Annotated in this window: 47 protein-coding genes (2 of these 47 only partly in view); 20 read left to right on the top strand and 27 right to left on the bottom strand. The window is 53.0% G+C overall.

The features are described from left to right. The 4 genes from QEH53_RS06265 to QEH53_RS06280 all read left to right on the top strand — a co-directional run. Positions 1 to 760 carry the 3' portion of an alpha/beta hydrolase-fold protein gene (locus QEH53_RS06265; protein WP_309022293.1) on the top strand. The gene continues 440 nt to the left of window position 1, outside the view, so 760 of the gene's 1,200 nt are visible here — the last part of the coding sequence; its start codon lies beyond the left edge, outside the window; it ends in the stop codon at positions 758 to 760. 146 nt (positions 761 to 906) lie between these two features. Next, positions 907 to 2,925 carry an alpha-L-arabinofuranosidase C-terminal domain-containing protein gene (locus QEH53_RS06270; RefSeq protein ID WP_309022294.1) on the top strand — a complete coding sequence of 673 codons (2,019 nt, stop codon included), beginning with the start codon at positions 907 to 909 and terminating at the stop codon, positions 2,923 to 2,925. Between the two features lie 178 nt (positions 2,926 to 3,103). Beyond that, positions 3,104 to 4,252, top strand: coding sequence for an alpha/beta hydrolase-fold protein (locus tag QEH53_RS06275; protein WP_309022295.1), 1,149 nt, complete (start codon positions 3,104 to 3,106; stop codon positions 4,250 to 4,252). A gap of 263 nt (positions 4,253 to 4,515) precedes the next feature. Further along, the gene (locus tag QEH53_RS06280; protein WP_309022296.1) at positions 4,516 to 6,090 is read left to right on the top strand and encodes a methyl-accepting chemotaxis protein; all 1,575 of its coding nucleotides are present in this window, start codon (positions 4,516 to 4,518) and stop codon (positions 6,088 to 6,090) included. Positions 6,091 to 6,680: 590 nt separating this feature from the next. On the opposite strand, the gene QEH53_RS06285 is transcribed toward QEH53_RS06280, so the two are convergent. Then, the gene (locus QEH53_RS06285) at positions 6,681 to 7,022 is read right to left on the bottom strand and encodes a hypothetical protein (RefSeq protein WP_309022297.1); all 342 of its coding nucleotides are present in this window, start codon (positions 7,020 to 7,022) and stop codon (positions 6,681 to 6,683) included. A gap of 147 nt (positions 7,023 to 7,169) precedes the next feature. Beyond that, positions 7,170 to 7,601, bottom strand: coding sequence for a hypothetical protein (locus QEH53_RS06290; protein ID WP_309022298.1), 432 nt, complete (start codon positions 7,599 to 7,601; stop codon positions 7,170 to 7,172). A gap of 472 nt (positions 7,602 to 8,073) precedes the next feature. Here QEH53_RS06290 and thrS point away from each other — a divergent pair, with 472 nt between their 5' ends. Next, entirely contained in the window at positions 8,074 to 9,906 is a 1,833-nt protein-coding gene (thrS, locus tag QEH53_RS06295) for a threonine--tRNA ligase (RefSeq protein ID WP_309022299.1), read from the top strand. 88 nt (positions 9,907 to 9,994) lie between these two features. Here the strand turns inward: thrS and QEH53_RS06300 are convergent, their stop codons facing one another. Beyond that, positions 9,995 to 13,852, bottom strand: a complete 3,858-nt coding sequence (locus tag QEH53_RS06300; RefSeq protein ID WP_309022300.1) for a beta-propeller fold lactonase family protein — start codon at positions 13,850 to 13,852, stop codon at positions 9,995 to 9,997. A 192-nt stretch (positions 13,853 to 14,044) separates the two neighbouring features. On the opposite strand from QEH53_RS06300, the gene QEH53_RS06305 reads away from it, so the two are divergent. Beyond that, entirely contained in the window at positions 14,045 to 15,649 is a 1,605-nt protein-coding gene (locus QEH53_RS06305; protein WP_309022301.1) for an adenylosuccinate synthetase, read from the top strand. Positions 15,650 to 15,713: 64 nt separating this feature from the next. Here QEH53_RS06305 and QEH53_RS06310 read toward each other — a convergent pair whose 3' ends face one another. The 5 genes from QEH53_RS06310 to QEH53_RS06330 form a co-directional block, all read right to left on the bottom strand. Further along, positions 15,714 to 17,024, bottom strand: a complete 1,311-nt coding sequence (locus tag QEH53_RS06310; RefSeq protein ID WP_309022302.1) for an alginate lyase family protein — start codon at positions 17,022 to 17,024, stop codon at positions 15,714 to 15,716. 25 nt (positions 17,025 to 17,049) lie between these two features. After that, on the bottom strand, positions 17,050 to 17,955 hold the full coding sequence (locus QEH53_RS06315) for a 2-dehydropantoate 2-reductase (protein ID WP_309022303.1): 906 nt from the start codon (positions 17,953 to 17,955) through the stop codon (positions 17,050 to 17,052). Between the two features lie 661 nt (positions 17,956 to 18,616). Further along, positions 18,617 to 19,501: a YegS/Rv2252/BmrU family lipid kinase gene (locus tag QEH53_RS06320; RefSeq protein ID WP_309022304.1), complete on the bottom strand. Its 885-nt coding sequence runs from the start codon at positions 19,499 to 19,501 to the stop codon at positions 18,617 to 18,619. 43 nt (positions 19,502 to 19,544) lie between these two features. Continuing rightward, entirely contained in the window at positions 19,545 to 20,693 is a 1,149-nt protein-coding gene (locus QEH53_RS06325; protein WP_309022305.1) for a glycosyltransferase family 1 protein, read from the bottom strand. 43 nt (positions 20,694 to 20,736) lie between these two features. Beyond that, entirely contained in the window at positions 20,737 to 21,540 is an 804-nt protein-coding gene (locus QEH53_RS06330) for an FKBP-type peptidyl-prolyl cis-trans isomerase (RefSeq protein WP_309022306.1), read from the bottom strand. A gap of 129 nt (positions 21,541 to 21,669) precedes the next feature. Here QEH53_RS06330 and QEH53_RS06335 point away from each other — a divergent pair, with 129 nt between their 5' ends. After that, positions 21,670 to 23,580 (top strand): LOG family protein, encoded by a 1,911-nt coding sequence (locus tag QEH53_RS06335; protein WP_309022307.1) that lies wholly within the window; start codon positions 21,670 to 21,672, stop codon positions 23,578 to 23,580. Between the two features lie 77 nt (positions 23,581 to 23,657). Here QEH53_RS06335 and QEH53_RS06340 read toward each other — a convergent pair whose 3' ends face one another. Beyond that, positions 23,658 to 27,314: a bifunctional proline dehydrogenase/L-glutamate gamma-semialdehyde dehydrogenase gene (locus QEH53_RS06340; protein WP_309022308.1), complete on the bottom strand. Its 3,657-nt coding sequence runs from the start codon at positions 27,312 to 27,314 to the stop codon at positions 23,658 to 23,660. Between the two features lie 249 nt (positions 27,315 to 27,563). On the opposite strand from QEH53_RS06340, the gene purD reads away from it, so the two are divergent. The 3 genes from purD (at position 27,564) to QEH53_RS06355 (ending at position 30,391) form a co-directional block, all read left to right on the top strand. After that, positions 27,564 to 28,856, top strand: a complete 1,293-nt coding sequence (gene purD / locus QEH53_RS06345; RefSeq protein ID WP_309022309.1) for a phosphoribosylamine--glycine ligase — start codon at positions 27,564 to 27,566, stop codon at positions 28,854 to 28,856. Positions 28,857 to 29,001: 145 nt separating this feature from the next. After that, on the top strand, positions 29,002 to 29,220 hold the full coding sequence (locus QEH53_RS06350; protein WP_309022310.1) for a hypothetical protein: 219 nt from the start codon (positions 29,002 to 29,004) through the stop codon (positions 29,218 to 29,220). After that, positions 29,207 to 30,391, top strand: coding sequence for a hypothetical protein (locus tag QEH53_RS06355; protein ID WP_309022311.1), 1,185 nt, complete (start codon positions 29,207 to 29,209; stop codon positions 30,389 to 30,391). The genes QEH53_RS06350 and QEH53_RS06355 overlap by 14 nt, the downstream gene beginning before the upstream one ends. Before the next feature lie 24 nt (positions 30,392 to 30,415). Here the strand turns inward: QEH53_RS06355 and QEH53_RS06360 are convergent, their stop codons facing one another. The 6 genes from QEH53_RS06360 to QEH53_RS06385 form a co-directional block, all read right to left on the bottom strand. After that, on the bottom strand, positions 30,416 to 31,249 hold the full coding sequence (locus QEH53_RS06360) for an HAD-IIB family hydrolase (protein WP_309022312.1): 834 nt from the start codon (positions 31,247 to 31,249) through the stop codon (positions 30,416 to 30,418). A 41-nt stretch (positions 31,250 to 31,290) separates the two neighbouring features. Beyond that, positions 31,291 to 32,493: a mannosyl-3-phosphoglycerate synthase gene (mpgS, locus tag QEH53_RS06365; protein WP_309022313.1), complete on the bottom strand. Its 1,203-nt coding sequence runs from the start codon at positions 32,491 to 32,493 to the stop codon at positions 31,291 to 31,293. Positions 32,494 to 32,646: 153 nt separating this feature from the next. Further along, positions 32,647 to 33,072, bottom strand: a complete 426-nt coding sequence (locus QEH53_RS06370; protein ID WP_309022314.1) for a GNAT family N-acetyltransferase — start codon at positions 33,070 to 33,072, stop codon at positions 32,647 to 32,649. Positions 33,073 to 33,074: 2 nt separating this feature from the next. Continuing rightward, complete coding sequence (locus QEH53_RS06375) at positions 33,075 to 33,743, bottom strand: alpha/beta fold hydrolase (protein WP_345785702.1); 669 nt, start codon at positions 33,741 to 33,743, stop codon at positions 33,075 to 33,077. A 2-nt stretch (positions 33,744 to 33,745) separates the two neighbouring features. Next, complete coding sequence (locus tag QEH53_RS06380) at positions 33,746 to 34,948, bottom strand: hypothetical protein (protein ID WP_309022316.1); 1,203 nt, start codon at positions 34,946 to 34,948, stop codon at positions 33,746 to 33,748. Between the two features lie 11 nt (positions 34,949 to 34,959). Further along, on the bottom strand, positions 34,960 to 35,535 hold the full coding sequence (locus QEH53_RS06385) for a Maf family protein (protein ID WP_309022317.1): 576 nt from the start codon (positions 35,533 to 35,535) through the stop codon (positions 34,960 to 34,962). A 142-nt stretch (positions 35,536 to 35,677) separates the two neighbouring features. Here QEH53_RS06385 and coaD point away from each other — a divergent pair, with 142 nt between their 5' ends. From coaD to QEH53_RS06400, 3 genes are all read left to right on the top strand, one after another. Next, the gene (gene coaD / locus QEH53_RS06390; RefSeq protein ID WP_309022318.1) at positions 35,678 to 36,157 is read left to right on the top strand and encodes a pantetheine-phosphate adenylyltransferase; all 480 of its coding nucleotides are present in this window, start codon (positions 35,678 to 35,680) and stop codon (positions 36,155 to 36,157) included. 38 nt (positions 36,158 to 36,195) lie between these two features. Further along, positions 36,196 to 37,350, top strand: coding sequence for an iron-containing alcohol dehydrogenase (locus QEH53_RS06395; protein WP_309022319.1), 1,155 nt, complete (start codon positions 36,196 to 36,198; stop codon positions 37,348 to 37,350). 230 nt (positions 37,351 to 37,580) lie between these two features. After that, the gene (locus tag QEH53_RS06400; protein WP_309022320.1) at positions 37,581 to 38,087 is read left to right on the top strand and encodes a response regulator; all 507 of its coding nucleotides are present in this window, start codon (positions 37,581 to 37,583) and stop codon (positions 38,085 to 38,087) included. On the opposite strand, the gene QEH53_RS06405 is transcribed toward QEH53_RS06400, so the two are convergent. From QEH53_RS06405 to lysS, 10 genes are all read right to left on the bottom strand, one after another. Continuing rightward, positions 38,084 to 39,160 carry a DNA replication and repair protein RecF gene (locus QEH53_RS06405; RefSeq protein ID WP_309022321.1) on the bottom strand — a complete coding sequence of 359 codons (1,077 nt, stop codon included), beginning with the start codon at positions 39,158 to 39,160 and terminating at the stop codon, positions 38,084 to 38,086. The genes QEH53_RS06400 and QEH53_RS06405 overlap by 4 nt on opposite strands. A gap of 9 nt (positions 39,161 to 39,169) precedes the next feature. Beyond that, positions 39,170 to 39,865 carry a 7-carboxy-7-deazaguanine synthase QueE gene (locus QEH53_RS06410; protein WP_309022322.1) on the bottom strand — a complete coding sequence of 232 codons (696 nt, stop codon included), beginning with the start codon at positions 39,863 to 39,865 and terminating at the stop codon, positions 39,170 to 39,172. A 13-nt stretch (positions 39,866 to 39,878) separates the two neighbouring features. After that, positions 39,879 to 40,328, bottom strand: a complete 450-nt coding sequence (locus QEH53_RS06415; protein WP_309022323.1) for a 6-carboxytetrahydropterin synthase — start codon at positions 40,326 to 40,328, stop codon at positions 39,879 to 39,881. 50 nt (positions 40,329 to 40,378) lie between these two features. Then, on the bottom strand, positions 40,379 to 41,110 hold the full coding sequence (gene queC, locus QEH53_RS06420) for a 7-cyano-7-deazaguanine synthase QueC (protein ID WP_309022324.1): 732 nt from the start codon (positions 41,108 to 41,110) through the stop codon (positions 40,379 to 40,381). 62 nt (positions 41,111 to 41,172) lie between these two features. Then, positions 41,173 to 41,874, bottom strand: a complete 702-nt coding sequence (lepB, locus tag QEH53_RS06425) for a signal peptidase I (RefSeq protein WP_309022325.1) — start codon at positions 41,872 to 41,874, stop codon at positions 41,173 to 41,175. Positions 41,875 to 42,038: 164 nt separating this feature from the next. Beyond that, positions 42,039 to 43,211 carry a lipid-A-disaccharide synthase gene (lpxB, locus tag QEH53_RS06430; RefSeq protein WP_309022326.1) on the bottom strand — a complete coding sequence of 391 codons (1,173 nt, stop codon included), beginning with the start codon at positions 43,209 to 43,211 and terminating at the stop codon, positions 42,039 to 42,041. Between the two features lie 18 nt (positions 43,212 to 43,229). Then, a complete protein-coding gene (locus tag QEH53_RS06435) occupies positions 43,230 to 44,162 on the bottom strand; it encodes a Gfo/Idh/MocA family oxidoreductase (RefSeq protein WP_309022327.1) in 933 nt (310 codons plus the stop codon). A 26-nt stretch (positions 44,163 to 44,188) separates the two neighbouring features. Beyond that, positions 44,189 to 44,866 (bottom strand): ABC transporter ATP-binding protein, encoded by a 678-nt coding sequence (locus QEH53_RS06440; RefSeq protein WP_309022328.1) that lies wholly within the window; start codon positions 44,864 to 44,866, stop codon positions 44,189 to 44,191. Further along, positions 44,859 to 46,088, bottom strand: coding sequence for an ABC transporter permease (locus QEH53_RS06445; protein ID WP_309022329.1), 1,230 nt, complete (start codon positions 46,086 to 46,088; stop codon positions 44,859 to 44,861). The genes QEH53_RS06440 and QEH53_RS06445 overlap by 8 nt, the downstream gene beginning before the upstream one ends. A 119-nt stretch (positions 46,089 to 46,207) precedes the next feature. Further along, positions 46,208 to 47,674 (bottom strand): lysine--tRNA ligase, encoded by a 1,467-nt coding sequence (gene lysS, locus QEH53_RS06450; RefSeq protein ID WP_309022330.1) that lies wholly within the window; start codon positions 47,672 to 47,674, stop codon positions 46,208 to 46,210. A 141-nt stretch (positions 47,675 to 47,815) separates the two neighbouring features. On the opposite strand from lysS, the gene lipA reads away from it, so the two are divergent. From lipA to QEH53_RS06485, 7 genes are all read left to right on the top strand, one after another. Further along, positions 47,816 to 48,697: a lipoyl synthase gene (lipA, locus tag QEH53_RS06455; protein ID WP_309022331.1), complete on the top strand. Its 882-nt coding sequence runs from the start codon at positions 47,816 to 47,818 to the stop codon at positions 48,695 to 48,697. Between the two features lie 42 nt (positions 48,698 to 48,739). Next, on the top strand, positions 48,740 to 49,201 hold the full coding sequence (locus tag QEH53_RS06460) for a RidA family protein (protein ID WP_309022332.1): 462 nt from the start codon (positions 48,740 to 48,742) through the stop codon (positions 49,199 to 49,201). Between the two features lie 617 nt (positions 49,202 to 49,818). Further along, the gene (locus tag QEH53_RS06465) at positions 49,819 to 50,595 is read left to right on the top strand and encodes a DUF3450 family protein (protein ID WP_309022333.1); all 777 of its coding nucleotides are present in this window, start codon (positions 49,819 to 49,821) and stop codon (positions 50,593 to 50,595) included. A gap of 39 nt (positions 50,596 to 50,634) precedes the next feature. After that, on the top strand, positions 50,635 to 52,032 hold the full coding sequence (locus QEH53_RS06470) for a MotA/TolQ/ExbB proton channel family protein (protein WP_309022335.1): 1,398 nt from the start codon (positions 50,635 to 50,637) through the stop codon (positions 52,030 to 52,032). A gap of 92 nt (positions 52,033 to 52,124) precedes the next feature. Further along, positions 52,125 to 52,532: a biopolymer transporter ExbD gene (locus QEH53_RS06475; protein ID WP_309022336.1), complete on the top strand. Its 408-nt coding sequence runs from the start codon at positions 52,125 to 52,127 to the stop codon at positions 52,530 to 52,532. A 12-nt stretch (positions 52,533 to 52,544) separates the two neighbouring features. Beyond that, on the top strand, positions 52,545 to 52,955 hold the full coding sequence (locus QEH53_RS06480) for a biopolymer transporter ExbD (RefSeq protein ID WP_309022337.1): 411 nt from the start codon (positions 52,545 to 52,547) through the stop codon (positions 52,953 to 52,955). Positions 52,956 to 52,990: 35 nt separating this feature from the next. Beyond that, on the top strand, positions 52,991 to 54,388 hold the full coding sequence (locus QEH53_RS06485; protein WP_309022338.1) for a tetratricopeptide repeat protein: 1,398 nt from the start codon (positions 52,991 to 52,993) through the stop codon (positions 54,386 to 54,388). Positions 54,389 to 54,512: 124 nt separating this feature from the next. Here QEH53_RS06485 and uvrB read toward each other — a convergent pair whose 3' ends face one another. Both uvrB and QEH53_RS06495 read right to left on the bottom strand, forming a co-directional pair. Beyond that, positions 54,513 to 56,516 carry an excinuclease ABC subunit UvrB gene (uvrB, locus tag QEH53_RS06490; RefSeq protein ID WP_309022339.1) on the bottom strand — a complete coding sequence of 668 codons (2,004 nt, stop codon included), beginning with the start codon at positions 56,514 to 56,516 and terminating at the stop codon, positions 54,513 to 54,515. Positions 56,517 to 56,539: 23 nt separating this feature from the next. Further along, positions 56,540 to 57,671 carry the 3' portion of a dicarboxylate/amino acid:cation symporter gene (locus QEH53_RS06495; protein WP_309022340.1) on the bottom strand. It continues 140 nt past the right edge of the window, so the window shows 1,132 of its 1,272 coding nt (coding positions 141-1,272); the start codon falls outside the window, past its right edge; its stop codon occupies positions 56,540 to 56,542.

The following is a 57,671-nucleotide window of genomic DNA, read 5'->3' on the forward strand; positions in this document are numbered from 1 at the left end:
CCAGTCGTCAGTTACCCAGGGACCACGCCGCTTCTTTCTCTACACCCCACCCGGTTATGACCAGTCGCCCGACACCAGGTACCCCGTGCTCTATCTCCAGCACGGCGGTGGCGAGGACGAGCGAGCCTGGCCGATACAAGGTCGCGTCGCCCACATCATGGACAACCTCATCGCGTCCGGCGACGCAGAACCGATGCTCGTCGTCATGGAGCGTGGATACGCCTTGCGGCCCGAGGAAGAGCCAATTCCCTTCCGCATGGGACCCGATGTTTCCATGGACGAACTCAATCGCCAGATGCTAAAACGCTTCGCGTCCTTCGAAGCGGTTATCATCGAGGACGTGATTCCTTTCATCGATTCGCAGTACCGCACAATTCCAGATCGCCACCATCGCGCGATCGCTGGATTCTCAATGGGCGGCTTCCAAGCCTATATGATAGGGCTCCAAAACCTGGATACGTTTGCATCTATCGGAGGACTAAGCGGCACCGGCCACTTCGGCCCCGGAGACATCGATCCCGAAACCTACTACGGCGGAGCCTTAGCCGACACTGCATCCTTCAACGAAAGCATGGATCTCATGTTCTTCGGCCACGGCACCCAAGAGCCCGATCGTATGATGGCTGGCTTCAACGCCTTTCACGCTAACCTTAGTCGAATAGGCATAGACCACGTCTACTACCAGTCCGAGGGCACCGGCCACGTATGGCTTACCGAAAGGCGCAATCTTCGTGAACTCGCCAAACGTCTCTTCAAATAACTCTACAGAAAGAGCACTAAAAACTGAATACGGGAAAACTACCCTTCCCTCCACAAAGTCGGCCCGATCAAATTCAAACCCTACCAGTTTCGCCAGAGCCCAATCAAATTAATCGTAACCAAATAAACATCACAACCCTACAAAACTTGAAAAAGAGTATATTAATGCTAGGAGCCCTGCCGTTTGCCTTATCGGCGCAACCAACGATAGACGTCGATCTACGCATCGATGCAGATAAGCGCGCAGAAGCAATCAACCCCATGATCTACGGTCAATTCATTGAGCACATGGGCCGCTGCATCTACGGAGGCATCTGGGCAGAGATGCTTGAAGACCGGAAATTTTATCACTCGGTCACTGAGGACTACGATCCCTACGGTGATCAGACCCTTGCGGACCCGGACTTTCCCGGGATCATCGACACAACAGAGTTTCCTGTCGTTTCCTCATCGCCGTGGGAAATCGTCGGCGAGCCCTCGGGAGTGACTATGGTCACCGAGGATAGCTTCGTGGGTAAACACACCCCGCAAATCGCCACTGGCAGCGGCATTCGCCAAAACGATCTCGGCATCAAAGAAGGCCTCGCGTACCCGGGTTACCTCTGGGTCAAGCCAATCGGCGGCTCTGCCGAGGTCGAAGTCAGCCTCAACTGGGGCGATGGCGAGGATCAAAAGAGATCGCAGGTAATCAAGTTCTCAGGCAAAAAATACGCCAAAAAGGACTTCGCCTTCACCCCGGATGAAACCACCTCGCAGGGAGCCTCGCTCGCAGTGCGCGTGCTAAGCGGAACGATTCAGCTGGGCACCCTCTCCCTCATGCCAGGCGACAACATAAACGGTATGCGAAGCGACACCATCGAGCTCCTTAAGGAACTCGACTCCCCTATCTATCGCTGGCCGGGCGGCAACTTCGTCAGCGGGTACGACTGGCGAGACGGCATCGGCGACCGCGACCGTCGTCCCCCGCGCACCAATCCGGCCTGGACCGGCGTCGAGCACAATGACTTCGGCACCGATGAGTTCCTCGCTTTCTGCCGCTTGCTCGAAACCGAGCCTATGATCGCGGCTAACACCGGATTCGGTGACGCCTACTCCGCCAAACAATGGGTCGAGTACGCCAATGGCGACACCTCCACCATCGGTGGCAGCTGGAGAGCTGAAAACGGAAACAAAAAGCCTTACGACGTAGAGTACTGGTGCGTCGGAAACGAGATGTGGGGCAACTGGCAGCTGGGCCACATGCAGTTGCATCACTATACGCTTAAGCACAACCGAGTCGCCGAAGCCATGCTGGAAGCCGACTCCGACCTGATCCTGATCGCCTCGGGCGACTTGGAACGCGTGAACGAAACAGATCTGGTGCAAGTCCGTCGCGGCGTCACTTGGACCGAGGGCATGCTCAAGGACAGCCACGAATACATGGACTACATCTCCGAGCACTTCTACACTGGGCGCACCCCTTGGTCTGACACCGAGCGCGGTCCTATCGCCGAACACTTGGAAAGCATGCGCCAAAACATCCGCACCAAGGCAGAAGGCCACCGCGAGCTGCAGCCAAAACTCGAGGAACTGGACGGTAAGCAGATGCCCATCGCCATGACCGAGTGGAACTACTGGCACCGCAACTACAAGTACGGCGAGCTGGGCTGCGTCTATGACATAGCGGACGGACTGGGCATCGCCGCAGGCCTTCACGAGTACTTCCGTCACACCGACATTATTGATATGGCCCTGTACGCCCAGACGGTGAACGTGATTGGAGCGATCAAGACCACCCGCATCGCTGCGGAAATGGCTACCACAGGAATCGCTCTCACGATGTATCGCCGCCATTTCGGAACGCTTCCAGTGGAAGTGGAGTTCGAGCACGACGTATTGGATGTTTCCGCCGCCCTCACCGAAGACGGCAAGGCCCTGACCCTTTCCGTGATCAATCCCACCGAATCGGAAATCACCGTCGGCCTAGATCTAAGCGGATTCGCTTTGAGCGACGGCGGCACGCGGTGGCACTTTAGCGGTCCTGACGAGTTCGCACATAACACGCCCGGTAAGAAACGCGTGGTTGAGGTCGTCGAAACCGAGATCAGCCAGCCCGCCGAAGGGCTGAGCTCTCCCGCCCTGAGTGCATCGATCTTTGTCCTGCCTCTGAATAAAGCAGTGAAGTAGCGTATCGCGCACGCAGACAATCTTATCGCGGCTCTTTCCTTCTCGAAGGATTGAGCCGTTTTTTTTAAACCTGCAATCGCTCAGGCCTTGAGCTGACGTAAAGCGGCTAAAGTGCAGTCGGTTAAACGGCAAAAATACCGTTTCTAGAAGTTATTTCAATCAACCCATTCAGCCACCTATGAAAACACCCCTTGTAAGCTGTTTAACTATTTTAGTCTTCCTCTGTTCGATAGCGAAAGGCGTCCAAAGCGACTCAAACCCTGCCCCATCGAATGTCGCAGGATCACAATATCCAAGTCTGGATAGCGAGCGTCGTGGCACCTTTGAAATCAAGGCTCCAGAGGCTAGCAACGTCCAAGTCGACCTCCCTCAAGGCAACTATGACATGCAAAAAGGAGAAGAGGGTATTTGGAGAGTCACTACGCCGCCCATCGAGCCGGGGTTTCACTACTACTCCTTTCGTATCGACGGAGCACTGGTCTTCGACCCAGGGAGCCACGCCTTCTACGGAGCCAGTCGTCATGGCAGCGGTATCGAAATACCGGAACCGGGAGTGGACTTCTATGACGTAAAGGACGTGCCGCACGGTAGCCTGCGCTCCCAGCTTTACTTTTCTTCTGTAACCAATTCTTGGAGACACCTTTTCGTTTACACGCCACCGGGCTACGACCTAAACCTCGACCAACGTTATCCCGTGCTTTACCTACAACACGGCGGAGGCGAAGATGAGACCGGATGGGTAAACCAAGGCAAGACTGACCGCATCCTCGATAATCTCATCGCGGAGAAAAAGGCTGTACCGATGCTGGTCGTGATCGCAAATGGCAATCTCCCTCGCCCTGAAGGCATACCTTTCGGATATAGCCTAGAAGGTATGGTTCCGTTCTCCGAGGAACTGCTGGAAAATATAGTCCCTTTTATCGATGAAAACTTCCGCACCGAAGCCAAGGCCTCCCAGCGGGCGCTCGCCGGACTTTCCATGGGCGGCGGTCAGTCCTTCATCGTCGGACTTGCCAATACCGATACGTTCGGCTCGATAGGAGCATTCAGCACCGGACTCTTCGGAGGAATTCGCCGCAGCGGTCCTTTCGATGCAGAGGCCTTTGTACCGGGGTTTGTAACCCAAGCGGAAACCTTTAACGAGAAACTAGAAATCTTCTACCTCTCATGTGGCGAGCAGGACGAACGGATCGAATTCACCCAACAGGTCGTATCCGATTTTCGAGAACACGGACACGAGCTAGCATTCAACTCCTTTCCTGGCGGCCACGAGTGGCAAGTTTGGCGTAAATCTCTGCGTGACTTCGCGCAACGGATCTTTCGCTAAATTCGGAGAATTAATCTTGGCAACAAACCGCTAAACTCCAAGGGCAAAACAGCCCTCGATTGCGGTGCCTCAAATTGAACTACTTCATTTGGTAGGCGTATCCAAAAAGGTATTATTATTATTATATGCTGAACGATTACCTGAGGCATCCACCCCAACCGATAGTACGATAAATAAAATTAGGCAGAATTCTCCAGTAAACTTCGGTAAAATGTATTTCAGAACCTAAACTGCAGGTAGGTCATTACCGTTAACCGGAGCGAATGAATTCCTCAACACTTTCCTCCATGAGGTCGCAGACTATAGTCGCTGCCTCAATTGCGTTTCTAATCGTAGCGATTTGCGGCGTCGCGATATTCATAAATCTGAACAAGCTTCTCGAAAACCAGAAGTGGGTCGCTCACACGATGAATGTGACTTCAACGCTTCGCAATCTCGGACAATCGCTCGTCGATATGGAGACCGGACTTCGAGGCTACGCGGTTGGGGGTCAGGAAAATTTCCTTGAGCCTTACCATGCAGGAAAATCGAATTTCTCCGAGCAATTCGACAAAGTCTACACGCTCGTATCTGACAACCCAAAACAACTCATGCGCTTGGACGGACTTGAGCAAGCACACGAAGAGTGGTCCAAAAACCAGGCGGCCAGAACGATACTCGAGCGGAAGGCTCTCAACGCGGGGTCGTTGTCACACGAGGAATTTGAAGCAAAGTTTAACCAAGCCGAAGGCAAGGTCACAATGGACAAGATGAGGAGGCTTCTGAGCGAGGCGATCGAAGAGGAAAACGCTCTCATGAAGCCCAGACTCGCTTCCTATGAGCAAACGGTCTCCACCACAAAATTTTGGTCATCGTGGGGACTGCTGGCAGCCATTCTGGTTGGTGGAGGAACATTTGCATTCGTCACGCAACGTACCAGCAGAACCTTGAGTTCAATCGCTACTGCCATCGATTTAGGATCGAACCAGATTACCTCAGCAGCTCAACAAGTCGGCGAATCCAGCCAAGCTCTAGCCGAGGGATCCAGCGAGCAAGCGTCCTCTCTCGAGGAAACTAACGCCGCAATGTCCGAACTGGAGAGCAAAGCGAAGAAGAATTCTGAGCACACTAATACAGCTATCAAGCTATCAGCTGAGGCGAGAAAAAACACAGCGGAAGGCGAGAAGTCCGTACAGGTGATGGCGAATGCCATGACTGAGATTCACACCTCCGCTACGGAAGTCGCGCGTATCGTAAGCACCATCGAAGATATCGCCTTCCAAACAAATATTCTCGCTCTCAATGCCGCAGTCGAAGCAGCTCGAGCAGGTGAAGCTGGTTCAGGCTTCGCTGTAGTTGCAGATGAGGTACGCAATCTTGCTCAGCGCAGTGCAGAGGCCGCCAAACAAACCTCTCAGCAGATCGAAAATTCTATCGCTCGCACGGAACGCGGTGTTTCCATCTCCAAGGAACTAAGCGAAAACCTAAGCAGAACTCTGAGATCATTTTCTGATGTCGACGCCATTATCAACGAAATTGCTCGAGCAAGTGATGAACAAAAGGAAAACGTAACTCAGATAAACCAGAGTCTGGTGCAAATCGACGAAGTTTCCCAGCAAGCAGCTTCTCAATCTGAAGAAAACGCTAGCGCCGCAGAGGAGCTCACCGCCCAGTCTGGATCGCTCCAAGAACAAATTGCGTCGCTGATGCAACTCGCAGGGATGACAAGCGACGGAATGAAAAAGGGAGCTCGTTCGCAAACGACGCGCAGTCGTTCGAACGAATTCGAGATCAATCGCACCTCGCGAAAGCAGTCGAAAGAGTACGTTGGCTCAAGCGACACGGACTTCTTCAACTGATCGGAAAAGTCCGAATAACGTGACATTCCCAGATTTTTTTGGCAGTGCGATCTGTTGACTTCTGGAGATTTCGTTGCTGAAGAGCTCTGGCAAGTTGAGCGCGGGTACTATACGGCTCCGCTCAGCGATTCTCTTGATGGACTGCATTTCTTTGCTAAACTGCTTCTCTCTGCGTTAGCGCGTAGACCGCACCCGCGATTCTGGAGACACATCTAGGACGATAGGCCTAGGCCCTTGACGCGCCTCGTTCTTGCCAGGGAGGGCCTGTGAAGGGAAGCACCGTTAAGCCACCAGAGATGGCCGTACTCGTATTGAGGTCTAGTCGAAGCCTCACTCCATTCGTTGGATACGATTCGCTCGCTTTTCCAAGTCCCTTAGTTTAAAGCTAGCAAATCAGATGCGAGCAGCTTCCAACGCTGTGTAGTTCAACCACTGGTAGTTATCGACTGTCTTTCCATCCTCAAACCCTTCGCGAATGACCCATTCCGTTTGATCGATTCCAATAGGTTCAAATAATTACTTCCTGCTAGACTCATGCCACTCGCTTCCTCGAGAACATGAAAGAGCAGGCGGCAAGCCGCATCGTTATGCTACCAACGACTTTCTACAGGATATTCGAGATCCTCTTCGGTGCCGAATTTCCTTTCGCTTTCTGAGGCTTGCAGAGTAAGAAGCCCGAAGCGGCGTTCTTCGCATCCAGTTGTCATGGAAAGATGGTGACGCAACAGAAGGCTCTGCTTCGAGGGCACATTGCTCCACTCCTCCAGAAAGTCAGCCGTCTTTTGATCGATACTCTCTATAAAACCGCGCTCTATTGCTATACCAATAAGGATAGATACATAGCTGTTGGCCGCTGAGTCCGATGGTCCTTTCGTGTCTCTATCGAAATCGTTCCAATAAGTTTCCGCCAGGATCTTTCTTTTGTATAGCACAACAAAGGCATCGCTTTCGTTTGAGCCAGCATAGGCCGGTTAAGGGCCAGCTGGCAGCAAGCAATATCGCTCCATACCGAAAAAGGGGCCTATCGCATTTCGGCATATCAAATCGATTAATGCCATTCAGCAGCGTTACAGCTTGTATCAGGATTTCGATGACTTTCGTTCTTTGAGTTTTTCTCGAAGCTCCTTCTTTAGATCCGCTCGAACTTGCTTGAATGATTCCATTTCTGCAGGACTCAGGACATCAGATAGTTGACGATCAGCCTCATCGCCAACAGCATCCAATTTGGGTTTAATTTTACGAAGGATCTTGAACTTCTTTCGCTTGGAAAGATCTGGAGTTAGGCCGCTTTCCTCTAGGATCGCCTTTTTTCTCGCGGCCGCATCTTGAAAAATCGCTAACACCTTCTGCTTCTGCTTTTCGCTCAGGTCCAGCGAATCGATGGTTTGCTTGATCGGAGTCTCACTATCTTGGATGTCGCGCTCCGGACCTGCCCTCAACGTACTAAGGACCGCGATAAGGATAAGGCAGGCAGTTAATAGACGAAGATTGCGTTCTAGAATATGAACCATGCCTACACCGATTGCAGAACTGGCACCAATAGGCCACCAAGTCTTAACTACCTTTCTATCAGATAATTGCATGACTAATTACACCTCTACCTTCGTAAACGAGCCTGCAAGTTGGGGAATACTGCGAAGTCCGGCGACGCAAATCTGGGAATAGTCCCAATAGCAGCAAACGACTCGTATGCCTTCCCACTTCAAGGATGATGAACACTTACTCATTGGTCTAAGGAACTCCTACAGTTTTTTTAGAGACGCAAATATGAAGTCGACCCCTTCCGATCAAACCTCTCAAAATCTCGCCCCAACTCGCCGTCCACGCCAAAGATTCGACCAAATAACGTTGAAATCCCCTCGAACAGACTCCTCTAATCCGCCCCGCAAACCTTAAAAATTCCAACGAATTTGTTTCAACTGCACTGCTTTTCGTGAACATTCGTGCCCTTCCTGGGCCAAAACACACATCTCCATTTCCCTCATGAAAGAACAAATGACTCCACTTGAAGAGATCCGACATTCCTCGTCGCACGTTCTCGCCACTGCAGTACTTCGCCTCTTCCCGGATGCGAAGCTCGATATCGGACCTCCAACCGAAACCGGGTTCTACTACGATTTCGACTTGGATCACAAGTTCACCGCCGACGACCTCGAAAAAATCGAGGAGGAGATGAAGAAGGTCATCAAGGAAAACCAGCGCTTCGAGCGTTTCGAAGTTTCTCGCGAAGAGGCCCGCAATATGATCAAGGAAATCGGTCAAGAAACCTACAAGCTCGGCCGCCTTGGCGACATCCCAGAGGGCGAGCAAGTCTCTTTCTACCGCAACGGCGAATTCCTCGACCTTTGCGCCGGCTCGCACGTCAACTACACAAAGAAGATCAAGGCGTTCAAGCTGCTCTCCATCGCCGGCGCCTATCACCGGGGGGACGAGAAAAATAAGCAGCTCCAACGCATTTACGGCACCGCTTTCGCTTCAAAGGAAGAACTCAATACTTACCTCGAGCAGCTCGAAGAATCCCGCAAGCGCGACCACCGTCGCGTGGGCAAGGAAATGGGCCTCTTCCACATTGACGAAGCCGTCGGCCAAGGCCTCATCCTCTGGAAGCCCAAAGGAGCCATCATCCGCCAGGAGCTGCAAGACTTCATCTCCGAGCAACTCCTCAAGCAGGAGTACACCCAAGTCTTCACTCCGCACATCGGTAAACTCGGCCTCTACAAGACCTCCGGCCACTTCCCGTATTATCAGGAGTCCCAATTCCCGCCGCTCATCGAGCGCGACTCGCTCCAGGACTTGGCCAACGATAACGCCACTTGCTCGACATTGACCAACCACCTCGAGACCGGCGACATCGAAGGCTACCTCCTCAAGCCGATGAACTGCCCGATGCATATCAAGATCTACGATTCGGAGCCGCACTCCTATCGCGATCTTCCCGTGCGCCTCGCCGAGTTCGGCACCGTCTACCGCTGGGAGCAATCCGGCGAGCTGAACGGCATGACCCGCGTTCGCGGCTTCACTCAAGACGACGCCCACATTTTCTGTACTGAAGAGCAGCTACAGGGTGAAATCCAAGGCTGCCTCGATCTCGTCAAGATCGTCCTCAGCTCCCTAGGCATGGAAGACTACAAGGTCCGCGTTTCACTGCGTGATCCGAATTCCGACAAATACGTCGGCGACCCAGAGAATTGGGACAAGGCCGAGAACGCTCTACGCGAAGCCGTCAAGACTCTCGAAGTGCCCTACGTCGAAGTGGAAGGAGAAGCCGCTTTCTATGGCCCGAAGATCGACTTCGTGGTCAGCGACGTCATCGGACGCGAATGGCAGCTTGGCACCGTCCAAGTTGACTACAACCTTCCCGTTCGCTTCGACATCAGCTACACCGGATCTGACAACAAGCCGCACCGGCCCGTCATGGTGCACCGCGCCCCCTTCGGATCCATGGAACGCTTCTGCGGTCTGCTCATCGAGCATTTTGGCGGAGACTTCCCCACCTGGCTCGCCCCCGAGCAAGTTCGCGTCCTTCCGATTTCCGACAAGGTGGCAGACTACGCCAAGAGCCTAGTCGACCAGCTCAAGGCCAACGGGGTCCGCACCACCGGCGATTTCAACTCTGAAAAGCTCGGAGCCAAGATCCGCAACGCCGAACTCGACAAGGTGCCAAACGTGCTGATCGTAGGCGAGCGCGAAGCCGAAGAAGGCAAAGTCTCAGTGCGGAGCCGCTTCCACGACGGCAAGCCCACTATGCTCTTCGAGGAGTTCGAAACCGAAGTCCTGCAGCTGATTAACAATCGCACCCTACAGATAAAGAAGTAGGAGCTAGCCCAGTCGCGAAACTCGCCCAATTTCACAAGAGCCGCCTCTTTTCGAGGTGGCTCTTTTCGTATCCATCTGTTTGCGACAGCTATCGAGCGTCATAGACTTCTAGGGCAGCCGTACCCAAGTCTCCGCTGGCACTTCTCAGCACCGCCACATACCTTCCACTTCCGAGCATACGCAAGAGTCGTACTTCTATCCCACCCGTCGAAGAGAGTACGAGCGCTCCGGTCTTCCCCATCGCATTATCGAGAGAGATAGTAGTCTCATTCTGGGCAGTCATCCAATCTTCATTGCTGGCTAGCAGAGCTAAAGCACCCGTACCCGATAGTTCGAAAAGCTCCACCTTCAGGTTCGCAGCACGTTCCGAATCATAGCCTGCATTGATACTACTTCCAACTCCTTGCAGGAGAATCGGCAATTCGATCTCTCCCTCGATTTCAAAGCCGATTACAATAACAGATTCCGGAGACAGCAGTTGCCCCATCGCTCGAGCTCCTCTCGGATACGCAGAACCCCCGTCCATCGATTGAGCAGCGTAGGCGATATGGTCGCTATTGAAATTCAGACCAACTCCCCCAGCTGCTTCATTAAATTTGTAGTAGCTATTCCAATCCGTCGACTGCGCTTCTCCCAGCAACTCAAGCTCTCCAGCGTCCGAATCCAGTCTGTAACGAGAAACCGGATACCGGCTTCCAAAATTCATCACTCCAAAACGTCCGCCTGAAGCCTCCCGCTGCAAAACAACTTCGCCATCGCCCGCCAGAGGAATCTTTGCTTCGAAGACTTTCGTATCTGCGGCTGCTTCCAGATATAAAGCCACGCTTGTCATATTGGCTGACGGGATCAGATCTGAGGTCGTCTTCACTTCGTCCGATTCGCCGATCGCATCGTAGGAGACGAGGGCATATTCGACCTGTTTTCCCCTTGGAGCGTCTCTGTCGAAGTAGGTAGTCGTGCCGGCAGGCAAGTCCGCTACTGCAAAAACGCGATCCGAACCGAGCACCGAACGCCGGAGCCGGAAGCCTGATTCATCGTCGGACAGGTCGAGCCACTGCAAATCAACGCCCAACGGTTTTTCCGTGACCCGCACCCACTCCGGCTCGATTACATCCGATTCTAACGGCGGATCTTGGGTGATGCTGAGAGCCTTGTCGTTCACAAGGATGTCTGCGGTACGCATATCAGAAGTATCATTTGGCACTACAGAGAAGCCGATCGAACCGTCGCCTGTACCTGCGATCGAATTCGTTAGAGTGATCCACGAAGCGGATACACTGGCATCCCAATCGATATTTGCATCAACCGAGACAACTCCAGCCCCGCCTTCTCGGGCAAAGCGCTTTTTCAACGAACTCAGGTTCAGCGTAGGCACCTTGCCCGCTTGTTTGATAAGATGCGTGCTGTCGTTGATAATGAGCTCTGTTTCACGCGCTTCGAAACTATCGTTTTCATCGATGGCTAAAACCACCGAATCATTGTCGGATCCAGTCGCACCAGAAGTAATGGAAACCCAATCCGACTCTACACTAGCGGTCCAATCCATGTTCGATTCGATACCCACAACCTTAATGCCACCGTCAGCGCCAACTTGTGTTTCAGTCGAGCTAATTGCGAAAAACGGAGGTGATCCTTCCTGTATGACGGTGTGCTCCAGGCCACCGACTATGATTGTACCAATCCGCTCGTTTTGCGATTTGTTCATAAGCGATCGGTAATTTACGCCTTGGTTTCCGCTTCCCTCACCCTTCGCCGGGCTAGTGACAACCAGCCAAGGAGTTTGAGAGATCGCTTCCCAATCCTTCGAGGACATCACGCCAATCGACAAACTCGTATTCGCGTCCGCTGTGATGTTGCGCGAAACTGGAGTGATCGCCTCGACCGGGATTTCGCCAGTAATCGCTACGACCGAGTTCGTATAGTCAGAATCTCCTGACTCGTTGTAGGCTTGCACTCTGTACGCGTAAGTTGAAAGCGGATTGACCGAGCGATCAACAAATGTCGTCACATTCTTTTCAACCGTCGCCACGCTCGTCCATAAGTCTCCGGCTTGGTCTAAGCGACGTAGAATCCTGAAACCGTCCTCAACCGCTGAGCGGTCTGACCAGCGCAGCGAAACCTTGTTGTACGTTTGCTCGACTACGTTGAGGTTCACTGGCGAATTCGGTGAATCGGCGAATGACTCGATGACCGCATCGTTCGACCAAAGGGAAATATTTTCACCTTTTCTAGCTCTGACTCTGTATATATAAGTCGTCGAAGCCGAAAGCGAAGTGTCATCGTACTGTATTTGATCTTCCAACACAGTGACCAACCCAGTAAATTCTCCTCCTGGTTCTCTTCGTTGCACGTCGAAACTCGTTTCGTTGTCGCTTTCATCTTTCCACACCAACCGCGCGGACTTACTGGAAATGTCCAGAGCAGTAAGGTCACTCGGGGCATTCACGACCACGGGCGGCAATACAGTTAGGCTAACTTCTGGGCTCGTAAGGATGCCACCCGGATTACTCACCCGAATGCTGAACTTGCTCCCATCGTCGCTCAAACTTGCAGCGGGAATGGTGAGTACCGGCATTGTCTTTCCTGAAACCGGCGAACCGTTACGCAACCATTGGTAACTCAAGTCGACTCCTTGGGCTAAGGCGTAGAAGGCGACAGTCTGTCCTTCCTCGATTGTCTGGTCAACCGGCTGCACCACGAACTCAGGCGGGTCCACCAAGACCTCCCGGCGAAAGGTTAAAATCGAGTGAGTGCCAGAACCAGAGCCGAGATAGACGTGCTCCCCATCCGGACTCGTCCCGATGGAGATGGGGCCGTTCATGTCCCACGAATCTTCCGCTTCGGAAACGATACTCTGGTAATAAGTCAGCCCTCCAGTCGTGGCATTCCGCTCGAAAGAGGTAACCGAATCGCTGCTCACTGCCGCTATGTAAACGTAAGCTCCGTCGGAGCTAATCGATATCGCGTGAGGCCCATCGAGGTTAACGACTCCGCCAGTGTCGTCCAAGACGTTTGCAACATTCGCTATCGCACCAGTCTCTGTATCTCTCGATAGGATACTGAGCGCATCGTTATTGGCCGAGGCCACGTAAAGGAACTTTCCATCTGGGCTGAGAGCGAGGGCTCTCGGCGACTGCTTCTTAGACTCGCCCTCCAGGTAGGTTAGTCGACTCTGATAGGTGAGCAAGCCACTCGCGCTTTCTCGCGCGAAAACAATGATTTCGTTACTCCACAGAGCCACGTAGAGACTCTTTCCGTCAGGGCTCATGGCTAAGGCATGCGGACTGGACAACTCTTGTACACCTTGGTCACCTTCCTCGTAAACGCCTAGAAAGCTCGCCACTCCATTAACCGTGTTTCGGCTATAGACGCTCAGCTTGCTGTCGTCGTAGGCAGCCACATAAAGGTTCTTTCCATCCGGCGACATCACAATCGACCGCGGCCCATCCAATCCATCCACACCATTGTCGGCATCGTAGATTGCATCCACGAAACTGAGACTGCCCGAAGCCTTATCTCGGTCAAAGGTCGCCAGGCTGTTTGAAAACATGGAAACCGCATAGACAAACTCACCATCCGGACTCATCGCCAAGGAGCGCACTCCATCGAGGGCGTTTTCGCCAAAGTCGGCTTGAGTCACGAAATTTGAATACGTCAATTCCCCATTGGTCTGGTTGCGGGAGAAGTAGCTGATCGCGTCGTTCTTTAACGAGGCCACATAAACGTGCCCTCCATCCGAAGCCACGCGCACATCATAGGGAGACTCGATTCCATCCAAAACTCCTGCGGAGTAGAGATGCTGCTCGATAAACACCAGCTGCTTGATCACTTCAATGAGAGGTTCGTCATCCTCGTCATCGGAGTCTTGACCATCCACGGGAGTGCTCGCGATCAGTACCCATGCTAGGGCGATCGTAGAACGAAACCAAAGTGGGGAGCTAGGCAATTTTCGTCTCATCAAGTCGTGCGCGTATACGCAAAGCACCGTACATGCCCCACCCCCGTATTTAACATTTCATTTACCGCAAAAACATCGCAGGACGGGTCTTATCTCGCGCAAGACACCTATTCGCAGCCCCTTGAAAGCAGTACTAGCAGAACTTCGCTGTAAGTTTTGCTCGATCTCTCGCAACAAGCTGTGCATTTTCTCGCGGCTTTGGTCCTAACCGCCGAAGCAGACAAAGACATGGCCCTCACAGAGTACAAAAGCAAATTCATCGCCGACTGCGGCATCAGCATGGGAGACGAAGGCAAAGGACGCCTTATCTCCGAAATCGTCGAGGAACTTCGTGAAAAAACCGGCGTCGAAAATCCCGTGCAGGTCGTCCTCAAGGTCAACGGGGGTGCTAACTCCGGCCATACCGCGGGCGGGCTCAAGCTCAACCTCCTGCCCGCCGGCGTCGTCGACCAGTCTGTGGACACGCTTGCAATCGGAGCCGGCGTCGTTGCGGATCCTCGTAAGTTCATGTGGGAGCTGCTCCCAGTGGACCACAAAGGCTACCGCGTCACTGAACGCCTCGCTATTGACGAGCGCTGCATGGTTTCCGACGTTATCCACCGTCTGCTCGACCTCGCCTGGGAATGGTATCGCGTCAACATCATCAACGAAGAGCCACGCGGCAGCACGGGTCGAGGAATCACACCCGCCTACCTCGACGAGGTCGGCCAATTCCAAATCGTCTACTCCGACTTCCTCGCTGACCAAGAGCTCTACGCTAAAAAGGTGGCTCACCGCGCCGAGAGAGCATGCCGCATCATCCAGCACGTTTGCCAAGCTACTCCCGAAGCTTGGGACAGCTTCTTCGACACGCTTACACTCGGCGAAACCCGAGCCAACGAAGAAGCGATCAAACTGGGAATTTTCGACGAAAACGAGTTCGACTTCACCATCTTCAAAGGAGAGGAGCCGTTCACGCTCGATATCGAAAAGATCGTAGAGATCTATTGGGATACAGCTCAAAACCTAGCCGACAAGATCGTCGATGTTCGCGAGCTCGTCCGCGGAGCTCAAAGCGCCGACCGCTACGTCATCGGCGAATACGGCCAAGCCTACTGGCTCGACAAGCGGCAAGGCTTCTCGCCGAACGTATCCGCATCACATACCTACGCTCCCGAATTCTTTAACTCCGCTTGCCAGCCCGTTCAACCGTTACACGTGTTCGGCGTGGCCAAAGCTTACGACACCAAGGTCGGTACCCACGTTTTCATTACGCAAGAAGACCCTGAGCATCCCCTCTTCGTCCTCCTCCGCCGTCTCGAATTTGGCGTATCCACTGGACGCCAACGCATGGTCGGCTGGTACGACGCCGTAGAAAAAGGCGATACCCTTCGCTACGGAGGATTCGACGATCTGATGATCAACAAGATCGACGCCCTTACCCACTCCGGAGACTGGAAGGGCAATCTCAAGATTTGCATCGCCTACGAGGATACAGAGGGCAAGCGCTACTACCGTGTTCCACGCTCCGACGCGATTCGCAAAACGCTCAATCCTGTCTACCAAGAGTACGCAGGATGGGCTCAAGATATCTCCGAGTGCCGCAAGTTCGACGAGCTTCCCACTGAAGCCAAAGCCTACATCGCAGGCATGATGCGTGCCCTACTCGACTCGGCCTATCAGGGCGACGAGTGGCCAGCCGAACTGCCTAACCTTCGTTACGTGGGCGTCGGCCCGATGCCATCGCAAGTCATTCGAGACATCCCAGACATCCGCGAACTTCTCAAGCTCGACAAGCCGCTCTAGAAATCGTTCTCGAACTCTTTTTTAATAAAAACGCTGCTCAGCAAGAGCAGCGTTTTTCGTTAGTCTAATCCTGTTTCGTTGAAAAGATGAGACTCACGGGTCCGATGGATTGACTCGTGTTCTTATTGCGATCGCCCAAATCTCGAGCTTCCCTGAACAATCTTTCCTCAGGCCATTGACTGCTGGCAATCTCGAATAACCAAGAGTAGCTGTTCCTCCTCCTTTCCTGTTTCGGATTTGGTGACTCTCGCAGCTCGAGGATATATTCAGCATAGCGACGGTATGCTTCCTTAAGTCCGGCTTGATCCTCGGGACAATAATCCCAAACGTCTTCAATTCCATGACGTTCGGAAATCACCGCAACCAAGCTCATCGGCCATAGATGAAAAAACGAATAACCGACGGGAGGCTCGCGGCGGATTTTCTCTTCGTAAATCCGTCCACGCGTCTCTCCCTCATCCTCTATCGCTAATGCAATTACACTCTTGATACTGGAGGGATTTCGATATTCGCCGCCCTTCGAATCGTTCCAGGATCCGCCATTGATAACGTACTGGACCAGCTCCCGATCGCCAAGAGAGACGCCCGCCGCTGCTAGCCCCGCTAAACACCAACTAAGATGATTGTCCGAGCGATACCGAGTGTATGCCCGCGACGACTCATTGTGGTCCGCCCAGCGAGTCCAGGCATGAAAACTCGAGTTCACGGCTTCCGCCAAATCACGAATCCACCTGCGCACTCGTGCTTCATCCTTAAATTTGTGACCACCGTTCTTGAGTAACAAGTAGGCATCGCTGGCGTTGATCAGCCCGTAGGTTTGCCACATGGTATCCAAGGCGAAGTTCCAAGGTCGATGGCCACAGTAGCCGTCTTCGGTCATCCCATCGAACGAACCGCTTTTAAAATCTATGTTGAGGTCGTAAAGGTTGAGCAATTGGCCTTTATCTTCCCACGCCAATAAGTAGCGCTCTGCATTAACCGCGTACGGCTTGTATCCGCTAATCACGTACGCCAGAGCTAGGTCTCTCATCTTCGAGCTTTCCCTGTCCAATTTCCCCGTCAACTCGCTTAAGGTTCCTGACTTATCACTAGAGTCGCACCAGCCAAACCCAATTTGTGTGAAGTCATCCATGCGAAAAGGATCAGCAAAATCCTTTGCTGCGCTTTTGGCACGTCGCATGAGGTCCTTGATAGGTTTCCTCGTTCGCGGGTCGTCTGACCTATCAAATCCCGAAATGCGCTCCTGATCCGCTTTCGACAAAAAGAGCCCCACCATCTCGCGCCCTTCCGATGGATAAGCGTGACATGCGAAGGCTATCAAAACGAGCGGAACGCACGGCAACCGAATCCCTTTGGAAAGCTTAAACAAGAGCATAGACTATGCACATCCTTCGATTCGCCTACTTGCAAATGTTCTTCAACAGAGCGTACAGCATTTCTAGCTTGGGCATCTTCACGCCAGCCGCCTTTGCTTGCCGCAAGGGTTCACCCCAAATCGCTTCGACCTCCACTGGTCTTCCCTCGACGAAATCGATCATGCTCGAGGGTCGGTAATCGTCCATCGGACGAGTGATCTTAATTTGGTAGTCAGCGAATCCGTCGCCGAAATCGAACCCAAAATGTTTGGCCGCATCCATGATCTCGCGCATCAAAGCTCGGGCCTCCTCGCAAAGATGGGGGGATTTGACGATTACATTCGTCGTGACTCCTCCCGCAGCGATCGCCAAACCATTGAAAGGTACGTTCCATACGAGCTTCTTCCATTGAACCTCCCGTAAATTCGCTTCGCACCGCGTCTTGATTCCTGCCGCATTGAACGTATCCGCGATTTCCTGGGCTGCTCGAATGTCCCGTTCTTTACGCGGCCCTATGCTTATCGAGCCTGCCATGAAATTTTCCACGACGGCTGGAGAAATTCGGTTAAGGCAGACGAAGCAAAGACCACCAAGCACTTTGTTGGCTGGAAAGAGCTCGTCTAAAAGACGGTCATTTCCCAAACCGTTCTGCAAGGTTAAGAGCTTAGTTTCAGGCCCTACGAGCGGTGGCAACATTTGAGCGAGCCGCCCATTCCCAGTCGCCTTCACGGAAACGACCACCAGATCGCAAATTCCGATCTCCGTGGTGTCACCAAAAGCGGACACAGATTCCAGGTGAAACGAGTCGTCCTTTTTGACGACCTTGATTCCGTTTTCCTTAGCAACCTCCAGATCGCTGCGCATTAAGAAGGCTAGTTCGTGCCCGTTTCGCTGTAAATGGGCGCCATAGTAAAGTCCGATGGCTCCAGAGCCAACAATCGCGATTTTCATAATCTAGAGCAGCTCTAAAAGCGCACTTTCATCGAAGCAAGACTGGTCGCTAGTAATATCCCCGAATCGTTACGACAGGGTTAACTCCCAAGCTTCTTCACAAGATATTTCGCGATTCGCTATTTTTACTTTTGAATTAGTCAAACTAGGGAATACCCCCTGATCGAGGGATAGCAGAAAAGGCTCTTAGACGCCTCTAGAATGGCGCGCGACCGAGTTCAGATGTAACGATACCGAAACAGCCAGAAACGGCCTTTTGAGCTCATTTCCCAGTGCGATCGTATTCCAACCTATCTACAGCTATTAAGACAGCTACTCAAGAGTCCGCTTCAAACTGCCAATCAACGACTTACAATAGTGGTCGAGCTGCAAAGTAATATGCTCATCATTTGGCGCAAATTCGTCTCAATGCGCCAAACAGGTTTCACTGCCTTTTTCAGAGGAAAAATCGCCTTGGATTCGAATCGATCGGGACTCAACGAAAAAATTTGGCTTGTTCAATCTTGTTTGTAAAAAATGAATCAGTCCGATTCGCTAAACCCGCTCAGATCATGGTCCTGCAGCACTTGCTACCAAGTTATTAACAATGTATTTTCTTCCATGAAACGGCGAATTTTCCTAAAAAATCGCCCGATAATAGTCCCAGTCGGACGGCCGATTCCTAGCAAGTCATCGCCACAATACGAAGCGATTTTGGGCAAGCTTTTACGGTTAAATTTTTACCGCATTTGAAGATTTCTCCGTCCACGTGAAAAAAGCCACCGTCTTTCATCCGCAGCGTAAAACTCTCCGAGCAGATTGGCGTTACGCGCGGGCTGTGATAAAGTTTCTTGCGAAACATTCTCCAGATCAGGATGAAGAAACTGAGGAAATTAGGCTCTGAGATCGCTACCAAATTGAGCTTACCATCGGTCATCGAAGCGTCTGGAGCAATAAAGGCGTTACTCCCGTATTGGGAAGAATTCGCGACCGCCACGATATAGGCGCTCAAGGTCCGCGAACCGGAGCTGGTTTCGATATCACACTGCAAGGAGCGATAGCCGCGAAACGCCTTCCAACCTTCCTTCATGTAATTCAAAAGCCCACGCCCTTCCGTCTCGTTGAAACGGCGACCGACCTCGGCGTCGAAACCGATTCCCATAACGTTGAAAAACGGGCGCCCGTCCGCTTCGCCAGTGTCGACCTTTATAGCCGAACCGGTCGCAGCTAGCTTCAGAGCTCTCTCAAAGCCCAGCGGTATTCCGATGTGGCGAGCTAACCCGTTCCCAGAGCCCATCGGCACCAGGCCAAACTCGCAACTCGATCCCACGATAACACGTCCAATTTCGTTTATGGTGCCATCGCCGCCTACAGCAACAATTCGCTGCACTCCTTGGTCCAAGGCTAGTTTCGCTAATTCCGGGGCATGCCCCGCTCTATGCGTCGCCCACACCACTGCATCCAGATTTTCCGAGTCGACGAAATCCTGTACTCGAGCGATACGCTCCGCCCCCTTCAGCCGTTTGCCTGAGATTGGATTAACGATGAATGCCAGTTCCGTTGCCATCTGCACTAATCCTCAACACGCTTGCCCGCAAAAAAGCAACAACCTAGCCGCGATTACGTTCAACGAGCTCGTACAAGGAATGTTGAAAGCTCTCAACGACAGAATCCCAACTGATTCCTTCCGCAGTCTTGCGGGCCTCCAGCCGGATTTGATCCAGAGCTTCGTCCGACTCGGAGCAAAGCGATAGAGCCTTCGCCACAAAGTCCCCACCATCGCCGAAACGCGCCAAAACTCCGTTTTTCCCTGAACTGACGTATTCGCGTCCCGCCGCATAATCGTAGGTGCAGACGGCTAAGCCTGATGCCATCGCCTCTGTAACGACGTTGCCAAATGTCTCAGTCACGCTAGCGAAGAGAAAAATATCACCCGATGCATAGTGCTTCGCTAGATCCTCGCCTTTTTGCATGCCCGCGTAGTAAACATCTGGATACTTCCGTTTCAGGCGCTCGAGTTCGGGCCCACCACCCACCAGAATCAGCCGATCCTTTGGACGAACGTCCACGATTGAGCGGTAGGCTTGCATCACGAGATCGATATTCTTCTCCTTGGCGATCCGGCCCACGTAGACGATGGCTCTGCCTCCTTCGGGAATCTCCCACTTGTTCCTCAAAACGTCCTCGCGCTTCGTCGGCGAAAATAGCTGCGTGTCGACACCTCTCGAAAGAACCCCTGTATTAAAGTACCCTTCAGTCGTGAGAACCTCCGCCATTTGTTGTGTCGGCGCTAAGGTACAGCCGCAAAAGTTGTGGACCATGCGCAAGTAAGCAGACATTATCCGCTGGACTCCTCCTACGCTGTAGTGGTCGCTATACTGGTCGAAATTGGTGTGAAAGGTTGAGGAAACCGGGATGTCCAGAAGCTTAGCCGCGATCAAGGCGGCAACTCCCAAAGGACCTTCGGTAGCGATGTGTACTACATCGGGCCTCTTCTCTTTCCATATCCGATGCAGGCTGAAACCTGCAGGCTCGCCCATCCTCAGAGTCGAGTAACCGGGCAACGGAACTCCAGCTACAATGAACTCCTCAAATGCCTTTTCAGGTGAAGGAGCGTCTACCTCCTCATGTTCCTGGACCGGGCGCACCACAAGCAAATCCCAGCCTCGCTCCGCCAGCCCATCGCACAAGCGTCCTAAAGTCATGGATACACCATTGACCTCAGGAGGAAACGTTTCCGTTACCAAAGCGAGCCGCATACCAGCAAAAGAACAGTGAACCCCGACTCGCCCTTAGCAGAAGCTATTGCTCCTCGCTGAAACTGTCTGGAGCGCTCGGGAAAGTGATATCCTCTACAGGATCCGCGCCTTCCACCGAGTCAGTAGTCTCGTCTGGCAAGCCAACCTTGATTAGGTTCACCTCGAATACCAAAGTAGATGCGGGAGGTATTCCGGGCCGGCCTTCGTCGCCGTACCCTAAGTCGGAAGGCACGTACAGCTTGATCTTGCCACCTTCTCCGATGAGAGGAATCCCCTGAGTCCAAGCAGGAATCACTTCGTCAAGCTTGAAGGCGATAGGCAACTTTCCAGCCGAGGTGTCAAAAACCGTATTATCCAAAAAACGACCTTCGTAGTGGACCACTACCGTATCCGACTTGGTGGGACGAACATCGCTACCTGGGTCCTTGATTTCGTAGAACAACCCTGTACCGAGAGAGAGCATGTCCGGACGACCGAAAAGAGAGTCGAAAAATTCCTCTCCTTCCCGACGATTCGCTTCGAGCTGACGCTGCTGGATCGTCAATTCGCGCTCTGAGAAATATTCCTGCAGAGCAAGTTGAGATTGGCTCAAGTCCGTCGGAGCATCGTCCCCTGAAATATGGCTCATCATCCCAGCAGCGATCCAGTCAAGCTCCTGCGCTGAAATATCCAAATCTTTCAGCGTGAAACGTTCTGCGAGCAACCAACCCCAAGAACGCAAGAGCTCCTCTTCCGAGTAGTTCGGCTCGGCATCCTCGCCTTCAGGCATATCAATCATATCCGCGAGTTGGCCCCAAACGGGCACGGAAAGGGCACAAAAGGCTGCTGTCGCTAGAAACTTTTTCATAAGATATTAGTCATCAATACATTAATCCTCGCTCAATAGGCGAAGAGATCGGAGCTGAGCTTGCCAGTCGAAGGGATTTGACTTGGCTTGTAAATATCCAAAATCCCAAGCAACTCCAACCATCCCTCAATGAACGAAGAATCCTTCTGGATCAGCGATGACGGTCTCATCACTACCACTAAACAAGCTGCCGAAGCCAACCAAGTTGCGCTGACAATCACTTTTAAACTGCGTTCCCCCGAAGAGATCGCCTTCGTGGCCAAACGTCTCGACAGCATCCAATTCAGCGAACGCAGCTCCCTCGCGCGAATAGGCATCGAGATTTACACCCCCCGCCCACCTCGGCTGAATCGCGACCGACTTATACTGGATGGTACCGCCTTCGTGTACGATACGAACTTCCCTTGCGCCACGTACGCCGAAAAGCTCCTCCAACCTGCTACCGCAGCCGGTCGACTCTTCTACGCTCCAGAGAGCCAAAAGCTCACCTCCGACGAGATCTGGCAAGCGCTGCAGGAAAACCGTATAAAACTTCCAAATACAACTTCGATAGATCGCTTCGGACGCGTCTTCCTCACCCCGCACAAAGTACAATACACGCTTCCGCAGAACGTTACCGAGCTAGATCACATCCGTTTGGTCAAGGGTCTCATCCCTCGTACCTTTCTAGACAAAGTCCAAGAGCGCGAAGACCTATCCGTGGTCGCTATCGAGCCTCACTCCGGCCTCCTTACCAGCTGCTCGATGTATCTGAAAGAACACTACGTCGTACTCAATCGCGGCGAGGGCAATTTCGGACTACATTCCGGAGCGGTACTTCTTGATCCAATTAAAACGTTCGGATCGGGAATCATTCTCGAGATCTACAATCGCAGTGACCAGCCAGTCATAAACCCCGTCGTCTCTATCGAAGTATATCGAGCACCTCACTTCGACCGTGATCGACTCGCCGAGAAGCGCGACCAGCGCCTGGTCTTCTTTTCTAATCTCGATAAGATTTACCGGCAGCTCGATGCCAAGCCGAAGCAACAGTTCGACCGTCTCCGTACTACCACAGACATCTCGCTGCGCGGTCAAAGCGCCAAGACCGACAATCAAAGTATCCTGATTCGAGCGGCCAATTCCATTGCAGACGAGCTTAAGCGAGTTGCTCGCAATGGACATTTCGGATTCCGCACTGTCACTCAAGCCCTCAGAAAAGGCGATCAGGAAGCTGACACCCTCGTCCTCGACTATTTCCCTAGCCTGACAGAACACGTTGAGATTCTCGCCAATTTTAAAAGACTCGAAATTAAGAATATCGTATTCCGCAAGGCGACTCCACTGCAGGAGTTTTTCCTCACAAACGAGGCCCACTCCCATCTCGAGACCTACCATCAACTTGGCATGAACGTCTACTGGCTAACCTTAGACGATCTCTACGTGCACACTTACAAGCACGACCACGGCTTCTTCATTCGCGAAGAAGAAGTCGACCGCTTCCTGGCGTGCACCATTCTCGCATTCTACGGTTCGGCCTTACAGATGGACGCCGAAGAAGAAAAGAAGATCAGCGAGCTTGTGGTTCGCATGACTGACTTTTTCGGCAACAACGTCGGCATCCTCACAGGTGGCGGCGAAGGGGTCATGGGGCTTGCCAATGACGTCGCCCGCAAGCGCGGTTGCCTAACCGGAGCTGCCTTCCTAGAACTTGAAGCCCAGCCTCCAAAAGTCGGCGTTAACTTCTTTAACACATTCCAAGAGACCAACCGCCACAATCGCCAGAAATGGTTCCAAGTCGCTGACTTCTGTATCTTTAATATTGGAGGAGCCGGTACCATGGAGGAAATCGGAATCGAGCTTTGCAACATGAAACTCGGCATCCGCCCCCGCGTCCCGTATGTGTTTTATCACGACACGTTTTGGAAAAACTTGGAAAACCAATTCGCCCAGCTCGTGGCAGACGGCCGTATGCCAGTGTGGATGAAAGAGCAACTCCTCTTCTCAGGCGACCCCGAGGAAATTATCAGCTTCTACCGAAAAAGCCTGCAGATCTTGTAGTCGGCTACTTGGAGCTTGGCTCGCATAATTTTAGAAAGCGGGTGCGGGCTTAATCTCCGCACCACGAGATCTGTTGCCTACTCCTCGTCTTCCTCGCTGTCTTCATATCCATTGGTTCGATACACTTCCTCTGGCAATGCTCCCGGAGCGAGTACATCCGCTGCGTGCACATCGAGCTGGTGCTGTCCAAGGTTTCCGTAGCGGTGATAGCAATGCGTCACACACTGTTCTCGGAAATATAGTAGCAATTCCAAACGCGCATCGATCAAAGGCGGACTCGCCGCCACGTAGATGCCCCGCTTCGCAGCGGCTTCCCAAAGCTCGTCTGAAACAGGTTCCGGACTAGCGAAGCGAATACGTTCATATTCCAGCATCCTCGCGCAGAGTTCGCTCTGCTCCTCAACCACGAACTCCGCCAGCAGGTCCGGAGCATGCATTCTCAACCAATCTCGCAATTCCTCCGACACCTCTGGAGAGACGCTGATCGTCAGTTCCGTTTTTGAGACGTACGCATTGAATAACCTCGAGAAAATGCTGAAAGGAGAGTCTGAAGCTTCGACCCTCACCGCCATGTCATGAATCTTTAAATATCGGCTCTGGTTCGTCTCCCCTCGGATTTTGAAATAGTCCTCGATCTTGCTAAACACGTTTTCGTATTCGAAGAGCGAGCTTTCAAACGCAGCCCGCAGCCGTACTACATCAGTCTCCTCTATTTGCTCGGGGAAACTCTCGATCATGAAATCGAATCGCGTCAAAAGCGGATCGTTGGGACGGCGATCACGCGGCAATCCATTTTCCACCGCATCGCAAAATTCGAGCGGATAGTTCCAGCCCCCGACCTTCACTCCGGGACCAATGGCCGACTTAGCCATTCCGCCGAACGGCTGACGGAGTACGATCGCCCCTGTCGTTCCGCGATTAATATACAAGTTCCCGGCTCGGATCTCCTCGCGCCATTTCGCAATCTCTCTCTCATCCAAAGAATGGATACCAGAGGTCAAGCCGTAGTCTGTTTCGTTAACGAGACGGATGGCCTCATCGAGCGTTTCATAACGCATGACACCGATGACCGGACCAAACAATTCCTTTCGGTAGCAAAAGGACGACTGCGACACATTCCACAAGATTCCGGGTGTCACCATGTGAGGATCCGTTTCTGAAACCTCCGGCTGGAGCGCCCACTCTTCGTTCTCCCCGATCGTATCAATTGCTTTTTTGAGCGGTCCACCGACCGGATTAGCCAGCGGCCCAAACTTGCTTTTGAACTCCCAAGCATATCCCACCGGCAGGCTCTTAGCGGCATCCACCAAAGCCGCTTTAAACGATTTATCCTCAAAGAGGGAACGCTGCAGCAGCACCAGTGAAGTTGCGGAACACTTCTGGCCTGCATTTCCGTATGCCGACTGGATGACGTCCGCGATCGCCTTGTCACGATCGGCCATCGACGAAATTATCATCGCGTTCTTCCCGCCTGTCTCTGCATACAGCGGAAGCTGTGGACGTTTCTGCAGCATCTTCAGCGCGGTTCTCGTGCTACCGGTGAAAATCACGAAGGCTGTTTTCGGATGCGCTGCAAGGTGACTGGCTTCCGGATCGTTGCTGCACGGCAGGAACTGCAGGGCTTTGCGCGGAACTCCCGCCTTCCACAAGGCTTGGCAGATGATCCATCCGCAATAGGTGGCTTGTGGGGAAGGCTTGAGTATCGTGTTATTGCCCGCTGCTAGCGAAGCCAGGACCCCTCCGGCAGGTATCGCTATGGGGAAATTCCATGGCGGAATGACCACACCGACTCCCTTGCTTTCAAATTCCAAATTCGTCCGCTCAACAAAGCGCTGCATGGCGAAGGGGTAAAACTCCGCAAAGTCTATCGCCTCCGAAACCTCAGGATCCGTCTCGCTGAAGAGCTTCCCGACCTCGGCAGCGGCGACTCCTATCAAATCGCCGCGAGCATCCCGCAGCTCCTGAGCTGCAGCGCTCAAGGTCTCGTGTCGCTGGGCGAGTGTCATCTCAGCCCAGCCACTTTCGTCATTAGCCGCGATTTCCATCGCCCGATCAATATCTTCGATTCGGGCCAAGGCGTAGCGGGCAATCGGCAAATTCTTTTCGTACTGGGAGTGATCAATAATCCCTTCTGTATCCAAATTTTCGTACAAGAATTCTTCGCCAACTGAGATGGGAATCTCTTCGACCTTCCCATTCGGGACGGCTTTCCACTTCCCTCGAATCAATTCAGCCCAATCTCGACTAGCCGCTAAGGTCCAGTCCGTGTCCGGCTCTTCCTTGAAACGATCATTGCCGAAGGTGGTTTGCAAGGACGACCGTTTCTCGTCGAGCCTGTTCTGCGTCCTAAATGCTTCGCTCCTCAGCCGCTCGATCCGGCCGAATGAAAAGCGAAATTGGTTTGCCAAAAAGGCCCAATCTTCGTCGCCGGGTTCGAGATTGAAGCTATGAGTAAGAAAGTTCTGTGGACTGGTGTTCTCGTCGAGACGCCTAACGTAGTACGCGATAGCGTGCGTGAAGTGCTCCTTTGTGGCTACCGGAGCATAGAGCAAGATTGGTAGGTCGTCGTTTCGCAGAGCCTTGACCGTGGCATCGGCCATGCCTTCCAGCATTTCGAAGACCATGTGCTTCTCGGAACTCAAGTCCCGAGCGAGCAGGTGAGCGTGAGCAAGCTCGAACAAGTTGTGCGAAGCGATTCCCAGCTCCACGCAACGGGCGTTCTCAGGCTGCAGGGCGTAGCGAAGCATTCGCTTGTAATTCGCATCCGTATCCAGCTTTTCATGATAAGGAGCTTGCGGCCAGCCACGCATGGAAGATTCCGTTTGCTCCATATCCATATTCGCCCCCTTCACGATACGCAGTTTGATAGGGGCCCCTCCGCCGCCGACGCGGGCCTTAGCCCACTCCGTAAGCTTTCGATGCCAGTAATAGGAATCGGGCAAATAGGCTTGCAACACGATTCCCGCCCTCAGTCCTTTAAACTCCGGTTTGTCCAAGGTCTTTTGAAAAGCCTCTACCGTCAGCGCTAGATCCCGATACTCCTCCATATCGAGATTGATAAACTTGGCCTGCATCTCGCCTGACTCTCCTTCATGGCGGCACCTTTGAGCGCAGGCGAACAAGTCGCTCAAACGATCGACCAAAACCTCCACTGTCTCATCAAATGCGAGAGGAGTGATTTGCGAATAGATTGTCGAAATCTTGATCGAGAGATAGTTAACTGTATCCGACTCCAGCGCGTCCTTGTAAATTTGGATACGCTTGACCGCCTCGTCTTCTCCGAGAAGAGCCTCCCCGATGATGTTTACGTTAGAACCGATATTTTCCTTTTTTCGGCGGCTGACGTGTTTCGATAAAGCTTCCTCTTCCCCATCCAAAATGACTCCAGAGGTTTCCGATCGGATACGCCCCACGATAGCGGGTACGGAAACACTAGGAACCCGCTTTCCCACTTTGTTGAAAAGTTCAATCAAAAGCGATTCGAAGGAATCGAATAGGTCTACGTTTTTGTATTTACCGATCAAATACGCTATTTGGTCGGCGACTCGTTTCGAGTCCCTAGGGCGAAAGCTTTGGTCGATAAGCTCCGTAAGGAAAACCTTGTTGACCGGATTCCGCACCATCTTCGCAACCTTCTCGTCAAATTCGATCTGTCGTTTCGACTTCAGACGGTTGCTTTCTTTTTGCCAACGCTCAGCGAGCTCGACACTTCGAGTTATAATTCCTTCCTCCATATGATAGAGCACCTCCGACAATCAGCTATGTTCAAAAACCTGTTTCCGGGACATCTGACAGCGTAAGCCTACGCTCATCCCTCGAGCCTGTCTAATATAAGTGCAGATCCCCTATCTCATGCCCCCTCGACGGTTGAATCAAGTAGGAATCTGCAAAGTATCCCGAAAGCTAACTCTGCATTGGTTGAAGTAACTCAGCTCGATCCAAAACAATTGACATCCCCGCAGCCTTCCCAAACTCCCAAACCCATGTCTGAAAACTCTCCTCTCACTGCCCTCGTCGTTGGCTCCGGCGGCCGCGAACACACCCTCGCCGCCGCCTGCGTCAAAAGCCCCCTTGTCGGACGCACTATCGCCGCCCCAGGAAATCCAGGCATCGCTGCAGACTGCGACTGCTTCGACGTGGCGGCTGACGACATCGCAGGTCTGGTCGCACTCGCAAAAAAAGAGTTAGTGGACTTCGTAATCGTTGGTCCCGAAGTACCGCTCACTCTCGGACTCGTGGACGAGTTGCAGAACGAAAATATTCTCGCTTATGGGCCGAAGGCAGACGGTGGTCGCCTCGAAGGATCCAAAAACTACACCAAAGAAGTTCTCCTCAAGTATAAAATTCCAACCGGCGCTGCAGCCAGCTTCACTGAGTCGGCCGCCGCCATCGAATATCTCGAAACCGCCTCCATGCCCATTGTCATCAAAGCGGACGGACTCGCTGCCGGTAAAGGCGTCATCATCGCGCAAGATTTTGACGAAGCTTCCAAGACCGTGACTGACATGATCGATGGCGGAGCTTTCGGAGATGCCTCCAAGGAAGTGCTTATCGAAGAGTGTCTCTTCGGTGAGGAAACGTCCATCCACGTCATTGTCTCCGGCAAAGACTACGTCATCCTCCCAACGAGCCAAGACCACAAGCAAGCTTACGAAGGTGACGTCGGACCCAACACCGGCGGCATGGGAGCCTACTCGCCGGCCGATTTAATTAACGACGACCTGATGGCGGAAATCGAACGCGATATCGTCAAGCCGTCCGTCGAGGGCATCGCCGCAGAGGGCATCGACTTCCGCGGAACGCTCTTCATAGGGCTCATGATTACCAAGAGCGGGCCCAAGGTTCTAGAGTTCAATACCCGCTTCGGCGACCCGGAAACCCAAGTACTGCTCACGCGTCTCGAAACGGATCCCATCGAAATCATGCTGGCTGCAGCCAAGGGCAAACTCAGCTCCATCGACGTTAAAGTGAAGTCCGACTACGCTATGGTAGTCGTGTTAGCCAGCGGTGGTTACCCAGGCTCGTATCCGAAAGGCGAAGTCATCACCCTGCCTGATTCAGTGGGCGAAAACGAAATCGTCTTCCACGCTGGTACTAAGTTCGATGTGGATAATAACGTCGTTTCCAACGGCGGCCGCGTGCTCGGCGTCACCGCGCTCGGTCCCGACCTCAAGACCGCAGCCGATAAGGCTTACGCTCTCTGTGACAAGATTGATTTCCAGTCTAAGTACCTCCGTCGCGACATCGGCTTCAAGGAATTGAATCGCCAGAAATGAACCAACCTGCGGCGATAAAACCACACGCATTCTCCGCGAAGGCGGCCTCGTTATAGGTCGCCTTTTCTGTCTCATTTATGGCCAACTATAATTAGATTTTCTACTTTACTTTTAGCGGTGGATTAGCTACTTTGCCGAAGTAGCCATGAAGACGAAACAAGCAGCCAGAGAACTGCTGTTTTTCGTGGCGGCTCTTGCCCTCTCGGCCTGTAGCGACCAAAGACAAGAACCGGCCCCTAAAACGGCGGAAACCGATGAAGTAACCAGCGTCGACGAAGCTAAGTCTCGCTTTCTCAAGGGAATCGAGTGGAGCGGTCGTCCGGGGGGCGCAAGCCACGCTGGTCGAGGAATTGCTAAAGCGTAACGACTCCCTCGGTGAGCTTCGCGGAAACAACATGTACCACCCTAATCAATACGAGTGGCTTGCGTTCATTGATTACGAACCAGGCGCTTATTTCCGGCACCCGACCGCCTACGCTCTTCTCACCTACGAAAAGCCGGAGATCACTATCTACAGTCGATCAAACGTCCCCGTTCTCAACTACGATACTATTTGGCCAAGTACAACCGCGCTTCTAGCAGACGACAACGTCTTCTTCGACAGGTCTTGGACGCAGCGGACACCTCAACGCGACTCCGAATCGATCCTCGCCCACACTGCACTTGATTGGCCGCCACGTATGGTCGCCGACCGTTGCACAAACGAGAAGCGAGCCTACGCCTTGCTAATCCACAACCTCGAAGACCTAAACCAAAGCGCGGAAACGAAGGGCAACCTCGAGTCGATGGCGGCAGCTCTGACAGCTAATGGATACAATGTTCAAGAGTTTGTATTCGATCCAGCCACCGGAGAGAAGCGTCCCTATCTCGACCTCTCTTCTCCCAAAGGGACAGGCATTTATCAGTTGATCAACTACATCAACATCCATGTCGATTTCAACGACTGCTGCGAAGAAATTATTGTCTACCTAACCGGTGAAACCTCGATCGCTAAAACAGCTTACCGCGAAGAAGTCTCGCTAGATATTCCCTTCGCTTACGCTGGAAAGGATCGAAGCCGAAAGCCTGAGCTCAAATTCTATCCGGAAGACTTAGCGGCGATTTTCGACGAACTTAAGACCTGTCACTTGAACTTCATAATCGACACCAACAATGCTGAAGGATTTTCAGGCGACTTGCTCCGCATACCAAATACGGAAAGCGTTCTCAGCGCGTGTCAAAATAACGAATACACCTACTCGAGCGCTGTCGAAACCTTAGGCGACGGCACCTTCGAAGATGCATACGGTATCGAACAAGGGGAAAAAGGAAGCGAGTTCACAAGCAGTGTTGTGAAGGCGCTAATCGAAGCCGCCAAAAACCGGTCGACGGATACCCACCCTGAAACTGCAGCAAGCCTCGCGAAAGCCGCCTTCGAATCGGTCAAGCTTTTCGACATCAGCTATCATGGCGGTAAGACGAACCCCAGCCTACGAGGTCGCACCATGGACTCAGGCTGCCCGTGCGGAGTAGACAAGCAACTTACCCGCTACTAGAGAAAATCCGAACTAGGTAACGCTTTAAACCTCAGCTGGTGTCTCGCCGAGAAGCTGCTTAGCGACCTTGATCCAGCCACGTGGACCCACCCCATTTACTCGTTCAATACGACGGCCGGAAATTCCAGCCCAAGAGCCATTTGGACGTTTAACCAAATGCGGCCAATCTACGTTTTCCAAAAGTTCTTGGTCGTTCTCGCTATCACCCAGTCCGAAAGAAACGAGCGTTTCGTCAGACTGGGCCTTCCACAATTCCATGAACTTGCGTATAGCTGCACCCTTATCGGCTAAGCTATCGATCACTGTGTGGAATCGACCTCCGGGAAGGCACTTCAAACCTTCGTAATCAAAAGATGAATCCAAACTTTCCCATACATCGATCGGTAGCTTCGCTGAGAGTGTTTCGCTATACTCGCGTTCTTGAGCGCGACGTGCTGATCCGACGTCCAATCCCGTGATACTCGCCACATCCTCGGTCATCATTCGACTGAAGCCGTGCAGGGACTCGCCAAACTTCGATTCCACCCGAGCGAGTCGTAGTCGAATCTCGGCGGCAGGTTTTCCAAGTTCAACCCGTTGCCAACCGTTCACCATCCGCACCGGCGTGATCGCCTCGTTCCAAAACCCCGGTGGAGCAACGATCGCGCTGCCGTTCTCCACAATGCATGGCATCTCTATGCCGAGTTCCTCTTGCAGCACCCGTTGCTCCTCGAACGTTTTCGAGGAGCAGAAAACGACAAGGTAACCGAGCTCGATGAGCTGTAGTACATAAGGTCGTGCCAGCTCGCTAGAATAGTCGTTGAAGTCGATCAACGTACCATCTAAATCTGTGAAAATTGCTATCTTTCTAGAATCCATGAATGGGGGTGCAGGGGATGAGTGCAGCGACGGGTGGTGGCTTACACGAGGGACAATGACTCGGATTCGTTGCTGAAGGCTGCCTCGCAGTGCTCCAAGAAAGTATCCAAATTTAGGTTACTCAAATTACTGTAGATACGAACTGGAGCGATTCCTTCCGGCTTATCGAGCTTCAACCGGACCGCGCGCTCCTCGGCGATCTCTCGTTTAAGGAGCTCCGGACAAAGCGGGGAGTTGTAGATCACGGATAAAGACGCATCGATCATATCCTCGACGTGCTCGTCACCCTTCGACTCGTGCAAGTGCGGATTACGTGACTCGATCTGGCAGATCGTGACTTTGTCCCGAAGTGCAATCGCATCATTCGGCGGAAGGATGCCTCCCCAACTTTCAATGATATTCACGTAATGGTGCGTTTCGACCGCATAACCAGAAGCGTATTCGAGGTTTAGGGCTAGGTCAACTGTGAGGGCATGCTCACCAGCATTTCCGGTCTTAACGACCTCTGTTTCGTATCCGCTAAAGTGTGACAGCAAGAGATTCAATGTCTTGTTAGAATGGACCGAACTCCGACCCCACTTCGCGAAGAAGAGCGAGTTTTCCATGACCTTCGGCTTAGAATTCCAAGAAATGCGAACAAAGGTGCTGTCGGTATCGAACATTTCGAAGCCGGCTGCGTACTCCTGAACGTATTCGTGCACCGCGCCTGGAAAGTAGTTATCGCTGTCCACGAAGCCGATGTACTTGTTGTTCAACCAGCGGGCGAGCAAAGTTCCCATAATCATGCCCTCGGCCTTACCAGAGCGTACGAGCCCATCCTCGCCGAGCAGCTCGCCGTAGCCGGCCACCTCTATCGCCTTCGCGATGCCAGCGTCTTTTTGGTGAACGACTAAAACCTTTTTGTTAGTGAACTTGCAGAAATTTGTAATCGCTTCCTTTTCGATATGGAAGCGATCTACGGGGCCTCTCGGACTGTTCGAAACTACGATGATTTGGCAGGGATGTGGGATGCCAACTAGAACACCTTCGATGAGCTTTAGGCGTTCGTTTTTCACGGGCACTACGATCGCCATATTCTTCTGTCGTTCGTAAAGTGCCTCGGATGGAATACTTCGGATTACGTTGTTGTGTGTCGTATCCACTTGGCCTGAGTTTCCCCCGCTATCGAGTTCGTAAACTTTCTGTAGGCCGTATATTTGTACCGCTCCAAGGCGATCGCAGTCTCTAGGTATTTCAATCTTCATAGTATCAGCTCTCGGTTCGTGCTCTAATCTGAGCAATTTGTCTTGCCTGAGCTTTTAAGCATGGTCGATGCCAACTCTATCCTGAAAACGATTCTACCGCGCCTTTGTATTGAACATTTACGTTACAAGATCCCGGGCCGCTGCTCGCCGCTACTACGTCGTAAAAACCATTTCGATGTGTGGAATCCCGGCCTCCTCGTAGATCCCGCCGTGCTTCGAAAATCCAAGACGCTCATAGAAAGCGGATGCTTGAGTTTGGGAGGATAGGATGAATCTTGCCATCCCGGCTGTCTCCCCCATCCGCATCAGCTCGTGCATCAGAAGCATCCCGACACCATTGCCGCGAAACGCCTCCAAGACAGCTACCCGTCCAATATGCCCGTTCGGCAATAGACGCCCCGTTCCCACCGCTCGCCCACCCCAGTAGGCGAGCACATGACGCGAACGTTCATCCCACTCGTCCATTTCCATTTCAGCCGGCACTCTTTGCTCTTCGACAAAGACCTCGAAACGCACCGCTCTGATTTCCGGTTGGGACTTGGAGAAGTCGACCTCCATAACTTTTGCTGCGGGATCCATTACTATTCACGAAGAAATCCTCCAGTCTGCAAAAATGCCAGCGCGTTTGCCTGTACAACCTTATTTCTCATGATGAAGGAATGCGAAATCGGTACTTGGAGAAACGCACTTTGCCCTTCGAGTCGAGCGTGAGAGACGGCGACCTTTCCGTCGTCGGGACCTGGAATCATTAGCGATAGTATCACGTTGATGCTGCGAGTACCCGCGATGACGCCTACTTCGAAATCTACAGGACCAAGCAACACCGGCGCCGCGTTCGACCCCGTGCCAAGTTCGCAGCCTGCAGGCCCGTTGAGCCATCGAAAGAAAAACCAGCTCCCTAGCCTGTCCACGACATGGCTGCCTTTGCTTGGTGGCGCTAGCATCACACAGCGACCGAGATTGGCGATTCGGTCGCTTCGCAGAATCTGCCGCAAAAGAATACCGCCCATAGAATGGGTGACGAAATGAAGTCGATCGAAACGCTTGGCTACTCCTTCCAGTTTCGCTCGCACCAATTCCGCTAGCTGGGAAACGGGCATACGGCGCGACGGGTAACCTATATTCTCTACCGCGTATCCACTTTTCTCGAACAGCGGTCGCATTGTTTCCATCGACCGAGCCGTGCGGCAAAGCCCATGCAAAAGCACGACACATTCACCACTGACATTATCCGACTCCCTCGCCGGCACCTCTAGTAGTAGTGGAAGTTGAAAGTCACGTCTTCCTCGTCGCCGAATAAATCGACTAGCCCCTCCGGCCATGGACCAAAAGGGACGCTACGCTCTATCGCTTGGCGACACATATAGATGCCTATGGCACGAGAAGTCGTACCTTCCAAAATCTCAATGTCGGTCACAAAGCCCTCCTTGTTCAGCATGAAGCGAATCTTGACCACGCTTTGACGCTCTTCCGCGGAACTTCTCTGCACCAAGTCGTCCCAGTTCAGTTTAACGGTCTCGATCAAGCGCTCCATGTATTCTCCAAACTTGCTTGCCTTAGCATCGACCGACAGCTTTCCCACGGTGGAAACTCCAAGCGTCGAGTTCCGGGTGGGAGCCGACGGCAAACGAGGTAATTGCGGACGGGCTCTCGGCGAGGGTATACCATCTTCCGACTCTAGTCCTTCCACTGGCATACGGGCTACGCTGGCGGAAACTGCGGGACTATCCTCGACGGTTTTCTCATCCTCGCCATCCTCTTCCTCTCCTTCCACTAAATCCGTAACATTGGTAGGAGCCTCTTCCAACTTCGAGTAATCGTAGTCGGCTATCCCCGACTCATCCTCTCGTTCTTCCTGCGAACCGAAAAGTGGGACTTCGTTTCGCTGGGCTACCGAACTGTCTTCAACCGCTTGCAATAATGGTTGGTTGGGAGAAGGCGGTTGGGCCTGCTGCTGTTGAGCCTCCTGCGCAGCTTGCTCGGAGGGATCTGGAGACGGCGGTGGAGCGAGCAAAGGTTCGTCCAAGCTTCCCGTGATTGTCTGATCCGTCTCGACGTTGTCATCGCTTTCCACCGCGGGTCGATTTTCAGGATCGATCTCATCCGGCAGTTCCTCGTTCGCCGCCTGTTGATCCCTAGCCGCGAACCGGTTCGTCTCGTCCGGCTCGTTTTCCGCCACATCGGGATTGGTCTCCGTGTAGACCTGCTCCTCCTCTTCCTCCTCGGGCTGAGCCAGCTCGATGCTGAATTCCCGATAAGGATCCTCCGACTCGACGGGTTGAGTCTTCAGCAACCCTAGCGACAACATGTAAAACAGCCAAATGTGGGCCAGTACCGTCCCCAGGACACCGACCAAAACTTGGTCGCGAGAGTAGGTCCGCCGACGCTTAACCTTCCGTTTGAGCGGGTGCACAAAGGTATCGGTATCTTTGTCTGGCGGGGTAGACACAGGCATTTAAACTACAATCAAAGCAAGTTGTGACGCTCCAACAGAGCCTTTGTTTCATCCAATGGCAAACCCATGATGTTCGAGTGCGAGCCTACGAAAGAGTCGATGATCAAACCCGTACCCTCCTGGATGCCATAGGCCCCTGCCTTATCCAATGGATTTACCATAGAAAAGTATTCGTCGATGATCGCATCGTCCAAAGGCTTGAAGGTCACCTCGCTGCGGGCGCCATCGACGACTTCAACCTTCTTCTCCCGACAGATGAGAGCGAAGCCGGTATACACGATGTGGGTGCGACCTCCGAGTTTCTTCAGCATGCGACGCGCGTCGTCGAGATCCTCTGGTTTGACTAAGACCCTGCCGTCAATGTGCACTGTAGTATCGGACCCCAAAACGAAACGGCTGGGGTGCTGGTCCGCGATAAACGCGGCCTTCAGCTGGGCGTTGTGGCGGACCATCCCTTCCGGATCGCCATGCCCTTCCTCGAATTCCTCCACATCGGCGGGCATCACCTCGAACGTGGCTCCGATACGATCTAGCAGATCGCGGCGACGCGGCGACTGGGACGCCAAAATAAACTTAGGCAAACTCATGGACTCGCTTCTCTGAGGATGGCCCCTATCCCGCAACTCCAAACCCACGCTCCGACTCATTTGCCCAATCGAAACTGGCCCCCGACATTCCGTCATTGCCAAAAACTCCTCAGTTCCGCAACGTCCTCGTTTTTATCGGCTTATGAAGATTGGCATCTATCCCGGCACCTTCGACCCTATCACCCACGGACACTTGGACGTGCTGCAGCGCGCCTGCCGACTTTTTGACAATGTCATCGTCGCAGTGGCCGAAAACGCTGGCAAAGGCCCATTCTTCTCGACCGAAGAGCGCATGAAGCTCGTAGAAGAAAACCTGACGAACATCCCTAATACCACCGTCATGACCTTCAGCGGTCTCCTAGTCGATCTGGCCAAACAAGAAGGAGCCATCGCCCTCATTCGCGGACTGCGGGCAGTATCCGATTTTGAATACGAATTCCAAATGGCCCTGATGAACCGACACCTCGCATCGGAGATCGAAACCATCCTCCTCATGACGAAAGAAGGCTATAACTACACGAGCTCAAGCCTCGTGAAGCAAGTGGCCCAATTCGGAGCCGACATTTCCAAATTCGTGCCGGCTAACGTGAACGCTGCCCTAAGAGCCAAGCTCGGCTCCTAGGCCGTTTTACTAACGCCCACATCTCACTGAGTCTTTGCATGTCCTTCTCCTTTGCCACATCCAATAACATCCAATTCGGCGAAGGCATCGCAAAAACGATACCCAGCTTGCTCGACGGATCGCTATCGCCGCTGTTCGTCCTCACCGGAAGCGACTCAAAGCGATACGCCCAGCTCATCGGCCTCCTCACGCAAAGCGGTTTCGAAGTATTCATCCACCCCATCGCAGGCGAACCCGACGTCAAATCCGTCACGATCGCCAGCGACTCCGCTCGCGAAGCTAGCGCCAAATGCGTAATCGCCATCGGCGGTGGCAGCGTTCTCGACACGGGCAAAGCGGTAGCCGCCCTTGTAACCAACGAAGGGCAACTGATCGACTACCTAGAAGGTGTTGGGAAAGGCAAAACGCTCTCCGAGAAATCCCTACCCTTCATGGCAGTGCCTACCACCGCTGGCACCGGAGCGGAAGTCACCCGCAATAGCGTCATCGGTGTTCCGAAGGCGGGCGTCAAAGTCAGCCTGCGCAGTGCCTCCATGCTTCCGACCTGGGCCGTCGTCGATCCGGAGCTGACCTATAAGTTGCCGCCCGAAATAGCCGCTTACACAGGAATGGACGCACTGATCCAATGCCTCGAAGCTTACCTATCCAAATTTTCCAATCCGCTTACTGACGGAATCGCTCGCGAGGGCCTTCGTCTCGCTGCCCGATCCATCAGATCCGCCTGCAAAGAAGAACTGGATACGGAGGCCAAAAGCGATCTCTGCGCTGCCAGCCTTTGCGGCGGCATCGCCTTGGCCAATGCCAAGCTCGGCTCGATCCATGGATTCGCCGGTCCTCTAGGCGGCATGATCCCTGCCCCACACGGAGCCATTTGTGCGAGCCTGCTCATTTCGTGTTTCTCCGCCAACCTACGTGCCTTTGACACGCGCGACAAAGATAACCCAAGCCGTGCTAAGATGGACGATGTGGCAACCCTTTTGACGGGCAACCCACAGGCCAAAGCTTCCTATGCTCTCGCCTGGTTTGAATCCCTTTGCAACGACCTGCCCCTCAAGTCTCTGGGCGAACTGGGCCTCGAACATTCCCAGATCGAAGAGGCTGCCCGCAAATCAGCCAAGTCGAGCAGCATGAAAGGCAACCCCATCGAGCTTACCAAGTTCGAGCTGGTGGAGATCCTCGAAGCCGCTCTCTGAGGCAACCTCGCGACATTTGTTAGGCTATCGCTCGGGAAAGCGAGCGAATGGATTTACGCCATTACGCAGCGGTATTCCCTCTCGTGAAGGCGTGCCAGATGAGCAAAAACGCCCGTCTTGTAAAAGCCCGGTCAAAACTCGCAATTGCTATTCGTCCCTCAAATTACGGTCCGATTTATTTATGTGAGTCCCCCTCGTGTCACCCCTCCCGTTATCTCCCCAATAGTACAATGAAAAGCCTCCACGACCTAACGAGCCTACGCTACCGCAACGTCTTGATAATAGACGATGAGCCGGCAATTCACCAAATGTTCAGCACTTGCCTACAACCGGATAGCGACCAAGAGGAGACATCTCTTTCGACCGCTGGAGAACAAATGGTGGATATCAAAAAGAGGATCTACAACTTTATCGTACATTCCGCGTTATCGGGAGAGGAGGCCCTCGAGCTTTGCAAAACGCAGCGCAAGTACAATGCTCCTATTCAAATGGCATTCGTAGATATGAGAATGAAGGGATGGAATGGCGTAGAGACGATCAAGCAACTCCTAGATTTCGATCATCGAATGAATTTCGTAATCATGACCGGATTCCCCGATGACACGAGAGACAAGGTTGAGGAACACCTAGGTGCCGCTCCACTCCAGATATTCGCCAAGCCCACCAATCTCGAACAAATTTATGATGCGGCGTATTCTCTCACAAGCCGCTGGAACAGGCTCCACGGCGATAACTAAGCCAGCCCGAAAGAGCCATCTTCTACATGGTAGACCAACCAATCGCTACCGCTTGAGCAATTCGGCAATTCAGTTCCCGTAGCGATTAATTGGATACCTTCGTCTAGGGCGTTCCAAAAACGCTCGCGCCGCTCGGGATCGAGCTCACCCAGGACATCGTCGATTAGCAGCACTGGGCATACCCCAAAACACTCTCGCCAGTAAGCTATCGTAGCAAATGCTAACGACAATGCGATGCTTCGCTGCTGCCCGTCTGAGGCAAAGTCGGCTGCAGGTCGACCGTTGAGCGTCAACTCGAAATCGTCGCGATGGGGACCCTTGCTAGTGCTGTGCAGGATCTCGTCGCGTCTTCGGTTTTTCTCTAGCAAATCCCAATAAGCATTCTCATTATCTGGAGAAGCGTTCGGTTTGTAGCTTACCCCGATTTCCTCCGACGATCCGGAAAGTGTTTCGTAGAAGCGACTAGCCATTCCGCCCAGTTCCCCGATGACCTGCTCCCGCTTACGAATAACTTCTAGGCAAGGCTGCACCATCTGAGATTCGAAAGGTTTCATCAAGTTCGAGGCGGCCCCTTTCTTCAGCAGCGCATTGCGTTCTTGGATACACTTCTGGTAACGCTGAAGGGCGACATAATAGTCTCGGTCGATGCCGCACAAAAAGGTGTCGATGAAGCGGCGCCTCCCACCTGGAGATCCTCGCACAATGCTTAAGTCCTCCGAAGAAAGTGTCACCGCAGGAAAGCGTCCCACGAATTCCGACGCGCGACGCACCGCCTCGCGGTCGAGGTAAACCTCCTTGCCTTTTTTCTTGATCCGAACGCGGGCTTCTACTTCGTCAAATTTTTCGTGCTCGATTTCGTAGAGTATTTCCGACTGAGGAGACTCCGGACCCAGTAAGGTCTCGTTTTCCCGGGCTCGAAATGCCCTCAGGGATGTGACGTAACCCATCGCCTCAAGCAGGTTAGTCTTCCCCTGGCCATTTCGACCGAGAAAGAAAACGCGATCCGCACTTACATCCAAGCGAGCGAACTTGATGTTCCGATAATTGGATACAGCTATGGTCTTGAAACGCATCGCGAAGCGTTAATGGCCCTTAGCTTCGTCGCCGCCCAGAGGAGCGGACGCTCGGGAATTCGGATCCAGCAGATCCGCGCGATAGAGTTTATGCATCTGGTAGCCCGCCCGAAAAGGGTCCCCTCGCTCTTTCACACAGCGTGTGATCGACTCTAGCACCTCAGCATTTTCGTGCTGCGACCACTCTGGGTGCAGCCAAACGGGTCTCGCTTCACTGAAGCTTGAGCCGATGGTAGAAATCCATTTATCGATCGACTCCCCATTTTCCACGATGAGCTTGAATTCTGAGGCAAGTGGCAGGTTATCCATCAAAGGCAACTTCTGCCATTTGGGGCTGAGCGTTATCCAATCGAAATCGCCCCGAATCGCGAATCCGCCGCTCGTCTCCAAATGCCTGGCTATCCCTCGCTCCTTCAACGCCGCAGCAAGCCCGCTCAAGTCATGGATCGCTGGCTCGCCTCCCGTCACAACCGCAAACTTCGCACCGCTCTCAAGGGCTGCGTCCGCTAGAGCCTCTGGTGTAAAGCGATCAACATTTTTCGGAACATAGTCCGGGTGCCAAGTCCCTGCCGAGTCACACCAAGGGCAGTGCACCGGACAGCCAAAAAGCCGGATAAAATATGCGGAGCGCCCCAAATGCATGCCTTCACCCTGCCACGAGTGAAAGCGTTCGTGCACTGGCAAAGTATTCAATCGCTCTCCCATATCCAAATTTAAACTACGATCTTACTGGCTCGTAGGTCGCGCTGTTCTTGGCGTCCTCTATCACCTCTACCGAAGTCAGAAAAGCTCGCCCGTTTGTCATTTCACCCACCTTAGGATCCATCACTTCGAAGAGGTGTCGAGCGATCCCTTCGCTGGAACACAAATCTACAATATACGGTTGATAAACACGGCAACCGCTCTGTTCGTTGATCGCTAGAATATCCTGCAGCAACGGATCGTCGTGATTGAAAACGCAAGCGTGGTCTAGGTTTTCTTCGATCCAAGCCTTGATCGGCTTGAGCTTGCCAAAGTCCACTACAAAACCGCACTCATCCAATGCTTCGCACCCGAAGGTGAAGGTGAAGCTCCAGTTGTGACCGTGGATCTGCGCGCAATGCCCATCGTGCCGATGCTGCCGGTGAGCGAACGGAATATCCGCATAAGTCTTCTTGCAGGTAAACATAGTTATCGAAAGGCTACCACCACCCAACAGTCAGTACCTAGCAAACCTAATTACAGTTTCCAGCCTGATTTCACGAGATCGCCCACCGAGGGCGCCGTTTCCAGATACTCAGTACGATCCTCGACACCCGCGAGGTGAAAAGCTTCTCGGCGCTCGACACAGGTTCCGCAGCGACCGCAATGCGCTGCACCGCCCTTGTAGCAAGACCAGGTCTTTTCCAGCCCAGCTCCTAGCCGTTCCCCCATCGCCGCAATCTCCGCCTTGTTCGAGCGAACGAACGGGCGGTAGAGAAATACCTCGCTCCAATCGCAAAGGCGGATGGCTGCATCCAAGGCTGTGGCGAACGCTTCCCGGCAATCTGGATAGACGGCGTGATCGCCTCCATGGGCTGCGTAAGCCACCGCCTCGGCCTCGAGCGAAATCGCCCACGATGTAGCGGTCGCCAAGAGAATCATGTTTCGGTTCGGTACCACGGTGGACCTCATCTGGTCTTCCTCGTAATGCCCCTCTGGAACCTCTTCTGTCGCGTTGGTCAAGCTGCTCTTCCCAAAAATGTCCTGTAGCCCGCTCAGATCCGCGACCTTATGCGGGATCCCCAATTCCCGGCAATAGCTCGCCGCCACTTCCAGCTCTTTAGAGTGCTTCTGCCCGTAGTTCACGCTGAGCGCGCCTTTGATCTCAATCCCGAGCTCCCGCATGCGGTAGAGCATCACCGTCGAGTCCATCCCCCCTGAGTAAACTGCAACCGCTGAACGCGGCAAAGAGTCTTCATTCAAAACCATGCCGCTCACTAATCGCACCGTCTTCTGCGAGTCAAGACCCTGCCATCAATGGGCCTACAACCTCAGTCCAGCCTGCTGAAGAAACGGCCCAGACGCGGCTGATAACTGTCAAGAATGTTGAATGAGACAATCACTCGCGTTGCTTCGCCTATAACTTGCTCGCGGTCAGCAAACCCAAAGTACCGCGAGTCCTGGCTTACATCCCGATTGTCTCCCATCACGAAGTATTTGCTTTCCGGTACCTGGACTGGACCGAAGCTTCGCCGTGGAGTAGCAATTGCAGGGATCGCCATTACCGCATGCTCACGGCTCCCCACTGTCTCCCTTGCGAAAACCGATCGCGCCTTCAAATCTGGTTCCAGTCCCGCAATCGCGTTATCCGGCAAGAGGTCGTACTTGAGTCGCTTTCCATTCAGGAAGAGAATATTGTTCTTCATCTCCAAGGTATCACCCGGCACCCCGATCACTCGCTTCACCAAACGAATACCGTCGTCCGGCGAAAACAAGACCACGATATCACCAGCCTGCGGATCGCTCCATCGACTCACCCTTTTCCATGTCAGCGGCACTCTAAGGTCGTAGGCCGCCTTGTTCACGAAAACAAGATCCCCCTCGAGTATCGTTGGGTTCATCGAGCTACTCGGAACCCAATTCCAGTCGGCGAAGCTCGACTTGACGGGGACGACGACAAAGACGATTACGAATAGGCTCAGACGCCATTCGAGCCATTGGCGTCTCCAAAACTTACCATTGAAAAAGCGCATTAGAATTGTGGTTGAGTTCAAGAAATTGATCCCACAGCACGCCTCTCGATACCCATCCGAGGGAAAGAGAGCGCGAAGCAGGATGTTTCCCATGCCTACCCCAACTTCGCTCAACGGTTACGGCTGAAACGAAGAAAAACTCCGCGAAACGCTCCGCAAAAAATCTATTTATCGACGTACTCCAACAACCAATCGGCTACGCCACCTGAACTCGGTTTATCCAAAAGCTCCCTCAACTCAGCTGCCCAGTTTCGGGTTTGCTTGATGCGATCCACATTTTCAATACAGTCAGATATCTCCGCTGCTAAGCGCTTTCTGGTAGCAGCTCCTTGAATGTATTCAGGATAAAGAGGCTTATCGAGTAATACATTAGCAATTCCGATGTAGGGAATCTTCACCAGCATCCGTCCCATGACGTAAGTCAAAGGATGAGTCCGGTACGCCACTGCACCGGGTATATTCGCCAAAGCGCAATTTAAAGACATGGTGCCTGAGCTCGTCAAAACCGCACGTGCCCCCAGAGAATCGGTGTTCGGTCTTAGTTCGATCCGCTCCGCCACGTCCGGAAATTTCCCCAAAATGCTCTGCAGCAGCTCCTTCAAGTCCTCTGAAGCGTAGATGCAAACGGCCTTCAGCTTTGACTTGCTCTTCAAGCACTCGCTAAACGCTGAGAACAAAACCGGAGCGATGCGCCCAATGGCTGCCCGGCGACTTCCAGGTAGGAGTAAGATCGGACCACTTGGATCATAGTTGACTGGCAGGTCATAGTCGCTCGACAGGAAGGGATGTCCCACGAAGCGAGTTTCGAGCTGTGTCCCTTCAAAAACGTCGACCTCGAACGGGAAGATAACCGCTAACGAGTCGAGAATCTTCGCCATCTCAAACTTACGCTTTTCTTTCCACGCCCAAACCTGCGGGCTAATGTAATAGAGCAGTCTTGTCGCGCCCCCAGAGCGGGAAGATATGCCCTCTTCCGACAATCGCTTTGCAATGCGTAAGTTCATGCCAGGATAGTCCACGAACACGACTGCCTTGGGGCGATGTTCCTTGATCCATCCGACGATCTCATCGAAAAGTCGCTTTAGCTCCCTGTAATTTTTTAGAACCTCAACGAATCCAACAACTGAATACTGAGTGAGGTCGAAGAGCAATTGAGCTCCAGCTGCTTGCAAGTGTCGACCGCCCACCGCGCACACTTTCAGATCTCCATTCTTTTCCCGAGCAGCTTTGATCATGCGAGCTGCATGCTCATCGCCGGAGTGTTCACCAGCAATGACCAGCACATCGACTGGACTGTCTGTTGGCCTAGGAAAAGAAAAATCTAGAGCGGCTGTCATGTATACATCTTACTGCTACTACATCGCCGCACGTTCGCGGATCTGTTTAGTGATCGTGATGGCCAACTCCAAGGCAGTCTTGCCAAGCTCGCCGCCGACTTTTGGCTGTTTTCGCTCATTGACGCTCTCCACGAAGCTGGCGAGCTCGAGTTTGAGAGGTTCTCCTTTTTCGATGGGAACTTCCGAAGTCTTCATCTCTCCGCCTTCGATGTTCACCACATGACCGGCTTGATTCATGAAATCGAGCGAAAGGTAACCAGTCGGCTGAAAAACGCGGATCTCGCGCAGCTTCTTGCTACTCACGCGGCTTGTATTCAAATTTGCGACACAACCATTCTCGAACTCAATACGAGCATTCGCGATGTCTTCGGTTGGAGAAAGAGCGCTTACGCCCACGCTCTGCACAAGCTTGACCGGCGACTTTACCAACTGCAGCACGATTCCAATGTCGTGGATCATGAGGTCCAAAGTCACACCCACCTCCGTTCCCCGTGGCTGAAATGGGGCCAAGCGATCTGCGGTGATAAACTTAGGCGCGGAAACAGCATCCTCTAGGAAACTCATAACTGGATTGAAATGCTCGATGTGACCGACCTGCACCAGCAAGTTCGCGGCCTTAGCCTTCTCGAGGATATCAGCCGCCTCTTCTAAGCTTTGGCAAATCGGCTTTTCGATTAGCAAGTGACAGCCACAGTCGAGCAACGGCAACGCCACCTCATGATGCTTGTCAGTGGGAACCACGATGCTAACGGCATCGCAAACCGCACCTAACTCCTTGATCGATGAATATACGGGGCAACCGAACTTCTCCGAGATCTCTGCCGCCCGCTCGGCATTGGTTTCGAATATCCCAGCGAGCTCTACGTTCTCAAGCTCGTTGTAGATACGTGCATGGTGCTGACCGAGGTAGCCTACGCCGGCTACGCCACATTTTAGTTTCGATTCGCTCATGGTGACAGAGTTTAGTGGGAATACTGTTAGTGGATTGCTCCTTGGGATAAAGTAAGTTGGCGATCTGCGAGAGCCGCGTGTTCCGGATTGTGTGTGACCAGCACGAGTGAAGTCCCGAACTCTCGGCAAAGTCCACGCAGTTGATCCATCACACGGTTTCCGGTGGACTCATCAAGGTTGCCCGTAGGCTCGTCAGCGAGGATAACCGCCGGGTTCGTGATCAAGGCTCGCGCGATGGCCACTCGCTGTCGTTCGCCTCCCGAAAGGGTATTTGGCATTTGGTGACAGCGATCGCCAAGACCCACCTTTGCTAACATAGCTTTTGCCTCGTCAACCTGCGACTTACCAACGCGCCCGTCTACGATGCGGCGAGCCATGAGTACGTTTTGCAACGAATCAATCTCTGGGACGAGGTAGTACGATTGAAATACTATACCGAGATACCGGCCTCGCTTGACCGCCAGAGCGTTCCGGCCAAGGCTCTCAATTCGATCGCCTCCCCATTGTACGTATCCAGTATCTGGTGACTCTATCCCTGCCAGCACATTGAGCAATGTAGTTTTTCCACATCCAGACTCGCCTTGGATACTGACAAATTCTCCTCTACCTACCGAAAGCTCCACTGAGCTTAACACCTCCAGTGTCGCTTCGCCAGTCACGTAAGACTTGGCGACTCCGCTTGCAGCGATAGCTAACTCACTCACTTCGCAGAGCCTCCACCGGTTTTAGCAAGCCAGCCTTAATCGAAGGCACGAGCCCTGCCAGCGTCGCTATCGAAATGCTCAAAACGGCAATAACGATTAAGTCGACAGGCTTATAGTGCACCGGCAGTTCCGAGAAAAAATAGAACTGCATGGTCTGCTCTTTTCCGCCGATCACGCTGAATATTGCATCGATGATCGTTTCACGGGCACTGAGCAGAGCGAAGCTGAGTGCGAAACCGATCGCGGTTCCCACTACTCCAACCGAAAAGCCCTGCAGGCAAAAACAAGCGATGATTTGCTGACTGGTCGCGCCCATCGAAGTGAACAGACCGATCTCGCGCGTCTTCTTTACCACAGAAGTAAAGAGGGACGTCGCGATCGAAAAAGATGCCACCAGTACGATGATCAGCAGGATAAAAAACATCATGCGCTTCTCGAACTCGATGATGGCAAGATAGTCCGCGTTGCTTTCTAGCCAGGTTGAAACGCGAAATGGGGGCTCAAACTTGCCCTGCAGTTCGCGGGCAGCGAAATCGGCGTCTACGCCGGGCTTCAGCTTCACCTTTATGGCGTGTACGCCGTCTCCTAGTCCATAAAGGTCCTGCATGGTGCGCAGCGTCGTGATCACGGTATTCTCGTCGATCTTGGTAAATCCGGTTTCAAAGACGGCTGCCACTCGCATCAAACGTGGCAGCAACACCTCATCTTGCTTGAGACGCTCGATCATGAGCGGCGTATAAATGTCTACCTCGTCTCCCACGCGGATACGAAGCGTGTTGGCGATACCAGAGCTGATGAGCACGGAATCGTCGTCCAATTCATCGAGATTTCCATAGCGGATGTAATCGTCCAACGGTACGATCTTACGCTCTCGGTCCACTTCGATACCTTGCACTTGGGGAAAAATCGGTCGATTCCCTGCTTGTAGCATTACCATACCGAACGTCGAGGGAGCTGCCGAATCCACAAGTGGCGACTCTGTGAGCAAATCGATCTTGTCTTCGTAGTCCTCAAAGATGCGGCCGTTCATGACCTTCAAGTCGCCCGTGGTGTCGGCAACCACTTCGCGGATGGCATGGCCGAATCCGTTAAAAACGCTCAACACCACGACCAACGCCAAGGTTCCCAGCACAACACCCGTGACCGACATGATCGTGAAAAACGGCAAACGCTTCCCCTTCGGAAAGGTGTGGCGAATCGCGATGTAAAGGTACCAAGGCATTGGGTTCCAAGAATTAGTAAGCGGCTGACGGAAGCAAGCCCGTTAAGTGCTCAAAAAAAGCAGGACGGTTCCGAAGAGGCCGTCCTGCTGTAAATTTCATTCGCGTATCCGCGTCGCCCTTACGAGCGAAGCTGCGGGTAGAGAATCACGTCCCGAATGTTTTCCGCTTCGGTAAGCAAGATAACAATGCGGTCGATTCCCATACCTAAGCCTCCAGCGGGAGGCATGCCGTACTCGAGCGTTTCGAGGAAGTCCTCGTCCATATCCTGAGTCTCTTCGCCAGCCTGTTTCTCGAACATCTCGCGCTGTACGTCCGGGTCGTTTTGCTCGGAATAGGCAGGTGCGATTTCCATGCCGCCGATGCAGAGCTCAAAAACGTCGATCGTCGAATCGTCGCCCTTTGTGATCTTGGCGAGTGGACAAAGCTCCTTGGGCAGATGAGTGACAAAAGTCGGCTGGATGAGGTAGGGCTCGATCAACTTGCCGAAGACTTCGTTGGAGACTTCATAGTCTTCCCAGTCTGCCTGGCAATCGAGGCCGAGCTCCTTGGTTTTCGCCAGCTTATCTTCCTTGCTCTTGGAGAACCAGTCCGGATCGCCCACCTTTTCGCATACGAGATCCTTGTACTTGGCCTCACGCCATTCGCCCATGAAATCGATAACTTCACCGTCGGGCATCTTGATTTCCTTGCCGCCGAGCACGTCGGTCACGAGGTGACGGATCAAGCCTTGGATCAGCTCCATCATACCGCGGTAGTCCGAATACGCTTGGTAAACCTCGAGCATCGTAAATTCCGGATTGTGGCGACGGGAGATACCCTCGTTGCGGAAGTTGCGCCCGATTTCGAAAACACGGTCGAAGCCCCCGACCAAGAGGCGCTTGAGATAGAGTTCAAGCGAGATTCGCATGAAAAAGTCGCGGTCGAGGGTATTGTGATGGGTCACAAACGGCTTAGCTGCGGCGCCACCGGCGATGGTCTGGAAGACCGGTGTCTCGACCTCGAGGAAGGAACGCTCCTCAAGGTAGCGACGGATGCCGCTTACGAGGCGACTTCTATTAAAGAAGCGCTCGCGGGATTCCTTGTTCATGATCAGGTCCAGGTGACGCTGACGGTACTTTTGCTCCGTGTCTGTGAGACCGTGAAACTTTTCCGGCAGTGGACGCAGAGACTTCGACACCAGAGCGTACTTGGAAGCGCGAATGCTGATTTCGCCGGTCTTGGTCTGAAAAAGCTGTCCCTCCACACCAATGATGTCGCCAAGGTCGAGCTTCTTAAAATCCGCATACTCGTCGGCCCCAATTCCATCGAGTCGAACGTAGAGCTGTATGATACCTGCTTGATCCTGGATCTTGACGAACTGCGCCTTACCCATTTTGCGGATAACGATGAGGCGCCCCGCGACGCTGACAGTGGGCTGATCCTCCGGCTCCGCACCTTCGACAAATGCAGCCACTGCCTCCGACGAGAAGTGAGTCGGCTGAAAATCGGTGCGAAATGGGTCCACGCCCTTTTCGCGCAGGTCCGCAAGCTTTTGGCGGCGAACAGCCAATTGATCGTGGGAAATGTCAGACAGGTTTGAACTCATAATCGTAAAGGAGAGGATTAGGCGACTCGCCGCTAAAAGATCAAAGCCTTTCTCCAAACCGCCTAAATAAGCGGGGCGATTGGACCCTCGGAGCATTTGAGGGTTGAGTTTTCCACAGTCCGCCTAATCTCCTGAGACCTTATGACTACGCGTAAGCCAGACTGGCTCAGAGCCAAACTGCCTAGCGGCAAGCAATACAGCGCTGTTCGCAAGCTCGTCGACGACGGAGGGCTGCACACTGTTTGTCAAAGCGCCCAGTGCCCAAACATGGGGGAATGCTGGTCCCGCGGGACCGCCACCGTCATGATTCTCGGCAACGTTTGTACCCGCTCCTGCAATTTCTGCGCGATCCAGACCGGTCGACCTACCGAATACGACATCGGCGAACCTGCCCGCGTGGCAGAAGCGGTACACACCATGAACCTTAAGCATTGCGTCATCACCTCCGTGACCCGCGACGAGCTTAAGGATGGCGGAGCCAGCGTCTGGGCAGCGACAATCCGCGCCATACGGCATCGCTGCCCGCGCACCGCAATCGAGGTGCTGACCCCTGACTTTCGAGGCAAGACTGACCAACTGGACGTCGTGCTCGATGCGGAACCAGACATCTTTAACCACAACGTGGAAACGGTCGAGCGCCTGCAAAAGCCCGTGCGCGTGCAAGCCCGCTACGAGCGCTCGCTCAAGATGCTGGAACACGCTGCCAAGCGTGGCTTCGTCGCAAAGTCTGGTCTGATGCTCGGACTTGGCGAAGAAAAAGAAGAGGTCCAACAAGCCATGCGCGATCTCCGCGCCATAGACGTAAAGATCCTGACCCTCGGCCAATACCTCCAACCAACCAACAAGCACCTCCCCGTTGAACGCTGGGTGACGCCTGAAGAATTCGCTGAATACAAAGTCTTCGGTGAATCGATCGGCTTCACCAAGGTCGAGTCGGGGCCGCTGGTTCGGTCCTCCTACCACGCCGACGAGCAGTCCGCCCACTTCACGGGTGTCGACAAACTCCGGGCGGAAGCGAGCTAGGAACAAACATCCCAACCGTCGAAGAGCTTCACATACTCCTTTATGATCGATAAGATTCTGACCAAACTCGAAGCCCTCGGACTATCGCTCCCCGTTGCGGGGGAAGCCAAAGGCAACTACCTACCTTACACCATCAGCGGTAATCTCCTCTCACTCTCCGGAAGTCTGCCCATCAAGAACGGTGCCATCATTTCCGGACGTATCGGCGGCGACCTCACCATTGAGCAAGGATACGAAGCAGCACGCTGGTGCCTCCTCAATGCCCTCGCTCATGCTCGCGTGGCGACCAACGACTTTGCCACCTTTGGACGCATCCTCCACATCGACGGATTCGTAAACGGCGTGGATGGATTTACCGACGCTCCGAAGGTGATCAACGGAGCTTCTGACCTGAGCGTGGAGCTCTTTGGCGAAGCTGGCCGTCACACACGAGTAGCACTCTCCTCCAACGGACTTCCGCTCAATTCCGCGGTTGAAACGAGATTGCTCATCGAAATTGCCTGACCGTTAACTTCAGGACAAGGCCCCTTTCGCTCACGGCCATAATCGAGTCCGCAAAGACTGATCTGCGCGTGCCGAATCGCATCAAGCGAGCCCAGCTATTTTTGAATACATCCGAGATCACCATCCCTACCAATCCCCATGCTTAAAGGTCTCGTAAGCCTCCTCTCATCCAAAAAATCGCGGGAATTAGCGATTAACACGGATCTTTTCCGCCAGATAGTTGACAAAGACATGCTATTCCTACAAGTGAAGGAATTAAGAGTGCGCTAAAGACTTGCAGAAACCCCGAGGCATCGCCTTTTTCTTCAACTTTCGTACCACCCAAATCCCCTTAAGTAACCCGCAAAACGTTTGATTCTAGAAACCACCACCCCTGAAAAACCCGTCCGGATCCCCTCGGGAAACGACATCGCTGGAGAAAGCGTTACCTCAGCTCTCTAGAACGCGACCGTGTTACGACCCAAACCCCTTACGCCCGTTTTTATCCTCTCCCCAGACCGAGTGTCGTTCTCTCCTGCACAAGAAGCAGCTTCACTCGGGCACAACCCACAATCTAAAGTTTCAAGACTAAGACTAATAGCTATAGAAAATCCTTACGACTAAACGTAGACCGTACTATGACTAAGAACAAAGTAGTAATGTTAATCGCCGCAGGTATCGCACTTGCAGGCCCAGCGGCGCTCAGCGCAGCCCCAGAACTCGCAGAAACGCGCTCAACCCTGAAAGAATGGGTTGAACTGAAGAAAATCGTTTCCGAGGAGAAGAATAAGTGGGTCGTTGAGAAGCAATCTCTCAACGAGTCAATTAATCTCCTGAAGGACGAGATGAAGAAGATCGAAGAAGCGATCGTCGAATACGAAGCAGAGGCAAGCGACGCCGACAAGGTTCGCGAAGACCTCACGAAAGAAGAGGCTGAACTCAAGGCAGCCTCCGCTATCGTCAAGAATTCGATCGTAGACCTCGAAGCTGAAACGCTAGACATCGTTTCCTACCTGCCAACTACCCTGCAGGACAGGGTTTCGATCCTCACTCAGCGTATCCCGAAGTCTAAGCGCGAAATGGAAGCCTCCACGTTGTCCGCCCGCGTCATGAACGTCATCGCTATCCTATCGGAAGTGGAAAAATTCAACAGCCAGCTCACCGTCGTGAACGAAATTCGCGAGATCAAGGGCGAACGCGTGCGTGTTGATACTCTCTACATCGGCTTGGCCGTTGCGTACTACGTAGACGGAACTCGCAGCGAAGCGGGCTACATGATTCCAGCAAAGGACGATTGGAAGCGCTTCGAAGACAACACTCTCGCAGAAGACATCGCAGATGCGGTCGCCATGCAAAAGCGCGAAGCAACAGTACGCTTCGTCGACCTTCCCATCTCCATCACGGAAGTCGAATAAGCTCGTACTCGAAACCACTTCAAAAGGATCAATTTTTAGATGAAGACTTTGAAATTCACAACAATCGCAGTGGCCGCCCTCATCGCAGCCGGTACAGCGAACGCACAGAAGACATTCGCTCAGGTCACAGCCGAAGCGAAAGCCGACCTAATTGCAGCAGAAGCTGAACTCTCAGCTCTCCGCGAAACCATCGCCACAGAGAAGATACCACTCTCCAACGAGTTGACTCGTCTCGAGAGCGAAGTACTCGAAGCTCGTAAAGAACGCGACGAGAAGAAGTCCGTCCGCGACAATCGCGACCTTTCCCTCAGCGATCTCCGCAATAAAGTTAAGTTGCACAGCGACCAGAATGTCTACCTCCGCAACACGATGGCTGCTTACGTCAAGCAGTTCTCCACTCGCATCCACGCCGCGGAACTTCAGGAATACAAGGAAATCGCTGACGAAGCAGAACACCTCGCGGAAAACGAAAGCGCTAGCGACTCCGAGAAATTCACCGCTCAGCTCGAGGTCGTAAATGCCTCACTCGAGCGCATCCGCAACATCATGGGTGGTACCACCATCGAGGGTGACGCTCTTGGGAAGAACGGCGTTCAAGTCAGCGGCACCTTCGTACTCGCAGGTCCTTTCGCCTACTTCGGCGACGGTGGCGAAAACGTAGGCTTCGCAGAGGGTGACCACACCAACATCGGCTACCCGCTAGTCGTCAACCGTGGCGTTCCCGAGGATGTGATCGCGACCATCGCAAACCTCACTGCCAATAAGTCAGGCATGCTCCCAGTTGACCCGACCGAAGGCGATGCGCTCAAGCTCGCTCTGGTAGATGAAACCCTCATCGAGCACATCAAAAAGGGTGGCGTAGTTATGATCCCACTACTCGGCATGTTCTTTGTAGCGATTCTATTATCCGTTCTCAAGTTCTTCGAGATCAAGTCTGTCAAGAGCCCGAAAGCAGGCACGCTTCAGCGTATCCTCGACAGCCTCAACTCCGGCAACAAGCAGCAAGCTCTTGAAGCGGCTAACTCTGTTGACGGTCCTTTCGGTGATCTTCTCGTCGCTGGCGTCGAACACGCTGACCAGGACAAAGAACTTCTTGAAGAAGTTCTCTACGAACGCCTTCTCGCTGCTCAGCCGAAGCTTGAACGCTTCATTGCCTTCATCGCCCTCACTGCAGCAGCCTCGCCGCTCCTCGGCCTTCTGGGTACGGTTACAGGTATGATCGACACGTTCAAGGCGATCACGGTATTCGGTACTGGCGATCCAGCTACCCTTTCGACCGGTATCTCCGTGGCTCTTATTACCACCGAGTATGGTCTGATCGTCGCGATCCCATGTCTTCTTTGCCAAGCGCTGCTCACACGCATCGCCAAGGGCAAACTCGGAGAAATGGAACAAGCTTCCGTGGCCTTCGTAAACGGTCTCAACAGCCAGAGGTAGAAGATCAATCTGACCTGAGTTCATTTTCTGGCGGTTCGCCCGTCGCGATCGCCTAGAAACACCAGGAATCAACCAGAAGGAATTAAACGACCATGATGAAAAATAAGAGAGCCCGTTCTGCGGGTGAAGCAGCTGATGATATCAACATCTCCCCGCTGATCGATATGGTGTTCATTCTTCTGATCTTCTTCATAGTAACTACTGTTTTCGTAAAAGAGCCAGGCGTGGATATCGAAAAGCCAAGCGCCATCAACTCCCTCGACCTGCCGAAGAACGTAATTCTGATCGCCGTAACGGACCAGAACAACATCTTCTACGGCGGTAGAGACTACGGGCTCGGAGGCATTCGCTCCCAAGTTCGCAGAGTTCTCGCAGGCAACGAAGAATTCCCAGTAATTATCCAAGCGGATCAGAACGCAAACGCCGGGACGGTTGTCCGTCTCGTGGACGAGTGTAAGCTGGCCAAGGCCCGCCGCATCTACGTTTCAACAGTGAAATAGACCGGAAGAGAAATGAGAAACCGCAGAAACTTAAACTCGGGCGACGATACAACGGACATCAACATTTCCCCGTTGATCGACATGGTATTCATTCTCCTGATCTTCTTTATCGTCACGACGGTGTTTGTTGACGAGTCTGGTCTGGCCGCTAACACGCCAGACCCGACCAGCAATCCCCAAAATGACGAAGATAAGGAGCTCGTGAGCTTCCTCGTTCGCGCCAATGGCGAGGTTATTTACAAAGACCGAGACGTGGGACTGGGAGCCGTTCGCGGCATCGTCCAGCCCGCGATGCGCCAAGATGAACACCCGATCACGGTAAACGTGGAGCCCAACGCCCCCATGTACCTCGTCGTCGCAGTGATGGACGAAGCTGAATCCGGCGGAGCCCCACAGGTGACCATGAAAGCCGTATCCGAATAAAACCAACCATCAATATTTAAAGAAAAGCAGTTAAAATGATTAGCAGCAAAACAATCAAAATAGCCGCCACAGGCATTCTCTGCCTGGCCGGCGCAGCGTCGCTGTCAGCGCAGTTCAAGACAGACGCAGAGTTCTGGAACCAACCCCACATCGCAAAAAGCTTCGCGGCTTCTTACGGTGTGCTAGCCAAGACAGAACCTGACCTCGAAGAAGAGGAACAAGTAATCGTAAAGCAGGTGCTGACTCTTCTCCAAGAAAATGGAGACAAGGATATGGCACTGAGCACTATCCTCAACGCACTTTCAGCCGATCCAGAAGCAACCGCAGCTTTCGACTTCATCGCAGCCAACTTCTACGCTGAGAAAGGCGACCTGAAGAACGCGATCAAGTACTACGACAGCGCCGCCAAGAAGCATCCTAGCTTCCTTCGCGCAGTTCGCAACGGAGCGATCATGAAGGTAAAGGAAGGCCGATACGAAGCCGCCTTAAAGGACTTTACTAAAGCGATTGAACTAGGAGCTAAGGACACCACCACTATGGGTCTACTTGGACTTTGCTACGTCAACACCGGCAAATATTTCTCCGCAGAAACAGCTTACCGTGAAGCAATCGTCCTGGATCCAAACGTCAAGGATTGGCAGGTCGGACTCGCAAAGTCACTTCTCCAGCAGCGTAAATACGAGGAAGGTATCGCGGTGCTCGAGCAGATCCTAATCGATGATCCGGAAAACGATATCCTCTGGTCAAGCGCGGCAAATGCGTACCTCGGACTTGAAGACGCAGAAACCGCTGTCGCCATCCAGGAAATCGTCGATCGCCTCGGTAAGTCGACACCTGAGTCGCTCATCTTCATGGGCAACATCTACATGTCGCGGAGTCTCAACGATCTCGCCCTCACCTACTTCCAGCGTGCAATCCAAAAGGACCCTGAGCAGGACCCAGACGTTTACGTATCGGTCGCGGAAACGATGACCGCTCGCGGTACCTACGATCAAGCGGTCCAGGTTATCTCCGACATCGAATCCAGTTTCGCGGATAAGTTGTCCGACGACAACAAGCTCTCGATCCTACGACTCGAAGCCCAGATCGGGCTTGCTACCGGCGGCGGCGAGAAGGTTATCCCCACACTCGAAGAACTCATCGAACGCGACCCGATGGACGGCCAAGCCCTCCTTCTGCTCGCAGAGTTCAACTCAGGCAAGGGAACTACCGATGGCTACTCACGTGCTGACCTCTACTTCGAGCGCGCCACCAAGGTTCGTGAATGGGAAACGCGGGCTCTCATCTCTTGGGCACGTTCCTTCGTATCTCGCGAACGTTTCGGCAAGGCGATCCCGTTGCTCGAGCGCGTACAGGTCATCGATCCACAGGACCACATCGGTCGCTACCTCGACCAAGTCCGCAAGGTCTACATCGCGTCTCAAGGCCTCTAGGTCTCGATTATTACAATTTGTTCTTAGTCAAAATTTCAGCGGAGGCTTCGGCCTCCGCTTTTTTGTGAACTGATTTCTGGAGCGAGAATTTCCACCTAGTCCGCCGCAGTCGGTTCAATCCCCCTTAGCGACGCCTTTTGCGACCGTATCCAGATTTAGATGACTGTGTCGTAGCTCCTCCCGATTTCAAGGAGTCAATCTGGTCTCTCAGCAAGGCCGCCTTTTCGAACTCAAGTTTCGCAGCAGCCTCATCCATTTCGATCGTTAACTCGTCAATGACAGCTTGCACGTCGTCGTCTTCACCGACCATAGACATCACTGCAGCTTCTTCTTCCTGAAGTTCACGCAAGCTCTCCTGATCTCCGCGGTTAACACTTTTTGGCACAATTCCATGGGCCTGGTTATACTCAATTTGCTTGGACCGACGGTAATCAGTCGTTTCCATCGTCCGGCGTATCGAATCTGTAATGACGTCAGCGTAGAAGATAACGCGTCCTTTCTCGTGTCTAGCCGCTCTGCCAGCAGTTTGCACCAAGCTGGTCTCACTACGGAGAAAGCCTTCCTTGTCTGCATCGAGAATAGCCACGAGAGCGACTTCAGGCAGGTCCAATCCCTCTCGTAAAAGGTTGATACCAACCAAAACGTCGAATCGGCCTGCCCTCAGCCGTCGTAATATTTCAACTCGCTCTAGAGCGTCGATATCGGAGTGTAAGTACTCAACACTGATACTTTTCTCACGGAGGTAAGCGGTGATGTCTTCGCTCAAACGCTTGGTCAATGTAGTAACAAGAACGCGTTCTCCTGCTTCGATCGCTTTTCGAATCTCGGCAACCAAATCCTCAACCTGTCCCTTCGTAGAGCGAATTGTGATGACTGGATCAAGCAGTCCCGTCGGACGGATGACTTGCTCCGCGATGACCTCGCTTTTTTCCTTCTCAAACTTCGCCGGTGTCGCAGTCACATAAATAGTCTGCCCAGTAACTTCCATGAACTCCTGGAAATTCATTGGCCGATTCTCGAGGGCCGAGGGCAGACGGAATCCATGCTCGACCAGAGTCGTCTTGCGCGAACGGTCCCCCGCATACATAGCACCAACTTGAGGTATCGTTACATGGCTTTCGTCAACGAAGGTCAGAAAATCCTTCTGGAAAAAGTCGATTAGACAAAAGGGTCGTTCCCCCGCCCTTCGCCCTGACAGGTGCATGGAGTAATTTTCGATTCCGTTACAAAATCCGACCTCTTGCATCATTTCCAAGTCGTAGTTGGTGCGCATGGAAATTCGCTGCGCTTCGAGCAACTGTCCTTTTGATTCGAAATCCGCTACTCTCTCCTTGAGCTCGGACTTTATCACATCCACTGCACGCTCCATCTTCTCCTTCGTCGTAACGAACTGGTTTGCTGGATACAGATCGAAACGGTCCAGCTCCTGGATTACGTTTCCAGTTAGCGGGTCAAATTCCGAGATTCGCTCAACCTCATCTCCCCAAAATTCAACCCGTAATCCCTTCTCTAAATAGGCGGGCATCACGTCCACCACATCGCCTCGAACTCGGAATCGGCCTCGCTCTAGGTTGATATCATTTCGCTCGTACAAAATCTCCACCAAGCCATTGAGCATGTTGTCGCGGCCATATTCGTCTCCAACGCGCAGAGGAATCATCAATTCCTTAAAATCGTCCGGCGAGCCCAGTCCGTAGATACAAGATACACTGGCGATCACGATTACGTCGCGGCGACTTATCAGGCTGCTCGTAGTTGATATGCGAAGACGATCAATTTCATCATTAATAGATGAGTCCTTCTCTATGTAAGTATCCGAAGAGGGAACGTAAGCCTCGGGCTGGTAGTAATCGTAGTAGCTAACGAAATACTCGACCGCATTTTCTGGAAAGAAGCGCTTGAACTCCGAGTACAGCTGAGCCGCCAACGTCTTGTTGTGAGAAATAATCAACGCTGGCCGATCCAAGTCAGCGATCAGGTTCGCCATGGAAAAGGTCTTCCCGGATCCGGTCACCCCCAAGAGCGTCTGGTACTTGTTGCCGGCACGCAGCGAACTTAGCAACGCATCGATAGCCGCAGGCTGGTCTCCCGTCGGCTTGTAGTCTGAATTGAGCTTAAACAACCCCATCGCAGCGTCAACGAATCCGTTGATCAGGAAACTGCATCTGGATCTGAATTGAAGCGATCCTCATCGAGCTGACCTTCGCTCTTTGCGACAATGCAAGTGACCGCCGCGTCGCCCGTCACATTCACCGCAGTTCGTAGCATGTCGAGCAAACGATCTATCCCTACAATCAAGCTAATTTTTTCCACAGGTAAGCCGACCTGATTCAAAACCATGGCCAGCATGATAAGACCAACTCCAGGGACGCCGGCCGTGCCAATGGATGCCAGAGTGGCAGTGACGACAACCATCAGTATTTGACTCAAGCTGAGATCAATTCCCGACAACTGAGCAATAAACACGGTTGCGACTCCCTGCATGATTGCAGTGCCATCCATATTGATCGTCGCTCCAAGAGGGATTGTAAACGAAGCGGTTGAGTTATTAACGCCGAGCTTCTTCTCCGCTGTTTCGAGAGTTACGGGCAAAGTCGCGTTGCTACTTGCAGTGCTGAAAGCGAAAATTTGAACCTTATAGAAATTCTTGAGGAACTGAATCGGATTCAGACCGCTCATGACTTTCAAAAGTACCGGGTATACAACTACAGCGTGGATTAGGAGAGCAAGGATCACCAAAAGAAAGTACTTCCCTAATTCAATAATGGCGGCAAAGCCCTGGTCCGCAAAAACAATGGTAATCTTTGCGAAAACGCCGAACGGGGCGATCAACATTAGCACCAATACAAGGTTAAGGATGATTTCGTTTAGATCCGAAAAGAAGTTCAAGACCCGTTGTCCTGATTTTCCGGATACTACCATTGCAAGACCGAACAAAATCGCAAACACGATGATTTGCAGCATATTTCCCTCCGCCATCGCACTCACCGGATTTGTGGGGAACATATCCGTGATCACTTGCCAAATCCTCGGCGCTTCCGTAGCCACATAGTCTTCCGTGCCAGTTGGATTTACACCGATACCTGGTTTGAAAACGAAAGCTAGGAGCATCGCGATGGTTATCGCTATGCAAGTGGTCACCATGTACAAGCCAACCGTCTTTAGCCCGATCTTGCCCAGTTTTCTTACGTCATCCATCGCTGCGGTTCCACAGACTAGAGAGACGAAGACTAAAGGTACAACAAGCAGCTTTAGGGACCGGATAAAGATATCACCCACCACC

The sequence above is a fragment of the Pelagicoccus sp. SDUM812002 genome, assembly GCF_031127835.1.
Taxonomy (GTDB): domain Bacteria; phylum Verrucomicrobiota; class Verrucomicrobiia; order Opitutales; family Opitutaceae; genus Pelagicoccus.

What these genes read in the sequence shown, in the direction of transcription:
- thrS (WP_309022299.1), top strand. Translation starts at nt 8,074, where the DNA reads ATGAAAGAACAAATGACTCCACTTGAAGAGATCCGACATTCCTCGTCG.
- QEH53_RS06395 (WP_309022319.1), top strand. Translation starts at nt 36,196, where the DNA reads ATGTCCTTCTCCTTTGCCACATCCAATAACATCCAATTCGGCGAAGGC.
- QEH53_RS06275 (WP_309022295.1), top strand. Translation starts at nt 3,104, where the DNA reads ATGAAAACACCCCTTGTAAGCTGTTTAACTATTTTAGTCTTCCTCTGT.
- QEH53_RS06320 (WP_309022304.1), bottom strand. Translation starts at nt 19,501, where the DNA reads ATGGCAACGGAACTGGCATTCATCGTTAATCCAATCTCAGGCAAACGG.
- QEH53_RS06445 (WP_309022329.1), bottom strand. Translation starts at nt 46,088, where the DNA reads ATGCCTTGGTACCTTTACATCGCGATTCGCCACACCTTTCCGAAGGGG.
- QEH53_RS06480 (WP_309022337.1), top strand. Translation starts at nt 52,545, where the DNA reads ATGAGAAACCGCAGAAACTTAAACTCGGGCGACGATACAACGGACATC.
- QEH53_RS06475 (WP_309022336.1), top strand. Translation starts at nt 52,125, where the DNA reads ATGATGAAAAATAAGAGAGCCCGTTCTGCGGGTGAAGCAGCTGATGAT.
- mpgS (WP_309022313.1), bottom strand. Translation starts at nt 32,493, where the DNA reads ATGAAGATTGAAATACCTAGAGACTGCGATCGCCTTGGAGCGGTACAA.
- QEH53_RS06310 (WP_309022302.1), bottom strand. Translation starts at nt 17,024, where the DNA reads ATGCTCTTGTTTAAGCTTTCCAAAGGGATTCGGTTGCCGTGCGTTCCG.
- lpxB (WP_309022326.1), bottom strand. Translation starts at nt 43,211, where the DNA reads ATGACAGCCGCTCTAGATTTTTCTTTTCCTAGGCCAACAGACAGTCCA.
- QEH53_RS06340 (WP_309022308.1), bottom strand. Translation starts at nt 27,314, where the DNA reads ATGGAGGAAGGAATTATAACTCGAAGTGTCGAGCTCGCTGAGCGTTGG.
- QEH53_RS06485 (WP_309022338.1), top strand. Translation starts at nt 52,991, where the DNA reads ATGATTAGCAGCAAAACAATCAAAATAGCCGCCACAGGCATTCTCTGC.
- QEH53_RS06290 (WP_309022298.1), bottom strand. Translation starts at nt 7,601, where the DNA reads ATGGTTCATATTCTAGAACGCAATCTTCGTCTATTAACTGCCTGCCTT.
- coaD (WP_309022318.1), top strand. Translation starts at nt 35,678, where the DNA reads ATGAAGATTGGCATCTATCCCGGCACCTTCGACCCTATCACCCACGGA.
- QEH53_RS06385 (WP_309022317.1), bottom strand. Translation starts at nt 35,535, where the DNA reads ATGAGTTTGCCTAAGTTTATTTTGGCGTCCCAGTCGCCGCGTCGCCGC.
- purD (WP_309022309.1), top strand. Translation starts at nt 27,564, where the DNA reads ATGTCTGAAAACTCTCCTCTCACTGCCCTCGTCGTTGGCTCCGGCGGC.
- uvrB (WP_309022339.1), bottom strand. Translation starts at nt 56,516, where the DNA reads ATGGGGTTGTTTAAGCTCAATTCAGACTACAAGCCGACGGGAGACCAG.
- QEH53_RS06350 (WP_309022310.1), top strand. Translation starts at nt 29,002, where the DNA reads ATGAAGACGAAACAAGCAGCCAGAGAACTGCTGTTTTTCGTGGCGGCT.
- QEH53_RS06325 (WP_309022305.1), bottom strand. Translation starts at nt 20,693, where the DNA reads ATGCGGCTCGCTTTGGTAACGGAAACGTTTCCTCCTGAGGTCAATGGT.
- QEH53_RS06280 (WP_309022296.1), top strand. Translation starts at nt 4,516, where the DNA reads ATGAATTCCTCAACACTTTCCTCCATGAGGTCGCAGACTATAGTCGCT.
- QEH53_RS06380 (WP_309022316.1), bottom strand. Translation starts at nt 34,948, where the DNA reads ATGCCTGTGTCTACCCCGCCAGACAAAGATACCGATACCTTTGTGCAC.
- QEH53_RS06410 (WP_309022322.1), bottom strand. Translation starts at nt 39,865, where the DNA reads ATGGGAGAGCGATTGAATACTTTGCCAGTGCACGAACGCTTTCACTCG.
- lysS (WP_309022330.1), bottom strand. Translation starts at nt 47,674, where the DNA reads ATGAGTTCAAACCTGTCTGACATTTCCCACGATCAATTGGCTGTTCGC.
- QEH53_RS06330 (WP_309022306.1), bottom strand. Translation starts at nt 21,540, where the DNA reads ATGAAAAAGTTTCTAGCGACAGCAGCCTTTTGTGCCCTTTCCGTGCCC.
- QEH53_RS06400 (WP_309022320.1), top strand. Translation starts at nt 37,581, where the DNA reads ATGAAAAGCCTCCACGACCTAACGAGCCTACGCTACCGCAACGTCTTG.
- QEH53_RS06360 (WP_309022312.1), bottom strand. Translation starts at nt 31,249, where the DNA reads ATGGATTCTAGAAAGATAGCAATTTTCACAGATTTAGATGGTACGTTG.
- QEH53_RS06405 (WP_309022321.1), bottom strand. Translation starts at nt 39,160, where the DNA reads ATGCGTTTCAAGACCATAGCTGTATCCAATTATCGGAACATCAAGTTC.
- QEH53_RS06415 (WP_309022323.1), bottom strand. Translation starts at nt 40,328, where the DNA reads ATGTTTACCTGCAAGAAGACTTATGCGGATATTCCGTTCGCTCACCGG.
- QEH53_RS06460 (WP_309022332.1), top strand. Translation starts at nt 48,740, where the DNA reads ATGATCGATAAGATTCTGACCAAACTCGAAGCCCTCGGACTATCGCTC.
- QEH53_RS06335 (WP_309022307.1), top strand. Translation starts at nt 21,670, where the DNA reads ATGAACGAAGAATCCTTCTGGATCAGCGATGACGGTCTCATCACTACC.
- queC (WP_309022324.1), bottom strand. Translation starts at nt 41,110, where the DNA reads ATGGTTTTGAATGAAGACTCTTTGCCGCGTTCAGCGGTTGCAGTTTAC.
- lipA (WP_309022331.1), top strand. Translation starts at nt 47,816, where the DNA reads ATGACTACGCGTAAGCCAGACTGGCTCAGAGCCAAACTGCCTAGCGGC.
- QEH53_RS06465 (WP_309022333.1), top strand. Translation starts at nt 49,819, where the DNA reads ATGACTAAGAACAAAGTAGTAATGTTAATCGCCGCAGGTATCGCACTT.
- QEH53_RS06435 (WP_309022327.1), bottom strand. Translation starts at nt 44,162, where the DNA reads ATGAGCGAATCGAAACTAAAATGTGGCGTAGCCGGCGTAGGCTACCTC.
- QEH53_RS06315 (WP_309022303.1), bottom strand. Translation starts at nt 17,955, where the DNA reads ATGAAAATCGCGATTGTTGGCTCTGGAGCCATCGGACTTTACTATGGC.
- QEH53_RS06370 (WP_309022314.1), bottom strand. Translation starts at nt 33,072, where the DNA reads ATGGATCCCGCAGCAAAAGTTATGGAGGTCGACTTCTCCAAGTCCCAA.
- lepB (WP_309022325.1), bottom strand. Translation starts at nt 41,874, where the DNA reads ATGCGCTTTTTCAATGGTAAGTTTTGGAGACGCCAATGGCTCGAATGG.
- QEH53_RS06470 (WP_309022335.1), top strand. Translation starts at nt 50,635, where the DNA reads ATGAAGACTTTGAAATTCACAACAATCGCAGTGGCCGCCCTCATCGCA.